The 55,433-nt window shown below is 58.0% G+C and carries 50 protein-coding genes, 1 tRNA gene and 1 pseudogene; 20 read left to right on the plus strand and 32 right to left on the minus strand.

The window, feature by feature from the left end; genetic code table 11:
- Positions 1 to 434 precede the first annotated feature (434 nt).
- Positions 435 to 1,346 carry a ribokinase gene (rbsK, locus tag LARV_RS01010; RefSeq protein ID WP_075071884.1) on the plus strand — a complete coding sequence of 304 codons (912 nt, stop codon included), beginning with the start codon at positions 435 to 437 and terminating at the stop codon, positions 1,344 to 1,346.
- 191 nt (positions 1,347 to 1,537) lie between these two features.
- On the opposite strand, the gene LARV_RS01015 is transcribed toward rbsK, so the two are convergent.
- A complete protein-coding gene (locus LARV_RS01015; RefSeq protein WP_075071885.1) occupies positions 1,538 to 2,365 on the minus strand; it encodes an LLM class flavin-dependent oxidoreductase in 828 nt (275 codons plus the stop codon).
- A gap of 132 nt (positions 2,366 to 2,497) precedes the next feature.
- Here LARV_RS01015 and LARV_RS01020 point away from each other — a divergent pair, with 132 nt between their 5' ends.
- Positions 2,498 to 3,532, plus strand: coding sequence for a calcium-binding protein (locus LARV_RS01020; protein WP_075071886.1), 1,035 nt, complete (start codon positions 2,498 to 2,500; stop codon positions 3,530 to 3,532).
- Positions 3,533 to 3,732: 200 nt separating this feature from the next.
- On the opposite strand, the gene LARV_RS01025 is transcribed toward LARV_RS01020, so the two are convergent.
- Positions 3,733 to 4,215 (minus strand): low molecular weight protein-tyrosine-phosphatase, encoded by a 483-nt coding sequence (locus LARV_RS01025; RefSeq protein ID WP_075075062.1) that lies wholly within the window; start codon positions 4,213 to 4,215, stop codon positions 3,733 to 3,735.
- 98 nt (positions 4,216 to 4,313) lie between these two features.
- Between LARV_RS01025 and LARV_RS01030 the strand changes: the two genes are divergently transcribed.
- Complete coding sequence (locus LARV_RS01030; RefSeq protein ID WP_083522232.1) at positions 4,314 to 5,117, plus strand: SdrD B-like domain and LysM peptidoglycan-binding domain-containing protein; 804 nt, start codon at positions 4,314 to 4,316, stop codon at positions 5,115 to 5,117.
- 90 nt (positions 5,118 to 5,207) lie between these two features.
- Here LARV_RS01030 and LARV_RS01035 read toward each other — a convergent pair whose 3' ends face one another.
- The gene (locus LARV_RS01035; RefSeq protein ID WP_075071888.1) at positions 5,208 to 6,494 is read right to left on the minus strand and encodes an FG-GAP repeat domain-containing protein; all 1,287 of its coding nucleotides are present in this window, start codon (positions 6,492 to 6,494) and stop codon (positions 5,208 to 5,210) included.
- A gap of 127 nt (positions 6,495 to 6,621) precedes the next feature.
- On the minus strand, positions 6,622 to 7,701 hold the full coding sequence (locus LARV_RS01040; protein WP_172797752.1) for a GNAT family N-acetyltransferase: 1,080 nt from the start codon (positions 7,699 to 7,701) through the stop codon (positions 6,622 to 6,624).
- A 140-nt stretch (positions 7,702 to 7,841) separates the two neighbouring features.
- On the opposite strand from LARV_RS01040, the gene LARV_RS01045 reads away from it, so the two are divergent.
- On the plus strand, positions 7,842 to 8,525 hold the full coding sequence (locus LARV_RS01045) for a hypothetical protein (RefSeq protein ID WP_075071890.1): 684 nt from the start codon (positions 7,842 to 7,844) through the stop codon (positions 8,523 to 8,525).
- A 77-nt stretch (positions 8,526 to 8,602) separates the two neighbouring features.
- Here LARV_RS01045 and LARV_RS01050 read toward each other — a convergent pair whose 3' ends face one another.
- Both LARV_RS01050 and LARV_RS01055 read right to left on the minus strand, forming a co-directional pair.
- Complete coding sequence (locus LARV_RS01050; protein ID WP_075071891.1) at positions 8,603 to 9,631, minus strand: hypothetical protein; 1,029 nt, start codon at positions 9,629 to 9,631, stop codon at positions 8,603 to 8,605.
- Positions 9,632 to 9,887: 256 nt separating this feature from the next.
- Positions 9,888 to 10,736, minus strand: a complete 849-nt coding sequence (locus tag LARV_RS01055; RefSeq protein WP_075071892.1) for a hypothetical protein — start codon at positions 10,734 to 10,736, stop codon at positions 9,888 to 9,890.
- Positions 10,737 to 11,067: 331 nt separating this feature from the next.
- Between LARV_RS01055 and LARV_RS01060 the strand changes: the two genes are divergently transcribed.
- Both LARV_RS01060 and LARV_RS20005 read left to right on the plus strand, forming a co-directional pair.
- Complete coding sequence (locus LARV_RS01060) at positions 11,068 to 11,628, plus strand: dihydrofolate reductase family protein (RefSeq protein ID WP_075071893.1); 561 nt, start codon at positions 11,068 to 11,070, stop codon at positions 11,626 to 11,628.
- A gap of 35 nt (positions 11,629 to 11,663) precedes the next feature.
- Positions 11,664 to 12,806: pseudogene (locus LARV_RS20005) on the plus strand (IS630 family transposase).
- 12 nt (positions 12,807 to 12,818) lie between these two features.
- On the opposite strand, the gene LARV_RS01075 reads toward LARV_RS20005, so the two are convergent.
- The 5 genes from LARV_RS01075 to rarD all read right to left on the minus strand — a co-directional run bounded on the left by LARV_RS01075 (position 12,819) and on the right by rarD (position 16,629).
- A complete protein-coding gene (locus LARV_RS01075; protein ID WP_075071895.1) occupies positions 12,819 to 13,454 on the minus strand; it encodes a chloramphenicol acetyltransferase in 636 nt (211 codons plus the stop codon).
- A 5-nt stretch (positions 13,455 to 13,459) separates the two neighbouring features.
- On the minus strand, positions 13,460 to 14,239 hold the full coding sequence (locus LARV_RS01080; protein ID WP_075071896.1) for a nitroreductase family protein: 780 nt from the start codon (positions 14,237 to 14,239) through the stop codon (positions 13,460 to 13,462).
- 95 nt (positions 14,240 to 14,334) lie between these two features.
- Positions 14,335 to 15,126 carry a hypothetical protein gene (locus tag LARV_RS01085; protein ID WP_075071897.1) on the minus strand — a complete coding sequence of 264 codons (792 nt, stop codon included), beginning with the start codon at positions 15,124 to 15,126 and terminating at the stop codon, positions 14,335 to 14,337.
- A gap of 35 nt (positions 15,127 to 15,161) precedes the next feature.
- Entirely contained in the window at positions 15,162 to 15,632 is a 471-nt protein-coding gene (locus tag LARV_RS01090) for a GNAT family N-acetyltransferase (RefSeq protein ID WP_075071898.1), read from the minus strand.
- Positions 15,633 to 15,735: 103 nt separating this feature from the next.
- Positions 15,736 to 16,629, minus strand: coding sequence for an EamA family transporter RarD (gene rarD / locus LARV_RS01095; protein ID WP_075071899.1), 894 nt, complete (start codon positions 16,627 to 16,629; stop codon positions 15,736 to 15,738).
- 432 nt (positions 16,630 to 17,061) lie between these two features.
- Here rarD and LARV_RS01100 point away from each other — a divergent pair, with 432 nt between their 5' ends.
- The 3 genes from LARV_RS01100 (at position 17,062) to LARV_RS01110 (ending at position 20,544) form a co-directional block, all read left to right on the plus strand.
- Positions 17,062 to 18,810 carry a carbon starvation CstA family protein gene (locus tag LARV_RS01100; protein ID WP_075071900.1) on the plus strand — a complete coding sequence of 583 codons (1,749 nt, stop codon included), beginning with the start codon at positions 17,062 to 17,064 and terminating at the stop codon, positions 18,808 to 18,810.
- Between the two features lie 228 nt (positions 18,811 to 19,038).
- Complete coding sequence (locus LARV_RS01105) at positions 19,039 to 19,686, plus strand: NAD(P)H-dependent oxidoreductase (RefSeq protein WP_075071901.1); 648 nt, start codon at positions 19,039 to 19,041, stop codon at positions 19,684 to 19,686.
- A 105-nt stretch (positions 19,687 to 19,791) separates the two neighbouring features.
- Complete coding sequence (locus LARV_RS01110; protein ID WP_075071902.1) at positions 19,792 to 20,544, plus strand: acyl-[acyl-carrier-protein] thioesterase; 753 nt, start codon at positions 19,792 to 19,794, stop codon at positions 20,542 to 20,544.
- Between the two features lie 6 nt (positions 20,545 to 20,550).
- Here LARV_RS01110 and LARV_RS01115 read toward each other — a convergent pair whose 3' ends face one another.
- Positions 20,551 to 20,769, minus strand: coding sequence for a hypothetical protein (locus tag LARV_RS01115; protein ID WP_075071903.1), 219 nt, complete (start codon positions 20,767 to 20,769; stop codon positions 20,551 to 20,553).
- 58 nt (positions 20,770 to 20,827) lie between these two features.
- A complete protein-coding gene (locus LARV_RS01120; RefSeq protein ID WP_075071904.1) occupies positions 20,828 to 21,994 on the minus strand; it encodes a pyridoxal-phosphate-dependent aminotransferase family protein in 1,167 nt (388 codons plus the stop codon).
- 326 nt (positions 21,995 to 22,320) lie between these two features.
- On the opposite strand from LARV_RS01120, the gene LARV_RS01125 reads away from it, so the two are divergent.
- From LARV_RS01125 to LARV_RS01135, 3 genes are all read left to right on the plus strand, one after another.
- Complete coding sequence (locus tag LARV_RS01125; RefSeq protein WP_075071905.1) at positions 22,321 to 23,595, plus strand: GNAT family N-acetyltransferase; 1,275 nt, start codon at positions 22,321 to 22,323, stop codon at positions 23,593 to 23,595.
- Positions 23,596 to 23,736: 141 nt separating this feature from the next.
- Positions 23,737 to 25,089 carry a glycerate kinase type-2 family protein gene (locus tag LARV_RS01130; RefSeq protein ID WP_075071906.1) on the plus strand — a complete coding sequence of 451 codons (1,353 nt, stop codon included), beginning with the start codon at positions 23,737 to 23,739 and terminating at the stop codon, positions 25,087 to 25,089.
- The gene (locus tag LARV_RS01135; RefSeq protein ID WP_075071907.1) at positions 25,086 to 25,553 is read left to right on the plus strand and encodes a GNAT family N-acetyltransferase; all 468 of its coding nucleotides are present in this window, start codon (positions 25,086 to 25,088) and stop codon (positions 25,551 to 25,553) included. Before LARV_RS01130 ends, LARV_RS01135 begins: the two co-directional genes overlap by 4 nt.
- A 257-nt stretch (positions 25,554 to 25,810) precedes the next feature.
- On the opposite strand, the gene LARV_RS01140 is transcribed toward LARV_RS01135, so the two are convergent.
- The gene (locus LARV_RS01140) at positions 25,811 to 26,323 is read right to left on the minus strand and encodes a rubrerythrin family protein (protein ID WP_075071908.1); all 513 of its coding nucleotides are present in this window, start codon (positions 26,321 to 26,323) and stop codon (positions 25,811 to 25,813) included.
- A 240-nt stretch (positions 26,324 to 26,563) separates the two neighbouring features.
- On the opposite strand from LARV_RS01140, the gene LARV_RS01145 reads away from it, so the two are divergent.
- Complete coding sequence (locus LARV_RS01145; protein ID WP_201785851.1) at positions 26,564 to 29,122, plus strand: BsuBI/PstI family type II restriction endonuclease; 2,559 nt, start codon at positions 26,564 to 26,566, stop codon at positions 29,120 to 29,122.
- Between the two features lie 5 nt (positions 29,123 to 29,127).
- Here LARV_RS01145 and LARV_RS01150 read toward each other — a convergent pair whose 3' ends face one another.
- The 6 genes from LARV_RS01150 to LARV_RS01175 all read right to left on the minus strand — a co-directional run bounded on the left by LARV_RS01150 (position 29,128) and on the right by LARV_RS01175 (position 37,338).
- On the minus strand, positions 29,128 to 31,488 hold the full coding sequence (locus LARV_RS01150) for a glycoside hydrolase family 31 protein (RefSeq protein WP_075071909.1): 2,361 nt from the start codon (positions 31,486 to 31,488) through the stop codon (positions 29,128 to 29,130).
- A gap of 130 nt (positions 31,489 to 31,618) precedes the next feature.
- Positions 31,619 to 32,662: a LacI family DNA-binding transcriptional regulator gene (locus LARV_RS01155; protein WP_075071910.1), complete on the minus strand. Its 1,044-nt coding sequence runs from the start codon at positions 32,660 to 32,662 to the stop codon at positions 31,619 to 31,621.
- A 7-nt stretch (positions 32,663 to 32,669) separates the two neighbouring features.
- On the minus strand, positions 32,670 to 34,070 hold the full coding sequence (locus tag LARV_RS01160; protein ID WP_075071911.1) for an alpha-amylase family glycosyl hydrolase: 1,401 nt from the start codon (positions 34,068 to 34,070) through the stop codon (positions 32,670 to 32,672).
- Positions 34,071 to 34,079: 9 nt separating this feature from the next.
- Positions 34,080 to 34,937 (minus strand): carbohydrate ABC transporter permease, encoded by an 858-nt coding sequence (locus LARV_RS01165; RefSeq protein WP_201785852.1) that lies wholly within the window; start codon positions 34,935 to 34,937, stop codon positions 34,080 to 34,082.
- Positions 34,934 to 35,857, minus strand: coding sequence for a carbohydrate ABC transporter permease (locus LARV_RS01170; RefSeq protein ID WP_075071912.1), 924 nt, complete (start codon positions 35,855 to 35,857; stop codon positions 34,934 to 34,936). Before LARV_RS01170 ends, LARV_RS01165 begins: the two co-directional genes overlap by 4 nt.
- 143 nt (positions 35,858 to 36,000) lie before the next feature.
- On the minus strand, positions 36,001 to 37,338 hold the full coding sequence (locus tag LARV_RS01175; protein WP_083522235.1) for an ABC transporter substrate-binding protein: 1,338 nt from the start codon (positions 37,336 to 37,338) through the stop codon (positions 36,001 to 36,003).
- A 235-nt stretch (positions 37,339 to 37,573) separates the two neighbouring features.
- Between LARV_RS01175 and LARV_RS01180 the strand changes: the two genes are divergently transcribed.
- The 3 genes from LARV_RS01180 to LARV_RS01190 are packed head-to-tail and all read left to right on the plus strand — an operon-like array spanning position 37,574 to position 39,859.
- Positions 37,574 to 38,455, plus strand: coding sequence for a hypothetical protein (locus LARV_RS01180; protein ID WP_075071913.1), 882 nt, complete (start codon positions 37,574 to 37,576; stop codon positions 38,453 to 38,455).
- On the plus strand, positions 38,439 to 38,978 hold the full coding sequence (locus LARV_RS01185; RefSeq protein WP_075071914.1) for a hypothetical protein: 540 nt from the start codon (positions 38,439 to 38,441) through the stop codon (positions 38,976 to 38,978). The genes LARV_RS01180 and LARV_RS01185 overlap by 17 nt, the downstream gene beginning before the upstream one ends.
- Positions 38,975 to 39,859: a hypothetical protein gene (locus tag LARV_RS01190; protein WP_075071915.1), complete on the plus strand. Its 885-nt coding sequence runs from the start codon at positions 38,975 to 38,977 to the stop codon at positions 39,857 to 39,859. The genes LARV_RS01185 and LARV_RS01190 overlap by 4 nt, the downstream gene beginning before the upstream one ends.
- A 68-nt stretch (positions 39,860 to 39,927) precedes the next feature.
- Here the strand turns inward: LARV_RS01190 and LARV_RS01195 are convergent, their stop codons facing one another.
- Together LARV_RS01195 and LARV_RS01200 are read right to left on the minus strand one after the other, a co-directional pair.
- Positions 39,928 to 41,169 (minus strand): mannosyltransferase family protein, encoded by a 1,242-nt coding sequence (locus tag LARV_RS01195; protein WP_075071916.1) that lies wholly within the window; start codon positions 41,167 to 41,169, stop codon positions 39,928 to 39,930.
- A gap of 207 nt (positions 41,170 to 41,376) precedes the next feature.
- Entirely contained in the window at positions 41,377 to 41,751 is a 375-nt protein-coding gene (locus LARV_RS01200) for a hypothetical protein (protein ID WP_075071917.1), read from the minus strand.
- 328 nt (positions 41,752 to 42,079) lie between these two features.
- On the opposite strand from LARV_RS01200, the gene LARV_RS01205 reads away from it, so the two are divergent.
- A complete protein-coding gene (locus tag LARV_RS01205) occupies positions 42,080 to 42,880 on the plus strand; it encodes a 2-oxo acid dehydrogenase subunit E2 (RefSeq protein ID WP_075071918.1) in 801 nt (266 codons plus the stop codon).
- 6 nt (positions 42,881 to 42,886) lie between these two features.
- Here LARV_RS01205 and LARV_RS01210 read toward each other — a convergent pair whose 3' ends face one another.
- The 6 genes from LARV_RS01210 to LARV_RS01235 form a co-directional block, all read right to left on the minus strand.
- Complete coding sequence (locus LARV_RS01210; RefSeq protein ID WP_075075065.1) at positions 42,887 to 43,597, minus strand: methyltransferase family protein; 711 nt, start codon at positions 43,595 to 43,597, stop codon at positions 42,887 to 42,889.
- Positions 43,598 to 43,831: 234 nt separating this feature from the next.
- Positions 43,832 to 44,326: a ferritin family protein gene (locus LARV_RS01215; RefSeq protein ID WP_075071919.1), complete on the minus strand. Its 495-nt coding sequence runs from the start codon at positions 44,324 to 44,326 to the stop codon at positions 43,832 to 43,834.
- A 209-nt stretch (positions 44,327 to 44,535) separates the two neighbouring features.
- Positions 44,536 to 45,045 carry a DUF7000 family protein gene (locus tag LARV_RS01220; RefSeq protein WP_075071920.1) on the minus strand — a complete coding sequence of 170 codons (510 nt, stop codon included), beginning with the start codon at positions 45,043 to 45,045 and terminating at the stop codon, positions 44,536 to 44,538.
- Between the two features lie 167 nt (positions 45,046 to 45,212).
- Complete coding sequence (locus tag LARV_RS01225) at positions 45,213 to 46,331, minus strand: aminotransferase class I/II-fold pyridoxal phosphate-dependent enzyme (RefSeq protein ID WP_075071921.1); 1,119 nt, start codon at positions 46,329 to 46,331, stop codon at positions 45,213 to 45,215.
- A 348-nt stretch (positions 46,332 to 46,679) separates the two neighbouring features.
- Positions 46,680 to 46,752, minus strand: a tRNA-Asn gene (locus LARV_RS01230).
- 35 nt (positions 46,753 to 46,787) lie between these two features.
- Positions 46,788 to 48,539, minus strand: coding sequence for a hypothetical protein (locus LARV_RS01235; protein ID WP_152031649.1), 1,752 nt, complete (start codon positions 48,537 to 48,539; stop codon positions 46,788 to 46,790).
- Positions 48,540 to 48,739: 200 nt separating this feature from the next.
- Here LARV_RS01235 and LARV_RS01240 point away from each other — a divergent pair, with 200 nt between their 5' ends.
- The gene (locus LARV_RS01240) at positions 48,740 to 48,913 is read left to right on the plus strand and encodes an indolepyruvate ferredoxin oxidoreductase subunit alpha (RefSeq protein ID WP_075071923.1); all 174 of its coding nucleotides are present in this window, start codon (positions 48,740 to 48,742) and stop codon (positions 48,911 to 48,913) included.
- A 147-nt stretch (positions 48,914 to 49,060) separates the two neighbouring features.
- Positions 49,061 to 49,525 carry a hypothetical protein gene (locus tag LARV_RS01245; protein WP_075071924.1) on the plus strand — a complete coding sequence of 155 codons (465 nt, stop codon included), beginning with the start codon at positions 49,061 to 49,063 and terminating at the stop codon, positions 49,523 to 49,525.
- Between the two features lie 25 nt (positions 49,526 to 49,550).
- Here the strand turns inward: LARV_RS01245 and LARV_RS01250 are convergent, their stop codons facing one another.
- Both LARV_RS01250 and LARV_RS01255 read right to left on the minus strand, forming a co-directional pair.
- Positions 49,551 to 50,534 carry a M50 family metallopeptidase gene (locus tag LARV_RS01250; protein WP_075071925.1) on the minus strand — a complete coding sequence of 328 codons (984 nt, stop codon included), beginning with the start codon at positions 50,532 to 50,534 and terminating at the stop codon, positions 49,551 to 49,553.
- Positions 50,535 to 50,644: 110 nt separating this feature from the next.
- Positions 50,645 to 51,958: a glutaredoxin domain-containing protein gene (locus LARV_RS01255; protein WP_075071926.1), complete on the minus strand. Its 1,314-nt coding sequence runs from the start codon at positions 51,956 to 51,958 to the stop codon at positions 50,645 to 50,647.
- A 257-nt stretch (positions 51,959 to 52,215) separates the two neighbouring features.
- Here LARV_RS01255 and LARV_RS01260 point away from each other — a divergent pair, with 257 nt between their 5' ends.
- On the plus strand, positions 52,216 to 52,974 hold the full coding sequence (locus LARV_RS01260) for an alpha/beta hydrolase (protein WP_075071927.1): 759 nt from the start codon (positions 52,216 to 52,218) through the stop codon (positions 52,972 to 52,974).
- 54 nt (positions 52,975 to 53,028) lie between these two features.
- On the opposite strand, the gene LARV_RS01265 is transcribed toward LARV_RS01260, so the two are convergent.
- Both LARV_RS01265 and LARV_RS01270 read right to left on the minus strand, forming a co-directional pair.
- A complete protein-coding gene (locus LARV_RS01265) occupies positions 53,029 to 54,474 on the minus strand; it encodes a hypothetical protein (protein ID WP_075071928.1) in 1,446 nt (481 codons plus the stop codon).
- A gap of 5 nt (positions 54,475 to 54,479) precedes the next feature.
- A partial coding sequence (locus LARV_RS01270; RefSeq protein ID WP_075071929.1) for a C39 family peptidase occupies positions 54,480 to 55,433 on the minus strand: 954 nt, incomplete at its 5' end.

Genomic DNA, 55,433 nt, shown 5'->3' on the forward strand with positions numbered 1-55,433 from the left:
AGAATACGGTCTCTTGGACCCCACAACTGTTCGGGCAACATACACGACGGACCCGGCGACCCTGCTCTGTGACGGCCTCTTATGACCTATACCCGATCGGCCTGCCGGGTCCCATTGTATGGTATCACTCATCATTTTCATCATACTAGTCCACAGAGGACACGGAGAGAAAAAGAAAATCTCGGAAGCTGCGGAAAACAAAAATCAACCTTCGAGCATTTTTCGGTTTTAGCTTTCGGCTCTCGTTTCACGCCTTACTTCTCATGAAAACAACCTCGCCTTACTACGTTGCAACTCTTTTCTTTACCCTCTGTGCCCTCTGTGCTCTCTGTGGCTAATCTTTCTTCTCTTCTTTCTTATCCCCTGTGTCCTCTGTGCTCTCTGTGGCTAATCTTTCTCTCCCGCCGTGATAGAATTTCTACAGGAGAAATCTCATGACCCAACCCATCATTGTCGTCGGCAGTTTGAACATGGACCTGGTGGTGCGCGTGGCGCGCCACCCGCGCCTGGGTGAAACCCTGCTGGGCGGTGAATTCCATACCTTTCCGGGCGGCAAAGGCGCCAACCAGGCTGTGGCGGCGGCCCGCCTGGGCGCGCCGGTGCGCATGATCGGGCGCGTGGGCCGGGATGATTTCGGAGCCTCGCTGCTGTCCATCGCGCAGAGCGACGGCGTGGATACCACCCATGTCCGGGAAGACCCCGGGGCGGCCAGCGGCGTGGCCCTGATTACGGTCAGCGAAGATGGGCAGAACACCATCGTGGTGGCGGCCGGCGCAAACGGGCGCCTGAGCGCCGAGGACGTCTACGCCGCCGAGGCAGTTTTCGCGGACGCCGGGGCGGTGGTCATGCAGCTCGAAGTTCCGCTCACGGCGGTCGAAGCCGCTGCCAGGTTGGGACGCAAGTACGGCGCAGCCACCATTCTCAACCCGGCCCCCGCCCAACCCCTCAGCCCTGAACTCCTGGCCTGGATCGATTATCTGGTGCCTAACCAGCCCGAACTGCGCCTGCTTTCCGGCCAAACTGACCTGGATGCCGGCATCCAAACGCTGTTGGAACAAGGCGTGGCCAATCTGATCGTTACCCTGGGCGACCAGGGGGTGCGCTGGGCCTCAACCGCCCGGCAGGGTTACGTCCCGGCCTTCAACGTGCTTGCCGTGGATACCACCGCCGCCGGGGATGCTTTCGTGGGCGCGTTTGCCGCCGGGCTGGCGGAAGGCCGCAGCGTGGAAGAATCCCTGCGCCGCGGCTGTGCGGCCGGGGCACTCACCGTCACCCGCGCCGGCGCGCAGCCCTCGCTACCCACGCGCGCCGAGTTGGAAGCATTCCTGCGAAAACGCGGCGAATGAGCCGATCCTCTCGAATTATTCGGCTGCCATCAAGCGTTCAACGCTCCGCGTCGGATGGCATTTGGACAGGTCATCAGCGCTTTGCAGATTAACCCAAAATTCGGCCGATATGCCCAACGGAATAAGGAATTCTTCCAGTAAAAAGCTCCATGGATGGGTGGCAATCCGATTTTCAGGGAACAACGCTACTCCTAAATGGTAGGCGCGCCCTTTCGAATGTGCTCCGCGGCCTCCTCAAACGTGGCTCCCCACAGGCCTTCGATCCACCAGGTGGCGCCGGCATCCCGCAGAGCGGCCAGTCTGGCTTGCCGTTCAACCGCATCCAGCCCAGCCGTGCTGCCCTCGATCACGATGTCGAAGGGCGTTTGCGCCGCGCGATTGGCTTCAATGTAAGCCTTCACCTCGGCCACTTCCGCGGGCGTCAGCGCCGCAAACTGCCCGTTTGCGCCGGATTTGACCGGCAGCACGCCGTCGCACTTCAACGCGCGGCGCATCGATTTTGGCCTGGGCCAGGCGCCCACCACCCACAGCGGGATGCGTGGCTGCTGAACCGGCCGGGGTGGGTAATACTGCGGGTCCAGCGCAGTGAGTTTGAGATGGTAATGGCGTCCGTCATAATCGAAGGGTTGCCCGGCGTACAGTTGGGTCAGGATGTCGATGGTCTCATCGAGCATCTCGGCCCGCAACCGGGTATCGGTCACCGCATCCGGAAAAGCCTGCCAGCCCATCCACACCGCGCCGGTGGCCAGCGCCAGCGTCAGGCGTCCGCCGCTCAGGTGATCCAAAGCGGCACTCTCCGAGGCAATTTTCCAGGGCTTGCGCAGCGGCACGGGCACCACCATCACGCCCAGGCGAATGCGCTGCGTGCGCATGGCGGCCGCGCTCAGTGACACGATCGGATCGACGGTCCAGATGGCATCGCCGACAAAGGCGCCGTCCCAACCGTGCTCTTCGGCCAGATAGGCTAATTCGGCAATCTCTCGCGCGCTGAGATAAGGCAGGGCGACTCCGAAATTCATGCAGTGACTCCTTGAAGGGATGGTAAGAAGCGGATCGAGACTTTGATTGTAGCCTGAAACGCGGCGAAACGATGTAAAATGAAGGGTGCGTTTGAATCCAGCTTTGATTTTGTCTTTTCTCGGAGTGTTCGCATGGAATCCATTAACCGTTTCGCCGTTGTCATTCACCCGCTCAGGCCGTTCATGGAATGGGTAAACCGCCCGGCGGTGCGCGGCACGGACGAATTGATTCCGCTGGAGGCGCTGCAGGAAGACGCGACCGTAATCCTGACCCCCGAGATGGACACGACCGATGCTGCCCTGAACTGGCTTAAAAGTTACAAGCCCCAATTGTTCGAAATGGAACTGGAAAGCTGGTGCACCGACCGCTCCACCTGGCCCGAAAAACGCACCGCCCGGCTGTTCGACGAGTGGTTCGACCTGGAAGTGCACACCATGGTCTTCGATGCCGTCGGCGAACCCATCCACACGGCCCTGCAGGAAGCTCAGGAAGGCGGTAACATCCAACCCGGCGACAACGTCCGGGTGCGTTCGGGGGTGATCGAGCCGGAAACCGGCGCCGATCTTTCCGGGTGGGAAGGGCGCGTGATGGAGATGGCCATCGATCCGGACAGCGGCGTTCTGGTGGCATGGGTGGAATGGGACAGCCCGACGCTCCAACAGCTCACCCCGGGCTTGATTCAGCGCTTCATCAACGCCGATTCCGATTGGGTCGGGCAGGCGATGGAAGTCCGGGATCTGCAGGTCGCTCAACCGCGCGATACCCTTGCCCAGACCGAACAGGCGCGCACCGATCTGCTGGCGCGCTATACCTGGACCGATCTGGGCTTGCAGGGGAAACGCATCTACCGGATTCTGAAAGATGCCTTCAAGGCCAATCCAAAGTTCACCTGCCTGGATGCCTGGGAATCGTATTTGAACGCGAAACTAAGCTTCCCGTTTATGGCGCGCGTGGTGGTCGAACAGGACTGCGGACCGTTGAACCTGGACATGGAGGTCGAGGTGCGTGAGCTTTCGGGGATCGAACCGGACAACGGATTGTTCGCTCTGGTGCAGCGCGGCGGGCGCAGCTTCGTTTTTCCCCTCTCCGACCTGGCCGTGGACGATCCGGCCGCACCGAATTTCCAACTCCTGGAAGATTACGGCATGTGGTATGAGAATAAGTAAGAAGTGAAGAGTGAAGAGTGAAGCGTGAAGCGTGATTCCGTTATTCGTTGATTCAGTATTCGGCTAAATCAACTCATCCCCAATGCAATTGATTTTCTGTAATAATGACGTAAGTCATCTGGCGGTTTACGTCGCCACCACGGGGTAAACCGAAGAAATTTTTCCCAAAAAGCCACCAGCTAATAGCTAATGGCCAATGGCTAATGGCTAATCTTCTCCAACAAGCCCCGACAACCTGCTTCCACCAGTTCGAAGACAGTTTCGAAATTGCCGTCATAATACGGGTCCGGGATATCGGCCGGAAAATCCGGGCCTGCAAATTCCATCAAACGATAAACATGGATTGCGCCGTTGCTCAACCGGCGCAAATCGACCCAATTTTCGTAATCCATTCCGATCAGGTAATCCACCCCATCCAGGTCGGTCCGGCGAATCTGCACCGAGCGTTTGGCAGGGTCGAGGGGGACGGCGTGCTGTTTGAGCACGGCGCGCGTACCGGGGTGGGGCGGCTTTCCGACCTCCCAGGGGCTGGTGGCAGCCGAACTGATCTCGATCTTCTCACCCAGCCCGGCCTCGTTCACCATCTGCCTGAATACCGCTTCAGCCATGGGGGAACGGCAAATATTCCCCAAGCATACGAATAAAACTCGAATCTTCGTTTTCTGTTCCATATCCAATCCCATCGCGAGGTCGGCAGTGATTGTACCAGAAAACACCCTCTAGGCTTGCAAGTTTCCCTCCGGATTCAGGTTGGCGTTTATCTGTTATAATTTTTGTACCCATGACACCTTCAGTACGCAATACCCATACTTCACGCCTATTTTGGCTGGCAGGGCTGCTCGGGGTATGTGTTTTCCTCGGACTGCTGACCATGCCTGCCACTGCTGCGCCTCGGGCGCAAATTTACTACAACACTCCCACTCCGGACGCGGATGGGCGCATCGTTTATGTGGTCAAATCTGGCGAGACCTGCCTGAGCATCTCCCTCCTCACCGGGGTTTCGTTGACCCAGCTTCGTGAACTCAATTCACTTAACGAAGCGTGTGTATTGTCCGTGGGTCAGGAACTGCTGCTGGCACAGGTTACGGCGGTCGCCCCCACGGCCGGCCCGACCACCACGCCCACGGCGATCCTGCCCTCGCCCACGCCCTTTAACGGAACCGGCGAAGTCTGCGTTTATCTGTTCGATGACGTCAACGGCAACGGCGTGCCGGACGAAAACGAAACCGGCATCGTCGGCGGCGCCATCAGCCTGACCGACCGGGTCGGCAAGGTATCCCTCACCGGCACCACCCTGGGGACAAGCGTTCCGGTTTGTTTTTCGGATCTGGACGAGGGCGAGTACAACGTTTCGGTGGGCGTACCGGAAGGATATAACGCGACCACCCAGTTGAACTATACGCTCACCGTGCGCGCCGGCGAAACCAGCAACGTCGATTTCGGCGCCCAGCTCAGCGGCGCGGCCCGGGTGCTCTCCCCGGCCGAAGGCGGCACCTCGCCCATGCTCGGGATCCTGGGCATCCTGGTGCTGCTGGGCGGCGGCGCGCTGGGATTCCTGGCCCTGCGTTCGCGGAAGTTTAGATAACGCCGAATTCGGACGGCCCGGCGGGGCCGTCCTTTTTTTACCAGGGCCATCCGCTGCCTGGCGGCAGCCGCCCGGTTTGGCATCCCTGGCTCAGTTCTCATTGCCGGAAAGGCCAATGGTTTCGCTGAAATTTCCATTCCCTTGATTCGTCCAGACGATGTACCGGCCGTTGGACGCGCCGGCGAAGACGTCCGTCAGGCTGTCGCCGTTGAAATCGCCAACGGCCAGACCAAAACTCTCCCGATACTCGAACCCCGGTCCCACGCGCTTGAAGGCCGGGCGGCCATCCTTCCATTCGAGACGCCACAGGTAGGCCCATTTTTGGCCGGCCACCAGCGCCTCCAGGGCCCCATCGCGATCGAAATCCTCCAGGAAGATCCGCGTGGTCGCGGGACCGGCGATGACCTGGCCGTAATCATCCAGGACGCCCATCTCTCCCCCCTGCATTCCGCCGCGATTGATCATCGCCTGCGCGCCTTTTCGCGTGCCCACCAGTGCATCCAGGTCGCCGTCGCCATCCAGGTCCTCCAGGGCCACGGCGGTGCTGTCGACCTCTCCCAGGCGCTGGCCGGAGTCGCTCAAATTGCCGGCGCCGTCGTTCAGCAGCACCCGGTCCGCCGCGGCCGGGCCCGCGTTGAGTTGCTTCGAACCGACCGCCGCGTAAACATCCAGGTCCCCGTCGCCGTCCAGATCGCCCAACGTCGTGGCGCGGACAGGAACCCGATCCAGCTCGGGCAATGGCGCCGTCCGAAAGGCCAGCCGGTCCCCAATATTCGCTTCGCGGAAAAAGGTCCAGCTCTGAACCGTGGCGGGGTTGATTTTGGAATCATCGACCGGATTGCAGCAGGAGGTCACCAGGCCATCCAGGCGGCCATCGCCGTTCAGGTCGCCCAACGCCAACGATCCGTCCATCGGGAGAAAGCTCAACGAAGAGGGAGATGCGGGGATAACGTACGTGTTCGGAAAGCTGCCGGCTTTACCCCCCTGAACGCCGCCCTGATTGATCACCCAGGTTGCCTTGTAAACGCCATAGGTGAGCAGGTCCGTATCCCCATCCTGATCGATGTCACCACCGCTGACGGCCAGACTGCCGGGCAAATCCGGCTGGCTCAGGATGAATCGGCCGCCGCCCTGGTTGAGCCACAGGAGTGGTCCGGCCCAAACGGTCATCGCTGCCTCATACCGGGCGCGTCCCATGAGGATATCCTGGTCTCCATCGAGATCGAGATCCGCCGACAGGCTGGTGAACGTATAGGGACCCTTGTTCTCAGAATTGTAGATTGTGAAAAAGAGATAGGCTATTCCGCTGTAGATCAGCACAGGGACCAGTGCGATCAAGCCCACCAGTGAATCCCGGAATATTTTTTTGCCATTCATGCTATCCCACCTTGCAAGCCGATCCGATGAGCCTGCAAGGTCATCGTAGCATGTTCAACGCGCGGTTGTATTAAATTTTTTGCCCGGCGCGCCGCAAGTGGCGATCTCGACGGCTACAGTTCGAGGATCAACCTCTCCCGCTGCCGGCTGCTTTGCACAGGGCGTCTGGTTTTAAGACGGCTTCGTTCGCGATTTCTTCGCGCACCAGCGTGGCGCGCATCACGAAGCGATCGACCGATCCGAAGCGGTATTTGTATTCTTCGTCGCCGCGCATGAAATCGAATTCGCGAATGCCGTTTTCGTTGGCCCACTTCAAAAGATCGCCCAACAGCACCCAGCCCGGTGAATATTCACTGAAGGAGCGGTCGAGGCCAGAGTTGTAGATCCACAGGCGGTCGATGTAGTGAAAATTCAGGTAGCCGGCAGCGCGTTTGCCGTCGATATTCAGAAACGCCAGTTGCAGGCAGCCCTCCTCGAAGGCGCAGCACATGGTATTGCGCATATGCTGGCGCATGGCCGGCGTCAGAAACGTCTCCTTTTCGGGATCCTGGCTCATCAACGCCAGGAAAGTCTCCATGTCGGTTTCCAACGCGGCCGGATCGGTGGTGATCGACCAGTCGATCGGGACGGCAGCCTCTTCCGCGCGGCGCATCTTGCGGCGAATCTCGTGGCGCTGTTTCTTATCGATGCTCGCCAGATAGGTCTCCCAGTCGCCCGGCAACGGAATGTAAGGCGAATGTTCCAACTGCTGGGCGGCAAAACGCCAACCCTGCCCGGCAGCGGCGCGTTGCAACGCCGTCAGGCTGGGCGAGGAATCCAGCAGGTTATACAGGTCCAGCGCCTGCCAGTCGGGCACTTCCTGCGCCAGGAAAGGCAGCAGCCCGGCGAGAAAATCGTCCAGGTCAACCGGCCGGACGATGAAATCGAGATAATCCGAGACTTCGATGCTTCCAATCAGCATCAGCGCTTTACGGCCGGCGTGGTTGGCGCGAAACAAGGGCGCGATGCCGGCCAGGCGTCCGTCCTGTGTGGCGGTGACGATCACCAGATCGCTATCGACCGGCCATTCACCGCCGCCGCGGGTTTGCCACCAACTGTAAAGATATTCATATCGTAAAAACGGTACATGCGAAACGCTCTCCTCCAGCAAAGCATTCCAATCGGAGCGTAACATTTCAGGGAAGATTGTGTGAAGGGTAAATTGCATGGGCCCATTATACTTGGTTGGAGACGGAGGCGCAAAAAGGAAGTGATGGTCGATCCGAAATCGTTTTTTGATATTCCTATATAATGATGTTAATAATCTCTTTGATGATGTTCCGATAATCTTTTTAAGGAAACAAAAAAATGAAGGAATTTTGCAAGACCATCGCATGGATCGTCTTATCCATCGTCGTCGCCGCAGGTGCGCTTACCGGCCTGAATAAAATTCTACAGAAACCATCCGTCATCCTGACCAGCACGCAGTGCGACCCTACCTGCTGGTATGGGATCCATCCCGGTCAGGAAGAGCCCTATGCAATTTATACCGCACTGAGCAAGATCAAAGAAGTGAATCCGGATTCGCTCATCATCGAAAACGATCGGGACGATCGGATTTCAGATATCCATTGGAATTTTCAAAGGCCCGCGCCGGATGGCACCGGCGCAATCTATTTCAACGACGATCGCGTTACCGCCATCAGCATCACAACCGTGAATTCGATCCGTCTGGGAGAGCTCTTCGATAAATTGGGGGAGCCGGAGCGTTACTGGACCGAAATTGGCCAACGGGAATATGGCGAGTACGCGCGCATCTATCTGTTTTATCCGGCAAAGGGTTACCTTGCGGATGTGTTGATCGATTTCGAGCCCGGCGCTACCCAGGTCGAGATCCGCCGCTCCACCCCGGTTTTTCGAGTGACCTATTTCGATCCGGATCTGTTCCAGGATTTACTGGAGACGAGAATCCTCATCGACGAGCCTGCCAAAACCCGCAGGGGCAGTTTTGTCCCCTGGAGCGGGTTCGGAATGCTTCCCATCGAAAACTAGGGGCGGATTCGGGGAAACAAAAAGAGGCGATCCATGGATCGCCTCTCGTTTGCATTTCGCTGTCGATCGGAAATCGGTTATGCCTGCGGGGGCAGGTCCACCGGCGCGGACGGCGCTTCCGGCGGAACGGGCGCTGCCGGGGCGACCGGCGCAACCGGCTCTGTTGCCGCGGGGTTGCCCGCCTTTTTACCGGTCAGACGGCGGAAGGTGAGCGTCCAGGCTCCCAGGACATACGCTTCCAAGATACCCTCGGCCAGGATGGCGAAGGGCAGCAGGACCAGCCCGATCACCAGCGCGGCGGTCACCGCGGCGGAGGTGATGCCGCCTGTCGTCAACAAGGATGAGATGAAGGGTGCAAAGACCATTCCGAAGGGGATGGCCAGCAGAATGCCGGCCGCCAGGCGGATGATGAACAGGATCAGGCCCATCACCACCATTTCACCCAGCCGCCCGGTCACCACCTTCCAGGCGCGGGCAAAAGCCGGCCACACGCCCAGGTCCTCAGCCACCAGGGCCACCTGGACCTGAATCAGGTAAATGCTCAGTACCCAGCCCAGCGGGACCAGCAGGCAGAGGAGCGGTATCAGGCACAGCAGGCCGATGCCCAGCGTGGCGACACCGAAAACCACAATCAGCAGAACGACCGCCACGGTCACGACCAGGCTGCATACGAAGATCAGCAGATCGAAGAGGAACAGCCGGCCAAAGTAATACAGGGATCGATTGAACAGACTGCCGAAGCGCAGGGAAGCGTCCTCGTCCGCGTCGACCGAACCCCGCACCAGACCGGCGCGCCCGATGATGCTCAACGCCCAGAAAGCAATCCCCAGGATGAACAGGCTGACGCCCAACACCACCCAGAACCAGACCGGGGCGGTGTTGAAGAAATGCTCGATGTTATCGACGATATGCTGAAACTCCGGTGGAATGACAATACCGTTTGCAAAATCCCCCGAGTCGAAAGTATATTGAATGCGCGATCCACCCCGGCTGCCAGCGCCGCTGCCAGCCTGCGATACCAGCCCGGCGAAAATACCGAAGATCCACAAAATCTTGTGTCTCCAGATGATGTGCCAGGCGCGAGAAAGAACTTCACCAAAATCCATTCTGAACCTCCTTCAAAACGGCGGGGAAACCAGTCCCCGGCGATTCCACTGAATCATATGAACTAAAAGATATACGTTAATTGTACAGAATAAGTTGCACATTCGCGCCGGTCCATCGACCGGATTTCCCTTGCGCGCGGAGGTTTTCAGAATGGTGCTCCCCCAAAAATCGGCAGACACACTCCCCGGTGGGAAGCGGCGATCCGCCGCTACAAAAGGAGAATGAGAGCACCTTAACCTGGGAAGCGCCGGAGGTTCAAACGCACTCGCCCTGATCGCACTTCCCATCGTTATTCGCATCCGTGTAGCGCCGGCAGTGCCCCGGATAGGAACAGCCTCTCGGGCAGCGCACGGAACAAGTTTGTGAACTGCCGACCTGGGCCGATGCCTGCGAAACGGATTGAGCCGCGGCGCTGGGTGTTGCCGTATTTGCCGCCTCCAGCGGGGTGCTGACGGTGGCCGAGCTCTGGGGAGCCACTATCTCTCCCAGGTCCTCGGATGTCGACCTCTGCGAGGCTGAGGCCTGGCTCAGGCTGCTGGCGCCGTTGACCAGCGCAATCAGTGAAACCGCCCCGACCGCGCCCATCAGCTTCAAAAATTCCCGCCGCCCGCGGGCATCATTAACGCTCGGTGAGGCCACGCCGGGTGGTCCGGCGACCCCACGCCGGGCTGTGAAGACGCGTTCGCGGGCTGTTCGCAGGATCCAGCCCGCGTGCAGGCCAATCTTTACCAACAACAGGCTCAGGGTGAGCAGGGACGAAACCACGTGGAACGCCCAGACAACCGCCATATTGGCCCAGACCAGATCGAGCCAGGTGGAGATCAGCACCCCGCTAAGGATGATCGAAGCAAAGCCAAACAGCAATCCAAAATCGATCAGGAAATACCCGCCCGCCCGGCTGGTCAGGCGCTCCGAGAGGCGCTGTCCGACCGCGCTTACCCAGTTCCGGTGGCGCGCCAGGTGATAGAGCACCAGCCCGCCCACCGCCAGGCCCAGCCACTGATGCAGCGGCAGGCCGGTCAGATCGAGAAAAAAGCTCAGGATGAATGCGCCAAATAAGACCGCATCGATCAACCAGTTGTGTTTTTGTAAATCGCTTTTCATGATGGACACCTCCAACGAAATCGTTATTGGCGTCATCATACGGCTTTGATGCAAAAATCTGGTTCAGAAATCGTATAAAAAACGGAAAAGCCGCGATCGGAAACTAGTCCTTAGTCATCCTGATTATGAGGGATGAAGGCGATGTTGTTTCATCAGCAAAAGGACTTAAGCTAATTATGCCCATATGCCGCTTGGCAAGTACGGATCCAGCCAGAAATTTGCCTGGGCCGACGATGAATACGGCGTTTCATGGCAGTTAAATTGGACGTAAACGTACTATACTGGCACTGTCGTATCGTTAACCCTGGTGATTCGATATGGAGGCTGAACAATGGCCAAATTGATCTACTTTACGCCTACGTCGCTGGATGGCTTTATCGCGGGTGAAACCGACAGTATAAATTGGTCCACACCGTCCGAGGAGGTATCCGCTTTCATCAACGACCGGCACCGCCCCATCGGCATCTATCTCTATGGACGCAAGGAATATGAGACGATGATGGTTTGGGAAACGCCAGATGTCATTCCTGGTCTAACGCCGGCCATGATGGACTTCGGGCGGATCTGGCAAGCGGCCGATAAGATCGTCTATTCCAAATCGCTGGAGACTGTCTCTACACCGAAGACGCGTCTCGAACGGGAATTCGAACCGCAGGCGGTTCGCGACCTGAAGGCTCAATTGCCTCACGACATTTCGGTGGCTGGTCCGAACCTGGCCGCACAGGCGATCCGGGCCGGGCTGGTCGATGAGTATCAGCTGCTCGTCGTACCGGTTCTACTTGGCGGCGGCAAGCGGGTTTTGCCCAGCAGCGTAGGCGTAAAGCTGGAACTCCTGGACGAGCGCCGTTTTGGTAATGGATGGGTCTATCTTCGCTATCGCACGCGGGCCTGATGAAGGCAGTGGTCAAAGAGTGTATTCGTGATGTGTTGGATCACGAACGGAGGCGTCGAGAAACGCCTGCGAAACGATACATTGTACGCTTGACCGAGGACGAACGAACAGAATTGTTGGGTCTGATTACCAAAGGAATTACCTCTGCCCACCTCCTAACGCGCGCACGTATACTGTTGAAAGCCGACGAGGGCTGGAAAGACAAAGAGATTGCTCAGGCTTTGAACAGCAGTGTGGCGAAAATTGAACGCATACACCAGCGCTTCGTCGAAGGCAATTTAGAGAAAGCCTTGCATGCTGACCCGCGTCCCGGCGCAAAGTGCAAGCTGGATGGACGTGCGGAAGCTCAACTCATCGCTCTGGCGTGCAGTAAAGCCCCGGAAGGTCATGCGGTCTGGAGTATGCGGCATTTGGCTGGCGCATTGGTAGAGTTAAGTGTTGTGGAATCCGTTTCGCATGAGATGGTGCGCCAGCGCTTGAAAAAAACGACCTCAAGCCCTGGCAGCGCAAAGAGTGGTGCATACCCAAACCTGGCGCGGAGTTCGCGGCTGCGATGGAAGATGTCCTGGATGTGTATGAAATGTCCTACGACCCCGCTTATCCAACCGTCTGCTTTGATGAGAAACCCAAGCAATTGATTGGCGAAACCCGTGTACCTTGCCTAACGATGCCAGGGCAATCTGCTCGCTATGATTACGAATACGAGCGCAACGGAACCTGTAACCTGTTTATGTTCTTTGAACCACTGCGAGCCTGGCGGCACGTCGACATCACCGACCGTCGGACCGGCAACGATTGGGCCTATGCCATGAAAGACCTGGTGGATGTCTACTTCCCCGATTCAGAGCGTATTCGCGTGGTGATGGACAATCTCAACACCCACATCATCGCCGCCTTGTACAATATCGTTGAACCCGCTGAAGCCCGGTGTATTGCCCGCAAACTAGAAATCCACAACGCCAAAGCATGGATCGTGGCTGAATATGGCGGAAATTGAGTTAAGCGTCTTTGGTCGTGAGTACCTCAACCGTCGCATTCCTGATATTGAAACCCTGAAACGCGAGGTTGCGGCTATTGAAGCCGAGCGAAACGCCCACGAATCCACTGCTCATTGGCGGTTCACCACTGCCAATGCTCGTATCAAACTACGTCGTCTCTATCCCTCATATTCAGAATGACTGAGTACTAGCCTACAGGTAACTCTCAGGCTGGTCGAAGAGTTCCTGGATGCGCTGGTAGTAGCGTCCCACGTGCACCCCATCCATCAAGGCGTGGTGCGCCTGGACCGCCACCGGCATCCAAATGTGTCCCTCGCGTTCGAAAAATTTTCCCCAGGCGATGCGCGGCACGGAATCGGCCGGGTGCATGTGAATGGGATGGACCATGCTGGTGAAACTGACCCACGGCAGGCTGGTCATGAACAGCAGGTCGTCCTGGCCGTCTTCGTCCGAAAGCACCGGTTCGGCCTGCACCCGGGCCATGCGTTCGACGGCTAAAGCCGCGAATTCAGACAGGTTGCTGCGGTACGGCACGGAGCAAAAGCTGAACAGGTCCTGGTCGTTGAGCACCGTAAAGGATGGATGGACCACCTCGTGCTCCACCACCTGCTCGCCGCGAATGCGCAGCCGAAATTCAGGGATCTCGTTGGCGGCCCGCGCCAGCACGTAGGCCGTGGTAACGGTGAACGAAAGGCCTTTTGCACGCACGGCCGGCCGGAAGACGCTGAGATCCACATCCGCGCACAGGCCAAAATGCGGGTAATCCATACCGCGGAACAGCTCGAAATGCCGGCGGCGCGGCCAGGTAGCCAGGTCGATGATACGCATCGGGTTTACTCCCAGTTCTTCAGCATGGCGGCCGCCGAGCGGCTCATCTCGAAGGAAAATTCGGCGATGAACTTGCGCAGGTAATTGCTCTGGCCGTAATTTTCAGCCCCTTCGACGAATTTGCCGCCGCTGGCCTGCATGCGCTCGATCCACGGGCGGAATAACGGCTCGACCTCTTCGGCCGCCAGGCGGCGGTAGCGATCGGTGTGAACCATATATTCGGCCGGAAAACGCGGGGAGGGATTGGCCGCCGGGCGCTGGCTGACCGGGTGGCCGAAGCATACCAGGGTCAATGGAATGACATACGGCGGCAGATCGAACAGTTCGCGGTGAATCTCGTAATTTTCGAGGATGTCGCCGATATAGCACGACCCGATGCCGAGCGACTCGGCGGCGATGACGGCGCTTTGGGCGGCAATCAATGTATCGCAGCAGGCCAGCATCAGGTCGCCCACCTGCAGCGGCCGGGTGGGCCGGCCCAGCTCGCGCGCGCGTTCCGGCGCTCCCGAAAAATTGAAAACGTCCCACCAGCGCTGGTAATCGGCCAGGAAGAGCAACACCAGCGGCGCTTTGGCGATGAAAGGCTGGTGGTCGCAGGTCTCCGCCAGGCGTTCCTTGATGGCCGGGTCGGCCACCTCGAGGATGGTGTAGAGTTGCATGGCGCCGGCGGTGGGCGCGCGGAAAGCGCCCTGCAGAATGGCGGCTTTTTCACCGGCGGTTATGGGCTGATCGCTGTAGGCGCGCAGCGAGCGGCGGTTATTGAGCAGTTCAAGGGTGGAGTTCATAGGACCTCGGGAATTCGTAGATCAGAATTGGAAGGGAAGAAAAGCCACACAGGGCTCACAGAACACATAGTCTGAGGACTCTGTGATCTGTGTGGCTAATCCACAACCCATTCTTCCAGCAGCGCTTCCAACCGGCGCGCGTGTTCATCGAGCAGGGCGGGTTCCAGCGCCGGAAGCGCCAGAATGCCCGGCAACCGGTCGTACAACTCCGGCAATCCCAGCCAACCGGACACCTGCTCGCGGATCCATTTATTATAAGCGATGGGATAGACCCGCCGCGCGATGAACAGCCCCTGCAGAAACTCCTGGAAAGCGCGGTACAGGCGATCGAAGGCCTGAAAAACCAGATCGCGAGCGCTGTAAAAGGGAACGAAACTCAGGTCGTACCGGCAGGCGCCTCGCACCATCTGCAAGCGTCGAATGCGCATCTCTTCCATATAATAAGGCAACCAGAGTTGCCGGAATTGCAAAAAATGCCCGCCCCGCTGGCCCAACGGGGCGGCGCGCAGCAGGTTGCCGATGCCAATCTCGAAGGCATCCGGACCGCCGCCGTCATCCCACTCCGACGGGATGAACTGGCCGATCGTAACGTCGAGATGTACCTGCCGGAAGGGTCCGCCGGCTTCGAAAGCGCGCAGCAATGGATCCTCTGCCAGGAATGCGTTCCATTCCAATTGCATGGCATCCGCCTGCCCCTGGGTTGCGCCTGTTCGCAGCAGCACGTTCATATCCAGATCCGAATCCGGCACGGCCGCCCCGCGGGCGATGGAATTCGTCACCAGTACGGTATCGATGGACTCGCGCCCTGAGAAAAAGCGGGCTGCCTTTTCGGCAGCTCGTTGATGCTGAGGGGTTGGGAAAACCGGCGAAGGCCAGGTCGGCCGCATAGGGACACCTCCGGAATAGGACTTCGGAACGATTCTTAGTCAGTTGGCACGTTCCAAACGTAGACCACCTGCTGCGAATCCTTCTTCGATTTCCCCTTGGAGCGGAACCCGCACTTCTCGGCAGCGCGCAGGGCGGCGCTGTGATTGTTGGCGACCATAAAAACCAGCCGTTTCAGGCTGGTTTGTTCCGCCACATACTGCTGCAGCAATGCCAGCGCGGCCGGTCCAACCCCGCGCCCGCGCATGGCCGGGTCGAACAGGTGCAGGCCTACCTGGGCCTCATCCGCGTGCGCGTCCAGATCATAGAGGAAAATTTGTCCGGCCAGCATCCCATCCAACCGAATGGCAAAATAGAGCGTATCGCTGCCCGACATGGCCCGCTGCAGCCACTGCGTCATGGCTTCGACCATATCGGGCATGCTGACCGAATTTTCGATCTCGCGTGGGTCAGGCAGGCTAAGCGTAACCGGTCCCAGATTGATATCCTGGCCGCTATACAAAGTCATCCAACACCTCCATCCGGAGATGATAACAGGCGGGGATCGTCCCCTTTCATTATATATAGGAAAAGCGCGTCAATCAACTTGCCTGGAAAAGTCAATTTCCAGGTCAATCCGCCGGGAGCGGGCTGGCGGCCATCGTCCGCCTGGCAGTGATGAGGCTCTCCGCGGAAAAGAGGATCAGCGCCAACCAGATGGCGCAAAAACCGATCAGGCGCTCTGCCGTGAAGGTTTCGTGGTAAAGAAATATGCCGGTCAGGAACTGGAGGGTCGGAGAAGTATATTGCAGCAATCCCAGCGTGGTGAGCGATACCCGGCGGGCGCCGATGGCAAACAACAGCAGGGGCACAGCCGTGACAATGCCTGAAAGAGCCACCAACAGGCTGAGCTGCGGGGTGGTGTGGCCAAAGCTGCCTGCGCCGTGAATTTCCACGGCAATGAGGTAACCCAGGGCAACCACAAAAAGCGAGCCGGTTTCAAGGGTCAGGCCGGGCAGCGGGCCCAACGGCGCCAGTTTCTTGACCAGACCGTAGAGGCCAAACGAGAATGCCAGTCCCAGCGCAATCCAGGGCAAGCGGCCAAAGCTGATGGTAAGGTATAAGACGCCGGCCGAGGCCAACGCCACCGGTATCCACTGCAAAGGACGCAATCGCTCGCGAAGAAAAACCACACCCAACACCACATTGACCAGAGGATTGATGAAATACCCCAGGCTGGCTTCCAAAACATGGCCGTTGTTGACGGCCCACACGAACAATCCCCAGTTGATGGCCAGCAAAAGGCCCGCGCCGAGGTAAATCAAGAAGGTGCGCAGGGTGAGGCTGGCGCGCAGGGCGGGCCAATCGCGGCGCAGAATCACCAGCAGAATTAAGAAAAGAAAAGACCACACAAAACGGTGCGCCAGGATTTGATCGGCAGGTACAGTTTGAATGGCTTTAAAATAAATTGGAATCAATCCCCACAAGGCATATGCCAGAGCAGCAGAACCAATACCGTTTTTCATTGTTCACCCGCAACCTATCATAATAGGCCAATTTTACCAAAATTTATAGAAATTCGATGAAAGATCAAACGAAGTGAAGATTTACAACCCGTTCGCAGAAGAATGGATACGCTGGTTACATCGATTCTCCCGGACCGTGAAAAAATCCATACCTTATTCGTTAAAACATATGAGGAATATCAGGATTGAAATGTGATGACAAAAATCTAAAATAAACTCAGGTAGGCAAACGCTTACCACGCTTTTATTCCTTAGCGTATCTTTTCCCAAACCCACACTTCCCTCCGTTGAATAAGAACCACAAGTGCATTGGAAACCGTGAGTTATCACTCGGGCACCCCTTGGGGTGCCAAGACCCATTGCTAACACGCTGCATGCCGGCGTGAATCATTTTTTCTTGTTGGCGCTTTTTGCGCCAGGAGGTTCCGCACAATGAACATTATCTTCATTGTATTGGGTGTCTGTGCATTGTTTTATGTTGCATATCGCACCTACGGCACATTCCTCGCCAAGAAAGTCTACTTTCTCAACAACGAAGCCGTTACTCCCGCTGTTGAGATGGAAGACGGCCTTGACTATGTGCCGACTGAGCCGAAGTTCCTCTTAGGCCAGCATTTCTCCGCCATCGCGGCGGCCGGCCCGATCACCGGCCCCATCATCGCCGGCATTGCTTATGGCTGGCTGCCCACCCTGCTCTGGATCCTCATCGGGTCCGTCTTCATCGGTGGCGTACATGATTGGGGCGCATTGATCGCTTCGGTTCGCAACAAGGCTCGCTCCATCACCGAAACCGTTCGCACCAACGTGTCCCGGAGCGCCTGGATTCTGTTCAACCTGTTCATCTTCGTCACCCTGGTGATGATCATCGTGGCCTTCACCGACATCACCACGGCGTCCTTCGTGAACCAGGTTGACATCGGCAATGGTGAGATGGTCGGCGGCGGCGCTATCGCCACTTCCTCCATCCTGTACCTGTGTCTGCCGATCATCATGGGCTTCCTGCTCAAGTACACCAAACTCAGCCTGACCTGGGCGACCATCATCTTCCTGCCGTTGGTTGCCGTGGCGATCTGGGTTGGCAAGTACATCCCCATCAATATGCCCACAGTCCTGGGCCTGGCCCCGCAGAAGGTTTGGAACATCATCGTTCTGATCTACTGCTTCGTGGCAGCCATCGTCCCGGTATGGGCGCTGCTGCAGCCCCGTGGTCACCTGGGCGGCTACTTCCTGTATGCCTCCGTCATCGTGGCGGCCATCGGTGTTCTGTTCGGCGGTTTCAAAGTTCAGTATCCCGCTTTCACCGTTCCGTTTAGCGAGGGCAGCAAAGCCTGGTTCCCGCTGTTCCCAATGATGTTCATCACGGTCGCCTGCGGCGCGTGCTCCGGCTTCCACTCGCTGGTTAGCTCCGGCACCACCTCCAAGCAGATCAAACGCGAAGGCGACACCAAGATCATCGGCTACGGCGCCATGCTGATGGAAGGCGTTGTGGCTGTGATCGCTCTGTCCACCGTGATGATCGTTGCCAAGGGCGACGCCCTGCTGACCAAATCCCCGAACTTCGTGTATGCGGTCGGCATCGGCCACTTCATGAAATTGATCGGCGTCAGCCCGGCCTTCGGCATCTCCTTCGGTTTGATGGCCTTCACCACCTTCGTCTATGACACCCTGGATATCTGCACCCGCCTGGGCCGCTATATCATCCAGGAACTCACCGGCTGGAAGGGCTGGTTTGGCCGTATCTTCTCCACCCTGATCGTCGGCGGCACCCCCGCCATCCTCATGCTCATCAACTTGACCGATGCTGAGGGCAAGCCCGTCTCGGCCTGGAGCGTCTTCTGGAAGACGTTCGGCGCCTCCAACCAACTGTTGGCCGCGCTGGCCCTGATCGGCGTCACGGTCTGGCTGCTCAACACCGCCAAGAACAAGAAGGCCTGGCTGGTTACCTTCATCCCGGCCTGCTTCATGTTCCTCATGAGCTCCTGGGCCCTGGTCCGCATGTTCGTTACCTATACCTTCAAAGACGGCGCCTGGATTGGCCTGCCGGCTGGACCGAATGTCATCATCCCGGTTGCGAGCGTCATCTACCTGGTGCTGGCACTTTGGATGGCCTGGGAAACCTACCGCGCGGTTGTCATGCACAAGGGCGCCAAGATCGAAGCAGCCCCGGCTGCAACCGACTAAGCCCGAATTTAGTACCATTCGTTTTTTCCAAACCCTTGAGACCCGCCCCTACCCGGCGGGTCTCAACTTTTCCGGCGCAATTGTTCAATTCCCTGGACTGACCCAATCCTCTCCTTTCGAATGGGGCGCTTCGAGTCCGAGCGGAGTATAAATAATTGCGTTTCGCCGATCATTTTCCTGTTTTCCTAGAAAAGATCATCCGATCCTAAACCTCAAGGAATTACTGTCATGAAGCTGCTTTGCATCTCCGCCTCGAACATCGAACCCTTCCGCCAGCAGTCGGCTTCCACCCGCGCCTGCCGCATCGCCGCCGAACTGGCCGCCGAACGCGCCGCGCTGGAATGGGATCTCCTCACGCTGATCGATTACGAACTGCTCCCATGCCGCATGTGCGGCAGGTGCCTGGAAAGCGGGCGCTGCTGCCGGGATGAAGCGTTCAACCAGGTTTACGCGCGCATGCAGTCCGCCGACGCGGTGCTGGTGGTGGTGCCGCATTACGCGCCGATTCCATCCAAAGTGGCCATGCTGTGCGAGAAACTGCAGGAGATGGCCTTCCTCAATTCCTGCCGCGACTCCCATTACCGGGGGCCGCTGCACGGCAAACCGGTCGGCGTGATCGCGCACGGCGGCCAGACGGATGAAGCCCTGGCCTATTATTACAAGAACCTGGCGCTGCCTGTTGCCAGCGCGCTGGCCGGAGTGGGTATGCGCCCCGTGGGTTCAGGTGAAGAGATGCCTTACGGCGCTGTCTTTGGCATCCGCGCGCTGCATATGCCCGCGGAAAATGACATCTTTTGCACGATCGAACACGATTGGGACGCCATTCGCACCCGCCTGGCGCCGTTGGTTGACAATCTGGTTGCCGCGGCCGTCTGACCCGATCGACAGCGGGATGTAAAATTCTTTACCGAAACGCCCTCCCGTTTTGGGTGTTTTTGGGTTAAGATTCCGGAAAATATATCCTTGACAGGTTCCAATAAGATGATTGATTCCAAACCCATCTATGAAGAAACGATTCGCGTCAACAACTACGAATGTGATTTCAATCAGACTCTAAAACCGGCCGCTTTCTTTCAGCATCTGACCGAAGCGGCCGGAATTCACGCCACGCAATTGGGCGCCGGGTTCGACGTCCTTTACGCCCAGAACCTGTTCTGGGTGCACTCGCGCATGAAGATTCAATTCTATCGCTTTCCGCGCGTCGACGACCGGGTGACCATTCGCACCTGGCCGAAGACCATTCAGCAGAAATTGTTCTTCATCCGCGACTATGAGATGTTCGACGCACAGGGCCAGCGCGTGGCAGCCGCGACGTCGGCCTGGTTGATCATCAACGCCACCACCCGGCGCATGATTCCCCCGCAATCTTTGAACCTGAACTTGCCGACCCATGACCGGATCGGGTTGGATGAGCCGTTGGAGCGCATCGGCCTGGCAAAAGACGGCCAGGAACGCCTGTGCGTGCGGGCCGCGTATTCGGCCGTCGACATGCTCGGGCATGTCAATAACAGCCGGTACGTCGAATGGATATGCGACGCCTTCCCGATGGAAACATTCAAGCAGCACAAACTCGATTGGCTGCAGATCAATTACGATCACGAAATTCGGCCGGGCGAAGAAGTGGCTGTGCTGGCCAACCCCACCGAACGGGACGCCAATCTGTGGGCTCTGGAGGGCGTCAACCGATCCAACGATACGCGGGCCTTCGAATCGGCGGTGCACTGGCAGGATTGATTGGGTTCAACCCAGGCGGCGCGCTTCCTTTTGCGCCAGCAACTCGGCGCTGGATCGCTCACCCACCCGCAACGCAGCGCCGGTTTCTTCCCAGAAACAATAGCCGCCCGCGTCCATCCAGCGCAGCACCTGAATTTCATACGTTCCGCCGCTGGCAGCGCTCACCCGTACTTTCCATTTTTTATTTTTTGTAATGATTTCGCGCACCGTACGGTTTTTATCCACGGCGCACTCCCCGATTGAAAAATCAGGGGCCGGATTATTCTCCGGCCCCTGATCATACTTATTTCAAATATGCCTGTTCCGCGGCAGCCAGACCGGCGCCTGCCTGGAATTGATATCCGCAGGCCGCCAGACCGGTTTCGATGGCCCCCAGCGTGGCCAGGGCGTCGCCCAGCGTGACCGCGCCCATGTGTCCGATGCGGAAATATTCATTCTTGATGGCGGGATGCAACCCACCCGCCAGGGTGACGCCGGCTTTTCCCACCAGCGGCAGCAGGTCGGCGCCGTTCACACCGGCCGGGAAACGCGGAGCGGTCATGGTGTGAGCCGCAATGGCGTCGTTGAGCGGGACCTGGCCCATGCCCAGGGCTGCGATTCCCGCCTTGAGGGCGCGGCTGATGCGCGCGTGACGGGCAAAACGGGGTTCGAGCCCTTCCTGTAGAATCTGGCCCAGGCTGACATCGAGCGCGAACACCAGGTTGACCGCCGGCGTGCCGAAATAAGCCGTCTTGCGGGCTTCGTAGGCCTGCATGACCGCCAGCCAGTTGTTCCAATCGGCGTAGTAACTGCCGACCGGCGTTTTGCGTGCTTTGAGAGCCGCCAGCGCGCGCGGTCCGGCCACCAGCAGCGCCAGACCCGGCGGAACCCCGACCGCTTTTTGCGACGCAGTAAAGGCCACGTCCACGCCCCATTCGCCCATGCGCAGTTCTTCGCCGGCCACCGAGCAAACCCCATCCACCACGACCAGCGCGCCATAGCGCTGTCCGAGCGCGGCCAGGCTTTTTATGTCGGCCAGCACGCCGGTGGAGGTATCCACATGGGTAATGGTCATCACTTTGTAGCTGCCGGTTTTCAACGCGCGTTCGACGTCCTCGAGCGCGGGATGATCGCCCGGCGCGGCCCGGACATGGCTTACCTTGGCTCCGTAGCGTTCAAGGATATTCCCGATGCGGTCGCCGAAGTAACCCGTGTTCACCACTAATGCCGCGTCGCCGGTTTCCACCAGATTTGCGCAGGCCGAATCCATGCCCAACGTTCCGGTGCCGGCCAACACGAAGGGCTGGCCGTCCGGGCATTGAAAGAGTATGCGCGTGCGTTCCAAGGCCTGCCCGAAGGCTTCAACAAAATCGGGCGCCAGGTGGCTGGCCGTTGGCGCTCCCATGGCCGATAGAACGGCCGGGTCAAATTCAATTGGCCCAGGAATCATCAATAGAGTTCGGTTTTTCATAGCAGCTTCCTTATGAAAAATGGTTATTCCAGGGGATGGGGACTTAAAAAGAAGGGGCGCAATAATGTTCGTGCGTGTCAACGGCAGTGTGTTACAAGGGTTAGCGCCCCGGTAACAATCATTATAAAACAGGCCAGGGCAGGATTCACTGGGCAATATTCACTTATGCTTCCGTCAAATATCACGAATCGGCCTCAGCGCCATTGTGAGGTTGGATATAATATTTAATAAGCAAGCTGGCATGGATAACCAAAGAGAAGATCCACCTACGTCCTTTGGGCAAACGATGAACGTCTCACAGGTTCTCCCCTTTAGGAGGCGCTGCCATGATCGATCCCCACGAACCCATTTTTTCGGTCGAATTGCCTGAATCGCTGACGTTGCGGTCGGTCAGCACCTATGATGAATTGGAACGCGTGGCCGCGTTCAACGGCCTGATCCACGGCCCCGAAGTCATCGGCTTTACGGCCAATCTGTTTGCCGCCCACCCGGATACACGCGGCCGGGATTTGTTGTACATCAAAAACGAGAACAACGAGGTTATCGCCTCGGGCTGCCTGATCCCTTGGAAGTTGCACTTTGGTGAAGTAGACTTGCTGGCCGGTGAACTGGGGATCGTCGGCACCCGGGAAGATTACCGCGGCCGCGGCCTCAACCGCCACCTGATGGGCGCTTTCTGGCAGCGCTTTGCGGATCGCGGCTGCCTGCTTTCGATTATTCAAGGCATCCCCTATTTCTATCGCCAATACGGCTACGAATATGCCCACCTGCCGCTCGAGGGCGGCTGGCGCCTGCAGCCCGATCAGATTCCGGCCCCGATCACCGAAGGATATACTTTCCGGCCGGCCGTACCGGACGACGCCATGCTGCTGGCCGCCCTGTACGAAGCGCAGGCCGGCTATCAGGATATCAGCGCCCGGCGCACAGCCGGCATCTGGCGCTACCTGTTGAGCGACCTGCGCAAACCCGATGCCATGGAGCACGAAACCCTGGTTGTAGTTTCACCCCAGGGCGACCCGGCCGGTTATATCCGCCTGCCGAAATATCGCTTTTATGAGAACCTGATCGCCGTAGATGAGTGCTCGGAGTTGAGCTTCCCGGCGGGGTTGGCCGTATTGAACGAACTGGCCCGGCGTGCGCTCGCCCAGGGACAGGATGGTATTCGCTTCAATCTACCGCCCACCAGCGGCCTGCTCAAATTAGCCCAGGCGTACGGAGCCGCCAGCCTGGGCGGTTACTCCTGGCAGGTGCGCGTCCCGGATATGGCCGCGTTATTGACCCATCTGGGTCCCGTGTTCAGCGCGCGCCTGGCCGGCTCGCCCTTTTCCGGCCTGAACCGCAAGCTCAGCCTGGACCTGTACCGCCAGCATATCGAAATGGATTTCTGCGGCGGAGCCCTTAAATCCGCCGTTTTTGTGAAACACTGCCAGGACCCGATTTTGCGCATCCCGCCTGAACAGGCCGTTCCGCTTGTCCTGGGGGGGCGCACGCTGGATGAAATCAGCGCCAGCTATCCGGACGCCTCGCCGCAGCACCTGTGGAAGCCGCTGATTCAGGTGCTCTTCCCCAAAACACGCGCCTTCCTGGCTACGATCTATTGAGGGGACGGTAATCGTTGATGCGGTATTCGTGAGAAGTGAATGGTGAACCGCTCCATGATTCACACTTCACGCTTCACAAATTACACATAACGGCGCCCGAATGACGAATCACGTATCCACACCCCGGGCTATAATTTATTTATGAACCCCGATCGTTTCGATACGCATACCTTGAGAACCCTGCCCTGGGGAAACGACGTCCGTTTGGTCCTGGCTGCAGCATTGGACGCCGTCGATCCGCAGCAGGCTGTTTTGCGCGCCCTGCAGAACGATCCCCAGATCTCGGCCAGCCTTTCGGGATATCGCCGCGTGCTGGCCGTCGGCGCCGGCAAGGCGGCTTATCCCATGGCCCTGGCGCTCGAGCAGGCCCTGGGGGATCGCCTCGAACGCGGGCTGGTGGTGACCAAAGACGGCCACATTCCCACGCCCAACGCACTGCGCCGCATCCGGGCCGTCGAAGCCGGGCATCCGCTGCCGGATGAACGGGGCGCTCAGGCGGCGCGCCAAATCGCGGATCTGTTGAACGGCGCGGGGTTGCACGACCTGGCATTCTGCCTGATCTCCGGCGGCGGCTCGGCGCTGCTGACCGCGCCCGCGCCGGAGATTCCCCTGGCCGATTTGCAGCAACTGACCACGCTGCTGCTGCGCAGCGGCGCGCCCATCCAACGCATCAACGGGCTACGCAAGCATCTTGAGATCCTCAAAGGCGGCGGGTTGGCGCGTCTGGCGGCGCCGGCTCGGGTGATCACCCTGATCCTCTCGGATGTGGTCGGGGATCCGCTGGACGCCATCGCTTCCGGCCCGACCGTCCCCGACTCCACCACGTACGCCGGCGCCTGGCACACCCTGGAAGAGTTTGGCCTGCTGGCCAGCGCGCCGCCCTCCATCCTGGCGCGCCTGCGGCATGGATTGGAAGGCCGGATTCCTGAAACCTTAAAGCCGGGGGATCCGGTCTTCGCACGGGTGAGCTGCCTCCTGGTGGGCAGTAACGCGCTGGCGGCCGATGCGGCCGCCCGGGAAGCCCGCTCGCTGGGCTGGAATACGGCCGTTTTGACCACTCAAAAAGAAGGTGAAGCCCGCACGGTCGGCGCGGAACTGGCCGAATTGGCGCGGCAGGTGCTGCGTGAGGGTCTCCCGGTGCCGGCGCCGGCCTGCCTGATTCTGGGCGGCGAAACGACCGTCACGGTGCGCGGGAGCGGCCGGGGTGGTCGCAACCAGGAAGCCGCCCTGGGCGCAGTCGCCGGACTGGCCGGGCTGCCGGGTGTGCTGGTGGTTTCACTGGCCACCGATGGCGGCGACGGTCCCACCGATGCGGCCGGCGCGGTGGCCAGCGGCGAGACGCAGGCGCGCGCAGCGGCGCTCGGGCTGGATCCCGAGGAAGCCCTGCTCGATAACGATGCCTATCCCCTTTTCGACGCGCTCGGCGACCTGCTCAAGCCCGGTCCCACGCGCACGAATGTCAATGATTTGATGTTCGTGTTTGTGCGGAAATGACCGGATCCCTCGATCTTCCGTCGGGCGTCATGCTGCGCCACGCCGAACGCGCGGATGCGGTTCGTATCCGGCGCCTGATCCACCAGGTGGGCATCAATCCCCTGGCGCTCGACTGGCGGCGCTTTATCCTGGCAGTCGATGCCGGCGGGCAAGTGCTGGCCTGCGCCCAGATCAAACCGCACGCCGACGGTACCCGTGAACTGGCTTCGCTGGCGGTGGTACCGCAGTTCCGCGGCCTGGGTCTGGCACGCGCGCTGATTGTGACCCTGCAGACGCAGGCCGGTCCGCCGCTCTACCTGACCTGCCGCTCCGGGCTGGAGCCGCTCTATACCCGGTTTGGTTTTCGCCCGTTGACCGACCCGGAGTTGCCGCTTTATTTCCGAAGGCTGCGGAAGATTGCCAATCTCATCCTCTCCGTGCTTCGTTCGCCGGATGGTTTGAGCATCATGCGCTGGGACGGCTGATCCGGGCGGGCTTTTCTTAAGCTGGATGACAGTTGGTTGAAAGGTGTCTGTATATTTTCCGCGCGCAGAAACCGGTATAATGAGAACGTCCAATGAAATTGGCAAGTGAAAACAAGATAATTGGTCCGGAACAAAAACATTCCGGTTTGGATTTGCGGGCAGCGTTCGACTTCGTCCCCAAGGAGTAACAGCCCGCTCCAAGAATACGTCAGGCTGGTCATCGACCAGCCTGATATTTTTTACTTTGCCGTATTTAATTAGGAGATCTTCTCGAACCTGGCGCCGGGCGTGCCGCACACCGGGCAGCGTTCGGGTGCGCCGCGTTTGTGTACGAAACCGCACACCGGGCACACGTAATAATCATATTCTTCTTCTTCTTCCTTCTTGCCGGCTTCCAGCAGAGCCAGGGCTTCGCGATACAGCGCTTCGTGGATCTTTTCCACCTCGAAAGCATTGTGGAAGCTGTTCACCGCGCGGCGGTTCTCACCTTCCGCTTCGGCGTCCTTGATGAACGCCGGATACATGCTGACCACTTCGTAATTTTCGCCGTGAATGGCATCCTGGAGGTTTTCAGCGGTGGATTTCACGCCGTCCATGGCTTTGTAGTGGGCAATGGCGTGCACGGTTTCGCCTGCCGCCGCGGCGCGGAACAATTTTGCAATTTGCGGATACCCATCCGCCTCGGCTTTTTGGGCATAGGCGGTGTACTTTCGGTTGGCCTGCGATTCACCGGCGAATGCGGCCTGTAAATCTTCCAAAGTTTTGCTCATAATATCCTCCATTGAAAATTGATTGGTTTGTGAACAAGTTATGGTCGGTATGGCTTAAAGTTAACCGATCTGATCTTTTTTGTCACCTTGCGCAAATCATACCACACTCGTGACAAAGCTCACAAGGAAATCATCCTTAATTCTATCGTCATCTGCGCAAGTCTTATACCTGAAAAGCGGTTTTCTCTCATAAAGTGTTAAAAATGTTCTATAATATGGGTTGCTAGTAGCAATCTCACTTTGCTGATCGAAATTTCTTGGTTATCCATCATTCTAGTCAATATGCTTGCCGATCCCTTGTTCACAAACGAATTTCTTAAGCGCATAGAGATCATTCGTTCTCTGGCGCATCAAGGCATTAATCGTTCAAAACAGACGGAATTCGGCCAATTTTTTACACCCATCGAAACAGCCAGCTTAATGGCCTCAATGTTCTCAAACTCGTCCCCCGAAATTCACCTGCTCGATCCAGGGGCGGGAATGGGAATACTAACAGCAGCATACATCGGCCATATAATTCGGTTTTCACCAAAAACAATCCATGTTACGGCTTATGAACTGGATTCGGACTTACTATCTGGATTAAAGAAAACGATGTCGGAATGTAGTTCATACTGTCAACAGAAGAAAATCAATTTTCAATCTGAAATTAAACGCCAAGATTTCGTCGAATCGATTTCGAAATCCTTAGGTTCGAAAGATTCTTTCTTCCCACTTGAAACCCCAAATTTCAATGTGATCATCATGAATCCTCCTTATCGGAAGATTAATAGTGATTCCAAGGAACGAATACTCCTTCGTTCAATTGGAATAGAGACTACAAACTTATACACCGCTTTTCTCTGGCTAGCGATAAAGTTATTATCCGAAAATGGGGAACTGGTTGCCATCATTCCTCGGAGCTTCTGTAATGGATCTTACTATAAGAATTTTCGCATTGATTTCTTGAAAACAATGTCCATTCGTCGGATTCATATCTTTGAATCCAGAAAGATCACTTTTCATGAAGATGATGTTCTCCAGGAGAATATTATTATTCATGCGATCAAAAGCAAAAGCAAACCGGATTTCGTCACAATTTCATCTAGTTCAGGACCGGATGAAGAAGATTTACAACTCCATCAAGTCAAGTATGAAAATCTGGTATATCCCCAAGATTCTGACCAATACATAAGAATTGTTTCTGATCAGATCGGTCAACAGTTTGAAGAAAAAATGAAAAGATTTTTCACGACTCTGCAAGACCTGGGTCTATCGGTATCGACCGGAAGAGTTGTGGATTTTCGGGCAAAAGAATATTTGTCTTTTGATATCGATGGTTTAGAAACCATCCCGCTAATTTACCCAAATTCATTTCAAAACGGATTTATTCTTTGGCCACCCCAACGTGGAAAAAAACCGGTTGCCATACTTTCAAAACCTGGGATCGAACAAATCGTTATACCCGCGGATGTATATGTTTTGGTACGCCGTTTTTCTGCAAAAGAAGAAAAGAAACGGGTTTCTGCGGTGGTTTATGATCCGAATCAAGTAAAAGCGGATCGAATTGGCATTGAAAATCATATTAATTATTTTCATAAAACCTATGGAGGGTTATCAATAGACCTTGCAAAAGGGTTGGCCTTATATCTGAATTCGACCTTCTTCGACCAATATTTTCGACAGTTGAGTGGGCATACTCAAGTGAATGCAACAGATTTACGCAATGTCAGGTATCCGACTTCTCAACAGCTTAGCAGTTTGGGAAAAAGAATAGGGGAAGTGTTTCCAGATCAAGAAACAATTGATATCATCGTTGGAGAGGAGCTCAATTTGACTACAAAGACCTCGGAAAGCGACATTTCTGATCCTATTCAGGTCAAGAAAAGGATCGGAGAAGCCCTGAGTATCCTCCAGGAACTAAATGTTCCCCGGCTTCAACAAAACGAGAGATCAGCCTTATCTTTACTCGCATTGGTTCACCTAAAACCGGATAATCCCTGGAGCAAGGCCGAAATATCCAGGCTGGGTATAACGGAAATGATGGACTTCTTCAGAGATTATTATGGAAAGAATTATGCGCCGAACACACGTGAGACCGTTCGGAGACAAACGATCCACCAGTTTATGGAACTTGGGTTGGTGTTGGCGAATCTAGATGACCCCAAGAGGCCCATTAACAGTCCAAAAACGAAATACCAGATCGAAGAATCAGCTCTGGAACTCTTGCAAACCTTTGGAACAAAAGAATGGGAGACGAAATTATTCGTCTACTTAAAAAGTACACCTTCTCTGGCAAGCCTTCAAGTTCGTGAAAGAGCTATGAATTTGATCCCGGTTACACTTCCTAACGGACAGGAGATCAATCTATCGGCTGGCGGGCAAAATGATCTGATCAAAAAGATCATTGAAGAGTTTTGTCCTCGATATACGCCGGGTGGAAATGTCATCTATGTCGGTGATGCAGGTAACAAATTAACGGAAAACGAGCGAAAATACTTTGAACAACTCGGAATCAGTATCGATCCCCATGGAAAAATGCCTGATGTCGTGGTTGATTTCCAATCCAAAAAATGGTTGGTTCTAATCGAAGCGGTCACAAGTCACGGCCCGATTGATAATCAACGGCATAACGAGCTCAAAGAGTTGTTCAGATCGAGTAATCGGGGCCTTGTTTTTGTGACGGCCTTTGAAACTCGCAAAGCGATGAATCGTTTTCTCAAGGATATTGCCTGGGAAACCGAGGTATGGGTAGCCGAAGCCCCAAGCCACGTCATTCATTTCAATGGCGAACGATTCCTGGGGCCTTATGAAGAATAAATAGTCTACAGCCTGAAGTTCAATTCGCGTTCGGCGCCGTCATCATCCACTTCAAGGGTCAACAGGTGCTTGCGGATCTCATACAGGCCGCCGGTGTGTCCCAACCGGCTGTATTCGGGCACGCCGTGCAGGCGCAGCACCAGCTTGCGAGCCAACGGCTGCCAGTTGCCCTGGCGCGCGCCGATAGTCAGGCGCAGCAGGCCGGTCGAGCGTTCCAGGCGCAAATTGCGCACGCTGCGGGCGCCCTGGCGGTAATCCAGGCTGTGGCCATCATCCTCGTAGAACGTGAACGCGCCGTCGCCGGGGTACAATTCCAGGGTCAGCGGATCGAACGGCTTTTCGTCGGTATGCAGCATTTCCGGACCCAGCGGTAGAATCGCGCCGCCGCGCACATAAACCGGTATCGACTCCAATGGGGCGTCCGCCAGGATATGCCGGCCGCCCTGAAGGACTTCGCCGCTGTCCCAGGCGTACCAGTCTCCTTCGGGGAGGTAGACGCTGCGGGCGCGTACGCCGGGCCGCACCACCGGCGCAGCCATGACGAACTCTCCCAACAGGAATTGATCGTACAGGTAGGCCGTTTGTGGATCCTGGGAATAGTGATAGAGCAGCGGGCGCATCACCGGCTCGCCGCGCTGGCTGGCATTCCAAAACAGGGAATAGAGGTAAGGCAGCAGTCGGTAGCGCAGGCGCAGCCACTTGCGGGAGATCTCTTCCACCTGCTGACCAAACGCCCAGGGTTCCTGACGGATGGTGCCAATGCACGAATGCCCGCGGCAGAACGGGAATAACGCCCCGGCTTCGATCCAGCGGGCGAACAATTCAGGACTGGCATTTCCGGAAAAGCCGCCGATATCCACCCCAACGAAGGGAACGCCCGAAAGCCCCATGTTGAGCATTTGCGGCAGCGCCATTTCCAGATGCTCCCAGGAGGAATGGTTGTCGCCCATCCACGAGGCTGTCCAGCGTTGAATGCCGGCGTAGCCCGAGCGGCACAGTGCGAATGGACGTTCCCCGTTCAGGTCGCGTTCGAGCCCTTCGTAACAGGCGCGCGCCATGCCCAGGCCGTAAAGATTGTGCAGCTCGGCGTGCGTTGTCCGCTCACCGGGACCACCCTGCTGCGCATCCAGCGGCAGCGTGGTGACCTCGCCACCGCCGCCCTGGCTGAAGGGCTGAATGAAGACGGCCGGCTCGTTCATATCGTTCCAGATTCCGGCCACGCCATCGGCCACCAGGCGTTTTTGCTGCTCGCCCCACCAGGCGCGCACATCGGCGCGTGAAAAATCCGGCCAGACCGATTCATCCGGCCAGACGTAGGCATGCACCTCCTCACCCTGCGGCGTGCTCACAAACGCCTGCAGTTTCTGTCCGGAGGTATACACCGGATAATCCGGGTCCACCTTGACTCCGGCGTCGATGATGGGCACCACCCGCACGCCCTGCGCCTTCAAATCCCGCATAAGACCGGCCGGGTCGCTGAAATTCTGGCGGTTCCAGGTGAAATCCCGGTAGCCGTCCATGTAATCGATGTCCAGGTGCACCGCGTCCAGTGGAATCTGGCGGCGTTTGAATTCAGCCACCAGATCGCGCACCTCCTGCTGACTGGCATAGCTCCAGCGGCTCTGGTGATAGCCCAGCGACCAGAGCGGCGGCATGGGCGTGCGCCCGACCAGCGCGCTAAACCCGGCCACGATTTCTGTCGGACTCGAGCCGCACATCACGTAAAGGTCCAGCTCGCCGCCGTCGGCGCGCAGGGCCATCTGGCCGGCCTGGGTCAAATCGAATTCGGAAAGGAAGGTGTTGTGGAAAAACACCCCCCAGGCCAGCCCGGGACGCAGCGCCAGCGCAAAGGGAATGGCGATGTACATCCGGTCGACGTCCGGGCCGTGCATGTGGCCGGGGTCGGTGGCCCAACAGGTCATCCGGCTGCCGGTTTTTTCCAGCAGACCGGTGCGTTCGCCGAAGCCGTAGAAGCGCTCGCTTGGATCGGTGATCAGGCAGGCGGTCACCGGACCCTCCTCCTGCCAGGCCGGCAGCTCGTTCATTACGCAAAAACGCTGCCCGGCAACCTCGAAACGCAGTCCGCCGCCGCGTTGGTAGACAACCTGCATATCGCCCATCTCGAGGCGGATGGATTGTGAATCCTCCCGCAGCGCCAGCACGGGGGTGGTGAAATCCTCATCTGGCGCGGCCACATCCCACGAACGGCGCGGGGCGAACTTACCCCCCGGCCCCAGGCGCAGGCGTACGCAGTGATTCCCCAAAGCCGAAATGCGCAGGTTTGCGCGTTCGAAAACCAGTTCCAGATCCCGCCCGCCCTGCCAGAAACGCAGCAACGAGCCAGGTATGTTCATCGGGTGTGTCATGCCAGCCCCTCATGAGTGAAAGTTATGTTGATTCTATCACCGACCCAGGTTGAGGGCATCGAAAGGCAGAAGTTTGTTCAGGGGGAAATCATGCCCCCGATCGACTCTCTCCCCCGCCAAGCCAGGCCTGTCAGTCTTCGTTTTTTGGGGGCGGGCAGACCGATGAGCGCTCGACCAGACGGGTCGGCAGAACTTGATGGATGGGTTGGGAATTCGATTCGATCAACTTCACCAGTTCCCGGGTGGCCATTTCCCCTTTTTCGCGCGAGGGCTGCGCCACCGTGGTCAGCGCCGGGTGAATCAGGCTCGCCAGGGTAATGTCATCGAAGCCGACCACTGAAAGATCGCGCGGCACCTGCTGCCCGGCCGAAGCCGCCGCCTTGATCACCCCGATGGCGATGATATCGCTCATGGCAATGATGGCGGTCGGGTGGTGGCGGGATTTCCACAGGGTCTGGAAGCTTTCCATGCCGCCTTCTTCTGTGCTGGCGCATTCCAGCAGGCGCACCGAACGCCCGTTGATGGTCAGGCCGTACTCTTCCAGCGCCTGCAGGTAGCCGTGCATGCGGGCGCCGAGCGTGCCAACGTATTCGCGATAATGGCCCTGCTTGCCGGAACGGATCGCCAGGATGGCGATCTGGCGGTGGCCCAGTGCCAGCACGTGCTGCATGGCCTGACAGGCTCCCCCCGCGTCATCCACATTGATGGCCGGGACGCCCTCGATTGGATCGCTGTCGACCGTGACGAAGGGTACGCCACGCTGGCGCAGCACCACCATGGTGGCTTTCGACTCTTCCAGGCCCAGGGTCAGGAAACCGTCCACCGCAGCGTTGACGATGGCCCGGCGCATGCTGCCCTTCAGCGGCGGAACGAGCATCAGCGAAAGCCCCGAGTGGGTGCAGACCTCGCCGATACCCTCCAGGAACTCCGGAAAGTAGGGGTTGCGTACGATTTCTGGCAGCGGTTGCGGCAGCAGCAAACCAATGGTGCCGGTGCGTCCGGTGGACATGCTGCGCGCGACCGGATCGGGCGAATAACCCATCTCTTCTGCAATGGCCAGGATCTGCTGGACCGTGGCTTCGGACAGGCGGCTGGGGTTGTTGAACGCAAAGGATACCGCTGTTTTGGATACCCCGGCTTTTCGAGCGATATCGGTAATATTGACCCTGGGCATAGGCTGATTATATATTACGTTTCGAAGGGATAAGCGCCAAACCCTGCTGCGCTTCCAGTTTTGGCAGGACAAGCTGCCCGGCGCGGCTGCGATAACGCTGGCCGCTCAACACATCCACCCATTCGCCGTCGCCTTCATCGGGCAGCGGGATGCGCAGCCCGGTTTGCGAATTGCGCGGGTTGGTGACGACCACCACCCGATCCTCTGCCAACCGGCGCCGGTAAGCGTACACCCCGTTGAAGGTCAGCAGGCATTCGTAGCTGCCGCTGCGCAGCGCGGGATGCGCGTGACGCAGGGCGATCAGCTTCAACAGGGCACCCCGGATGGCGTCGTTCCATTCGTCCGGGTTCCACTCCATGCAGCGCCGGCAATCCGGATCGTTCGCGCCGCGCATGCCGTTCTCGTCGCCGTAATAGATCATCGGCGCTCCCACGCCGGTCAGCATGCAGATGTAGGCCAGGATGGCGCGGGCCGTATTTTCACCGCACAGCGTCAGCAGACGGGCCGTATCGTGGCTGCCCAGCAGGTTCAACTGCACGGGCGCAAGCACTCCGTAATCGGCCAGCAGGCGGCGCGTGAAATGATCGAAGTCCTCGGCGTCCATCGCGTCGCGGGCGCAGTAATCCAGAATGTAATCCCGGTAGGGATAATTCATGACCGCGTCGCAGGTATCGCCCTGCAGCCAGTAGAGCGGATCGCGCCAGGATTCGGCGACGATGTAGGCATCCGGCCGGATGGCTTTGACTTCCCGGCGGAACTCACGCCAGAAATCCAGAGGCACCTTCCAGGGCACATCCAGGCGCCAGCCGTCCATGCCGGTCTCCTTGAGCCAGTAGACGGCCGCGTCCAGCAGGTGCCGGCGTACCTCGGGATTGTCCAGGTTGAGTTTCGGTAAAAATCCGGCCCCGCCGCAGGTCTGGTAGTTGGGCGGGTCCTGCGCGATGGGTAAATCGCCCAGCACGAACCAGTCGCGGTACTGCGAGGCGCTTCCTTTGGAAATTACATCCTGAAAAGCCCAGAAGCCATCCCCGCAGTGATTGAAGACCGCGTCCAGGACGATGCGGATGCCGTTGTCGTGCGCAGTTCGCACCAACCGCTTGAACAGTTCCAGGTCGCCGAAGGCCGGGTCGATCTTGAAGTAATCGGCAGTATCATACTTGTGATTGGAGCGCGCGGCAAAGATGGGCGTGGTGTAAATGGCGTTGATGCCCAGTTCGCGCAGGTAGGGCAGATGGTCGAGAATACCCTGTAAATCGCCGCCCATGAAGGTCTGCGGCGTTGGTGGCGTCCCCCACGGCAGCACCCAGGCGGGATCGTTGCCCGGGTCGCCATTCGCAAAGCGCTCCGGAAAGATCTGGTAAAAGACGGCGTCTTGCACCCAGTCGGGAACGGCGTTAAATGGGTTCATAAAGTCGATTTATCCTTTCAATCCGGATCGGGTGAGGCCGGAGATGAAACTGCGCTGGGCGACGAGGAAGAGGATGAGCGGCAGCAGGGTGGCCGTGACCGTGCCGGCCATCATGTAGGTCCATTCGGTCTGGTAGCGGCCGGCAAAGACCTGCAACCCAAGCTGGATGGTGCGCATCGCCTCGGCGTTGGCTACCAGCAGCGGCCAGAGGTAATCGTTCCAGGCGAACAGGAAGGCAAACAGGCCCATCGTGACCACCGAGGAGCGGTTGAGCGGAACCACGACCTTCCACAGGGCCTGCCAGTGCGAGCAGCCGTCCAGCCGCGCGGCATCCAGGTAATCGCGCGGAATCGAGATGAAGGCCTGGCGCAGCAGGAAGATGGAAAAGGCATCCACCATGCGCGGCACGATCAAGGCCTGGTAGGTGTTGAACCAGTGCAGATCGCGAATAATGAGGTACGAAGGAATGATGGTGGCCTGGAAGGGAATCATCATCGTGCCCAGGAAGAGCAGGAAGAGCAGATTACGGCCGGGGAAGCGCAGGAAAGCGAATGCGTAGGCCGCCATCCCACCGAATACCACCCGCGCGGCGATGATGGCCACGGCGACGATGGTCGTGTTGAGGTAGTAGCGCATGAAGGGCGCCGCCTGCCAGGCTTTGACGTAGTTGCCGAATTCGAATACCGCCGGAAAGAGGTAAGGCGGCAGGCCGGTGGTGCCGCGCGCCTTCAACGAGGTGGTGAACATCCACAGATAAGGCACCAAAATCACGAAGGCCGCTGGAATCAGGATCAACGCCAGCATCAGGGTGGCGCGCACCCTGCGCGGGGTGACCGGTTCTGAATCGGATTTCTGGAAGAGGTTCATTCCGCCTCCTCCGCCGAGCCAAAGCCAACGAAACGCCACTGCATCAGGGTAAAGGCCGCCACCACGATGAACATGACCACTGAGATGGCCGCGCCGTAACCCAGTTTGAAGGATGAGAATGAGGTCGAATACATGAACATCCCGATGACTTCGGTGGCGTCGCCCGGCCCGCCGCGGGTCAGCACCATCACCTGGTCGAAGACCAGGAACGAATCGACCACGCCCAGGATGACCAGCATGATGGTCGTGGAACGCAGCAGCGGCACGGTGATGTGCAGAAAGCGCTGGAAAGCATTGGCGCCGTCGATTTCGGCGCTCTCGTAATATTCCTTGGATAACGACTGCATGGCCGCCAGGTACAGCATGGTGGTAAAACCCAGCCTGCGCCAGATGCCCAGCGTCATCACGGTGGGCAGCGCCCAGGTGGTATCGGCCAGCCAGTTGAGCCCCTCCAGGCCAAGGGCGCGCAGCACGACATTGACCAGGCCAAAACCGGGGTTGAACAGCAGGATCCACACCATGGCGGCTGCCACGGTGGGCGTGACCACCGGCAGGAAGAACATGCTGCGCCAGAAGGATTTCCCCAGCAGGAGTTGATTGTTGAGCAAAACGGCCAGTACCAGCCCGAGGAAGATGCTCAGTACGGTTACCACCAGGGTGTACTCGCCGGTAACTTTCAACGAATTCCAGAAACGATCACTCTGAAACAGGGTAATGAAATTATCGAAGCCGATAAAGGTCTTGATCTTCGACAGGTTATCCCACTTGAACAGGCTCAGGCGGAAAACCTCGGCGATCGGGTAGAAATTGAACACCCCCAGAATCACCAGCGACGGCGCCAGGAACAGCAGCGCGGTGGGAATATCGCTGCGCCGCAGGCGGGTGAACCAATTGGGGGAACTTGCGTATCGAACCTGCATGAGTATACGATCCTGTGTCCAGTTTATATGATCTTCGCGTAAAGGACGGTGTTATTTTAGCTGATGAAACGGCGGTTGGGCCGGAAAAGGAGGGGGCGGCGGCCGGCGGCCGCCGCCCCAGGAGAAATGAAACGTCTGCTCGACTACTTCAGCGCGTCATTGACCGCTTTTTCGGCGGCTGCGAGCGCGTCGGCAGGGGAAGCCTCTCCGAGCAGCGCTTTCTGGATTTCACGTGAGAAAGCTTCGGACACCGCGTAGTACTTGGAGGTGGCCGGACGAGTGTGCGCGGTGGCCATGCCCTGGACGAAGGGCAGCATGCGCGGCTCGGTCTCGTTGATCCACTTCAGGTAATCGGCGTTTTCAGCCACCGATTGGCGCACCGGCAGGAAACCTGTCTTCTGGTCCCATTCCAGCTGAACGTCGGGGCTGGTCAGGTACTGGATGAACTTCCAGGCCGCGTCCTTGTTGGGGGAAGCATCGAACATGAAGATATGCTCGCCGCCCACGTTGCTGGCGGTCGTGCCGCCCGCGGGCGCAGGCACCGGTGCGATGCCCCACTGGAAGGGAGCGTCTTTGCGATAGCCGAACAGCCAGGAGCCGTCGAGCTGCATGCAGGCCTTCTGGTCGCCGAACAGGCCCCAGGGACCCGGTTGAGAACCGTTGCCCTTCAGCATGTCCGAGACATAAGTCAGCGCTTTCAGGCCCTCGGGGGTGTTGAAGGCGGCGGCGGTATTATCGGCGTTGAGGAACTCACCGCCCGCGGCCCACAGCCAGACCTGGAACTGCCAGGTGATGCCTTCACCGGTGGGCTGGGTATAGAATTCGAAGCCGACCACGCCATTGGCCGGATCCTGGCACTGCTTGGCCATGGCCTGCATTTCATCCCAGGTGGCAGGAGCCTTTTCGGGATCCAGTCCGGCCTTTTTGAAGAGGTCCTTGTTCCAGATGAGCTGCATGTTATTGGTGCTGACCGGCAGGGCATAGCGTTTGCCGCCCATGACATCGTAATTGGCCAGCAGCGGGTAGAAATCGTTGATGTTGATATTGGCGTCCGCGGCAACGTAATCGTCCAGGGGCGCGATGGCGCCGGTTTCAACGAACTGCGGGATGAGGATCAGGTCCAGGGCAACCACGTCGGGGGTGGTGCCGCCGGCGATGGACGTCTGGAGGAGGGTGGTCATGTCGGCGTAGGGCTGGAAGACCGGCTCGACGACGATATCCGGGTTGGCCGCGTTGAAGCGGTTGACCAGGTCCTTCATCACATCCGCATTCGTGCCTTCCCAGTTGAACCAGAAGGTCAGCTTGACGGGTTCGGCAGCCGGGGCTGTCGTCGGCGCAGCCGTCGGGGCTTCGGTGGCTGCGGGGGCAGTGGTTGGTACGGCCGGCGCGGCGGTCGGGGTGGCGGCAGGAGCGCAGGCAGCAAGAACGCCCGCCAGCATGGCGATGACCATCAGCAGCGGGAAAAACTTAGTGGTTCTCATGACATTCTCCTTAAAGGGATAGCGAGGGATATAAACCGGTTTACTAAACCGGTTTAATTATAGGGCGATTCCAGATCAGAGTCAATAGGGAAAATCCGGCCCGGGCATACAATTGACCTGCAATAATTCCATTCGTTTATGCTATGATGAAATCACATCTTCTTATCTGTAACCTGCCGGTAATCATCTTTCGAATGGACCATTGCTGCCGCATGGATGCCCGAGGGGAGGCGGCGTGTTCTTCGAGAACCTGCTGCCCGCGCTGGCGTGGCTGGCGTCGGCGGCGATTCCTGTTCTTGTCCTCTGGCGCCGGAAACAGCCGCGAGGCGGGCTGATCGTGTGGAGCCTGCTTGCTGGCCTGCTGATGTGCGCGGCCTTCTGGATGGCGAATAATCACCCTGATTTGAACAATTGGACCGCCTGGCAGTCGACCCTGATGCGCTGGTCGACTTTCGGGCTGGCCCCCACCCTGGCGGTAGCCTGCATCGCGCGGTTGCTGGGCCCGCCGGTCGGATCTTCGCGTACAATCCTGAACGCCCTGGCCGCCCTTGGGTTGGCGCTGCTGCTGGCGTTGCAAATGTTTTTCACCAGCCTGTGGGATGTAGCCACGGACGGCATCGGCGAGCCGCTCCTGCTGTGGGTCGTCAACCTGGCGGCGTTGCTGTCTGCCCTGGCGCTGTTGTTCCGCGCACCGGGAGCGCGCAAGGCATGGGCGTTGATCCTCCTGGTCGGTTTACCCCTGCTGATGGCCGCTTCGGCGCGGCTGGCCAGCCGTCCACCCGGCCAGGAATGGGGGTACATGCCCGGCGTTCTGACCGAACGAAGCGCGGCGGTCATCGACGACGCCATCCAGCGCTACCACGCGCGCCAGGGCCGCTACCCGGCGCAGTTGAGCGACCTGACGCCGCGCGATCTGCTCTTCCTGCCCCGCCAGTACATCCTGCCGGGTTGGGAATGGTGCTTCGCCGGCGGCGCCGGTGGTTTTCGTTTTGGTTACATGGATCGCGAGTACTTTTCCTCGCCGCGAGAAGTGAAGATTGTATCCGAGGCCGGCGCGCTGTCTGTGCCGGCCTGGAACTGTCCGCTGGAGGAGGTGAGCGATGGGCTGGCTCCGTGAACACCTGACGCTCGTGCGCCTGTGCGTGCTGGCGCTGTTGATCATCGCGCTGCTGGGACCCTGGGTCTATGAAAATCTCAGCGTCCCGGACGAGTACGACTGTGCCCCGTCGCTGGTGCGCATCCGCCCCGGCTTCTGCGGCGACCCGATGTCCGGCTGGTTCGTCATGGGCTACTTCGGTGTGGGATTCTTCGGCGTGCTGTGGGCGCTGCTCAGCGGGGCGACCACCTTTCAGGAAGCCGGGCCCAACCTGATCGCCGGGCTGGTCTGGCTGCCCGTCCTGCCGCTGCTCAGTTCGCTGCTGCTATTGTGGCGCGGTGAGCGCCCGCGTCTGAAGGGTGCTCACATGGTGGCCCTGCTGCTGATGATTGGCCTGACCCTGGTATTCATCATCGCCGAGGACCCGACCGTGGTCAGCATCCACATGTGGGGGCCGTGGCTTTTTCTCGCGGCGCTGGCCGCCGGGCTGGCCGTGGAGAGCGTCACGGCATTCCGATCCCGATCCGGCGCGGAGGCAGCATGATCTTCGCAGAAGTACCTACCGAACTCACCCTGTTGGCGATCATCGCAATTGCGCTGTTGCTGGTCTGGTTCTGGAAACGACCCGGCAGCGGGTTCCTGGCGCTGTGCGGCTTTTCCATCCTGTTGATGGTTGTGAGCATCGCAATCGAAGATGCCCACCCCGATCTGAGACCCTTCCCGGGATGGCAAGGGTTTCTCATCCTGTGTGGAACTTTCTTCCTCGCGCCTTCGCTGGCAATCGCCTGCGCGGCGCGCCTGTTCAGCCTGCCCGCAGGCCCACGCCGCACCGCGATCAACGTGTTCATTGCCATCCTGCTGCTGGCGCTGGTGGGCGTGAAAATGTTCTTCGCCAGCCTGTGGGATGTGGCCCTGGATGGTCTCTCCGGTCCGTTTCTGAAGATCCTCGTCGGGGTGGCTGCCGTGCTCTCAGCCCTGGCGATGCTCATCGGGGCGCCGGGTTGGCGTAAGGCTCTGGCGCTGATCATCCTGGCCACACTGCCTTTGATGAACGTTTCCATTGAGTTGGCATCTCACGCGCCGAACGGGGGTTGGGGGCGCATGCCAGGTATCCTGACCGAGCGCAGCGCAGCCGTAATCGATAAAGCCATCCTGCGTTATCACGACCGCACCGGCGGCTACCCGGCCGAATTGAGCGACCTCAGGCCGCGTGAATTGCTCATTATGCCCCACCAGTACATCCTGCAGAGCTGGGAGTGGTGCTACACTGGCGACCAACAGGGCTACCGCTTCGGTTACATATACCGCGATTTCTTTGGCAGGCCGCAATCGCCGAAGATCGTGGCCGAGGTGGGCTCGCCGCCCGAGCAAGACTGGTACTGCCCGATCGATGCGGGCAGTATTGCGCCGGCTGCTCGCAATTAAGTCCAGGCGCCCGTCCAGGAAAAAAAACACCGCCGGGCGAAATGGGCTGCCCGACCCGTTTGAAGGATTTATCCCGCAAAAAGCCAGTGCGAAAAGAGCACCAGCAGGTACGCCTGCAGGGGCAGGGATATTCCCAGGATCAGACGATCCACCCAGGGACGTTTGCCCCACACGGCCAACAACAGGGTACAGGGGATCAATCCCAACGCGAAACGGCGCATCGATACTGGATTGCTGCTCACCAGCGGCATCAACAGCGCCAGAAAAGTATACCAACCAAAAGAGGGGCGAAATTTCAGAAAAACGATCACCACGAGGGGAATCAAAATCACCAGTGCGAAGGTATCCATCAAATAATAGATGCTGCCGACCTGACCCGAGAGGATGTTTCCACTCGGTTTGTGCATGGCAATGATATTCTGAACCAGTTGGATAAACCAGTCCAAATTGATTTTTCGGTTCCAATCGGTTTCGGCATGTAAAAAGGCAAACGGCGTCCCAAATTTCTGGTACAGAAAAACCATATAGGCGATCAACCCTGAAGTCGAAAATAAACAAGCCAGAATGCCTTTCCGGGCTTTGGGTAATTGCTTAAGGTCCATTAACAGCAGAGCCGCCTGTGCCCGCAACCTCCAGGGTTTGGGGATGAATCGGATATCCTGCTGCCATAAAGCTTCGAAGAAGATAAAAACGGTGACAAGGATACCCGGCAATCGTGTCGCCGAAGCCAGCGCGCCGGCGAGTGCAGCCGGGATCCATTTCCCGTTTCGGGCGTAGTAAAAGCAGGCCACCACAAACAGGACGAAGATGCTCTCGGAATAGACCGTGGAGAAAAAGAATGCTGCCGGCGCTGCCGCAAGGTAAAAAACGGCCCGTCCGGCGGTCTCGGAATCGAATTCTTGCCTGGCGAGCGCGTAGAAATAGAACAGGGCAATCAAAAACGCGCCATTCGAAATCCACAGGCCCGAGGTCCAAATGTTCCCGGTAACGAGAGAAGCCAACCGGATAAGAAGCGGATAGAGCGGAAAGAAGGCTGTGGATTTGAGATCATACCCAAAGCGGGCGATCCCAAGATACCAGCCGGTGTCCCAGCGCAGCAGCCCGTCCGCGATCAGGTTGCGCGGGTTGTAGCGCCAGAATTTCTCGGCACTCGGGACGGATAACTGGGCCATCGAAAAATAAGTGATGACCAGCACCATCAGGCGGGTTACGCCGAAAGCAATCAGCACTGCCGCCACGCATCTCCAATCGATTTTTCGGATCCATTTTTTGATGAAAACCAGCAGATTATTGCCAAAGGTTCGGATCATCCATTTTTCCATTCAGTGGATTTTACGCTGCGGGCTAGGCAGAATCAGCGCCCGTATTGTTTTACCATAGCCTAGCCAAAACCCGGGGCAAACCCTGGAACGAAATTTTCCAGGCTGCGTCGCCGCTACCGGCGCGAGCGTCGCCCCCATCTACCAGTCACGCCGGGCAGCGCTTTGCCGGGCGCGCAGGCCGCTGGGTTACCCGCGTCAGGATTGAGTCGAACTCTTTTTCGAACTGCCCGATTCGATCTCCAGGTGAAAACGGTGCAGGAATCGGTGGAAGATCGGCGCGAACAGCACACCTGCAACCAGGAGGAAAACCAGGCCGGAGTAGAGGGCGTAGAATCCCGCAAAGAGCTTGCCGGCGGTAGTTCGTAACGGATTGACCGGCCCCATCCCGCCGAGGATCATGGCCGCGTTGACGAAGGCATCGATCCAGGACAAACCCTCGAAAACATGATAACCGGCCATGCCAATGGCAATAGACCCGAGGATGATCAGGAAGGCAATCGAGCTGAAACGGGCCAACCGTCGAAGATAGGCAGATCGCGGAAGCAGGGGCTGTCGATGATGCTCAAACATCGGATTCCAGACCTTTCCAGTAGAGCCAGGCCGGCGGATCGCGCGCATCCCTGGATGACTCCACATAAGGATTTTGTAGCATAAATATGAGGAAATGTACATCCTGTCCAAATCGCAACTTTCCGACTGAGCCGTTTCTTGCCGGTTGGCGGAAGCCCATAAAACAGGTTGTGATTTTGTAAACCCTGCAAACTGGTAAAACCTGTGCAACGGAATAGAATAAATCAAGAGACCCTATGAAAAAAAGGGGCCGTTCACCCCTGTCGTTCCCCTGATCCACATTTTGAAAAGGCCCGCCCCCGCCGGAGGAAGGATTGGAGATAACCCCATGACTGGAAAACATTTCCACGAAATCCTCTATCCATCCAGTCGCCAGTTGACCTTCGACATGGGCAAGATCGGCCTGGGGAAGCACCACGTCAAGGCGCTGCTCGAAGTCGACGTCACGGACGCCTGGACGGCAGTCCGGGAAAGCCGGCGTACCAGCCGCAAGATTTCGTTCACGGCCTGGCTGTTGAAGGTCATCGCCGACTGCGCAGCCCATCACCCGCCGGTGGCCGGGCTCAACCAGGCGGCCCGGGGCCGGGTGGTGGTCTTTGACGACATCGACCTCTCGATCGTGGTCGAAAAAGAAGTCAACGGCGCACTGGTGCCGCTGCCGTATGTGATCCGCAAGGCAGACCAGAAAACGATCTTCCAGATTCAGGACGAAATCGAAGCCGCCAAAGGCCAGCCCATCCAGGGGGAAAAGAACTATGTGCTGGGTGATGAGGGCGGCCCAACCTACCTGAAATGGTTTACCCGCCTGCCGCAGTGGCTGCGCCTGATCCTGTTTCGCATCTACCTCAGCGACCCGCAGCGCGTCAAGAACGCCATGGGCACCATCATGGTCACCACCGTGGGCATGCTGGGCCACACCCGGGGCTGGATCATGCCCACCAGCATCCACCCGTTGTGCCTGGCATTCGGATCGCTCAACGAGCAGCCCGCCGTGCGCGGCGGCGAGATCCAGAAGCGCAGCATCCTGCACCTGACCGTGCTGATCGACCATGACGTGACCGACGGCATGCCGGCCGCGCGCTTCGTGGACGACCTGGTGCGAAAAATGGAAAGCGGTTTTGGGTTGTGAGAGATCTTACCAGATGCCCGGCAGCAGCCGGTAAGGGACCTGCGCCGAATACTCTTGATACCCAGGCAGTCTGGCGCGCAGGGTACGGTCTTCCAGCGCGGTGCGGATCACGAACAGGATCACCACTAACCCGGCGGGGATCAGCGCCCACAGCGAACCCAGCAGCAGCGGCGTGACCGAATAATATAAGATCATGCCGACGTAACCCGGATGGCGCACATATTGATAGGGTCCACTGCTGCATACGGTATGTCCCCGGTCGAACTGCATGCGCACGTCCGTGGAGAAAAAGCGGTTGACGGACATGGCCCAGATCTCCAGGCCGCAGCCCAGGAGAAAGAGGAGCACCCCAACCAGGTGCCAGGCCAGCCCGTAGCCTGCCGTCCAGCGCCAGCGGAAATCCAATCCGGCGACCAGATACAGGCTCAGGAAGGTTGCCAGGAGCAGCCGGGTCAGCGTTCGATCCCACGCCTCAGTGTTCTCCTTCCGGCTGCCGCGCTCGGCCAGCACCTCGAGCGGCATGAAAAACGCCCCGCAGAGCTGGATCAGCGCCATGAGGACCACATACACCCAGGCAAATGGCCAGTCGGCGCTGCCGGCCGACAGGAAGAGCAGCAGGGCGATCAGGCTGTCGAAGAACAGCATATAACCGACGCGGCGGAAGACGTTGCGCCGGGTTTGCGGCGGAAGACTGGCAAGCTCTTTGAACCTAAACATGGTTTCATCCGGCTTGGAGAAAGGGATCGACAAATTCAGTATAGGCCGTTTGGAAAAAAACAAACGAAATTCCAGCGGCACTCATCCTTCAGCATTCATCCTTCTGCAATCCGGTCCTTTTGTTGTTACGGGTGTGGCAAAGCATACATCGCCATGATTAAAAGATCGGAGCTGCTCTGGCGGATATTCCGATCCGGTTGGGCAGCTCCTTCGGGTGCTCAGGCTCTGATCGAGCTACAGGCGCAACGTCTTCAACTTGCTTTCCATGCGCCGGCTCATGACCTGCCGCAGGTGATCCTTCTCTTCCTTGAGAATGACGCTGAAATCCTCCGGCTGCAGCATCGGGTACAGGGCGGTCAATTCCTGGACGAATAGGACAGAATCGCGCTCGGAACGCTCTGCCAGATCGTAAATCTGATCCTTGTTGGTGTACTTTGCCGCTTGCTCCCGCAGTTTATCGGCGTCTTTCAGCATGTTATTCCCGATCAAGAGTTTCAGGTACTCCTCCTGATCGTCTGCGACGTCGACCGTCAGCCCCTTGCTGTCTGCGAATTTCTTAAGCAAGGCTGTGTAGATGGAATAGTGGCGATCTTCATCCTTGGCCAAACTCTCGAAGAATTTGGCGCCTAATTTGGAGTCGCTCGCAAACTGGCGGTACAGCGCCCCAACCGCTTTCTCGTTCGCCGCCATCATCTCGAAGAATTCAGTACCATCGTATTGCTTGCCCATTGGATCCCTCCAGTCGGTGGATACTCATTGAGTGTATCGTATGCTGATATTATTTATTTATATTACACACATGATAAACAAATAACAAGCATGATCCATTTGGCGCTGTTCGTCCGATAGGATGATCAGCGTCAAAGTGGGCGTAAAACCGCGCCTGAAATGCCTATCCACCCAACGGTGTGCCCAAAGGTGGCGAGGATTCGAACCGCTCAGTCACCTTCGTTCTTGATCTGCGCTAAGAAATCCTCGATATCCGCGATAAATTTCAGCGTCCCTGCCTCGATTTGTTGGGTTAAGGCAGCCAGATCGGTGAAATCCGGATTATCGACCAAAACGAACTCCAGGATCGAATCCGCGCCCTGCGGGGTGGATACGAGACGATATTGCTTCCAGCCGCTTTCCTTGAACAATTTCCAGTATTGGGTTTGGACCTGTTTATTCACCGCCGCCAGCCAGACCTCAAAGCGAAAGGCTTCGTGCAGAAAGACGATCGCGATTTTTAATTTTCGATCTTTCAAAGGCTGCGGAAGGATGGAAAAATAAGTCATGTCCATGTAGCCGAAATAAATGCTGCCGGGCACGGAAAAGTCGGGATGGCTATTTTGGAAATGCGTGCGCAGCTCCAGGATGTATTCCATAAGGCCTTTATAAGCCTTGCTGATCACACCCTTCTCGAGTTGTTTGCGATATTCATTCATGGACTCGTGGAATGATTCCATCGTATCCCCTCTCGGTATTACATGACGTATCTACAGCCATTTTATAGTAGATCGCGATCGATAGGGTCGATGGAGTGAAATCGGGTTTCGCATCGCGGAAAACGGCCGCCGGTTGGCGGCGTATGCCAGAACAAAACGCCGCCGTGAATATCGGATGGGGGCCGCTCTCACTTCGGATTGAATTGGAGATACGCCTCCAGCTTTTCAAGCGCTTCCGGCAGGTTCTCGCGGCCGAAGCCCAACCGAAAATGATGGCTGTCGAAGTCGTAGACTGTGGAAGGCAAAAGCATGATATTGGCTTCCCGGACCACCTGCTGGCAAAAGTCCAGCGCGTCGCGATCCTCTTTCAGCCTGGGGAAAGCAATCGTCCCGGCCCGGGGTCTCACCCATTCGAAACGATCCGCATGGTCTTCGAAGAATCGATCCAACAGGCCGAGGTTCCGCTGAATGCGGGCCCGGTGCGTGGCGATGATCTTCTCCCGTGAGCGCAGGACGATCAGCGACAGGATTTCGCTCGGGGCGCTGCTGCAGATGGTGGTGTAGTCCTTGAAAGCCGCCATTCTAGCGAACCAATCCGCATCCCGAGTGACGACCCAGCCAATCCGGACGCCGGCCATCCCGAAGGTCTTGGACATGCCGAAAAGCGAAACCGCCCTGTCATAGACCTCGCAGGCCGAGGGCAGCCGATCTTGGTGATCATATTCCAGAAAACGGTACATTTCGTCTGAGAACAGATACAGATGATGCTTTTGGGCAAGATCGACGATCCGCTGGAAATCTCCCTTGGGCGGTAAATAACCGGTCGGGTTGTGCGGAAAATTCACGATCATGAGTTTGGTGTTGGGTTGGATGTGCTCTTCAAGGAAGTCAGGATCGAAGCGCCAGCCGTTTTCCTCCTCGGGTTTCCACAGCGTGACCTCGCAGCCAATGCCCGCGGCGATTTCATACAGGGATTGGTAGCCCGGGAAGGTGCAGATGACGTGGTCGCCCCGATCCAGGATGGCGTTCAGGGCGATAAAAATGCCCTCTTCCGGCGCGACGACCAGGCAGTCCCGGGCGCTGATGCCGGTATAGATGTGGGCGATTTCTTCGCGCAACAACGGGTGCCCCAACGACTCGGTATATCCCAACGCCAGGTTGTCCCACAGTTCTTTCGTCTCCGGGTCTGCCAGGGCGAGGATGTCCTTTTGGGGGATGCCGTCGCAGTCCGAGCTGGACAGCAGGTATTGGACGGAGAATTCGTATTGGGCGAAATAGCGTTCCAGTTTGAAGGGGGATAGTTTCATCGGGTTTCGCGCTCCATTCCGGTAAAGGGTAATAAATTCAAACGGTAAAACGTGTTTGCATATTCGAGTATATACCGGAGTGAGATGGATTTGAAGGAAAGTGCCCTGGCGTAGGTTGGGTTGAGGGGTGGGAAAATCCAGATCCAGGTGAGTCATAGCACACCCCGAAACCCAACGTTCAGGATTGAATGTTGGGTTTCGCCAACGCCTGAATGGTCGCATTGATCGCCCGCAAACCTGATCCGTTTTCGAGGTTCAACCCAACCTACGTGTGACGCCGTTAATGTAAAAACCGCCTTTCCGGCGGTTCAATCAGAAATCAGCAATCGAAAATCAGAAATAAAAAGGCTCCTCGTCGAGGACTCGAACCTCGAACCTAGCGGTTAACAGCCGCCCGCTCTGCCGATTGAGCTAACGAGGAAAGCGTCTGTTATTATATGCCAATCGCCCGTCTTGTCAAGGTGAGGGCTGGGTAAAAATCCCCAGCTCCACGTAGTCCCACCAGGATTGCTGCTGGGCATAGAACCAGATCATGACGTCGTTGGCGCGTGGATTGGCAACGGCCGGTTGGCAGCAGGCGCCGTGATAGACCGCGTCGAACTGGGCCGGCCAGGTGGAACCGTCGTAGAAAATGCCGGTCTTGCCGTTCTGGACGAAGAAGAAGAACGGCTTGCCCTCCAGCAGACTGAAATTGAAGATCTCCTGGAAGCCGGCTTTCTGGTTATAGAGTTCGCCTTCCACCACCAGCGCCCCGTTCGCCTCCAGCACCCAGCGCCCGGCCCAGTTCCACACGCCGTAGATCCGGGAAGGTCCTCCCCGCGGCAACATGGCGTAGCGGTAGACCTCCTGGCCGTCCACCTTGATCACGGCGTCGATGTGGGTCGTCGAACGGGTATCCTCCTCAACTGTGATGACGCGCCCAGCCGAAGTGGCGCTGGTGGGCAGTTCCTCCGCCGAGGCTGTGCGTAAGCTGGCGCGCTTTTCCAAAACCGAGGCCGGGATGCGGCCCGCGAATTCGGAATTCCCGGGCCAGTCCAGACTGATCGGAGCGATCGGGTAGTTTTCCATGGTCAGCGGCCCCAATTGGGTGACCGCGGGTTCGATCTGGGTTGGGATGCTGGCCGGGTCGGGTGTCGCCAGCGGAATCGCCGTAGACGTCAGAATCACGTGCGGCAGATCAAGCGAAAAAGCGATCATTTCCGCGTGCGGCGGATCCAGCGTCAGGCGCAGGAAAGCCGCCTGCCCGGGTTGCGTGGGATCCGGCAGCAACAGCGTGGCCAGCGCATCGGCGGGGGCATTCGCGCCGGGCAGGATCAGGCACGGGTCGTCCTCGACGTCCAGGCTGTTCCACTGCTGGGGAATACTGCGCAGCGTGGGCTGGGCACCGTAGCGTTCGGGATGCAGGTTGGCCTCCATTTCACAGGCCTGGTCAAGGCGCGCTCCAAAACCACGGTACGTCTCAAGGCGCGCAAAGCCGTTATCGCCGTCGAAAACGACGTCGCCAGTTTGCTGCCATTCGCGCGGCACGGCGAAGGAAAACTGATAGGTCGAACTGGTGTACGAAAGCCAGGTTTGGGGCGCGCGGTGCTGGTACGTGAAGTTCGCGGTATCCCCAGCTTGAAGCGATTCGGCCATCCACAGCAGCAGGTCGTCGCTCACTGCCCCCGGCCAACCCGCTCCTGCCAGGCGCAGGTCATACGCCAATCCGTTTTCCTGCCAAAACAGGCCCGGTTCACCCGGCCGGGTCGCGTAGAAATAGGCGCTCGAACCGCGCACACTGGTCGGGCGGATATTGTCGGCGGTCGGCAGCTCGAGCACTCGAAACCAGCCTTCCAGGTCGAGCTGCAGGTTGGATTGGGTGAATCCGAGCTCGCGCGCATCGCCTGAATTGAGATCCGCGGCGTGGTAAGTCATTTCCACGCTTTGCGAACCATCGGCGAAGGTCTTCACATTCGCGCTGTCGCCGTCCGTCAGGCCGGCCGGAACGAAAGTCAGCCCGAGCAGCGAAAAGCTCACCTGGGCCTGCAATTCATTCGGCGGCAGCTCGAACTCCTGTTGTTGAACCGGCGTGGCGACGGCCATTTCGGCGCCGGGAGACGGCATCTGGGTAACAGGTTGGGTTGCCTGGAGCGTAGGTACAGCCGGGGATACGCTGCACGCTGCCAGCAGCAGAATCCCCACAATTGCCATCATGAGTCTGGGATGCATGCCTTGATTATAGTGCAGGCGCTCGAGTCATCCCTATTATTAATCCGTCAAATCAGTAAAATCCTTGATTGAGTCCATGACATTTACCTGTAAAATTTATGACATTCGCAATGCAAACTATTGTTGACAGATTCTGTCTGATTGTGCTATTCTTTCGACCATATACAGCTCCTACAAGTCTCAGGAAAGGACTTTCTACCATGGCTTATCAGATCGACTCGAATGAATGCATCGCTTGCGGCGCTTGCGAAGCCGAATGCCCCGAAGGCGCGATTTCCGAACAGGGTGGCGTATACGTGATCGACGCGACCAAGTGCCAGGATTGCGGCAGCTGCGCGGATGTTTGCCCGGTGGGCGCGCCCAGCAAGAAATAATCTCAAGCAATTCTTTTATTACACGCAAAAAAGCAGCCTGATCGAACAGGCTGCTTTTTTGCGTCCCGGGCATGAGTTTGACAACCCCAACCTCAACGATATAATTCTTCGTATATCGAATTCATACTGATTTCAGAAAGAGGAGCCATGTTGCAAACCATCCTGATCACGCTGCACAACCTCACCCGCTGGCTGGTGCTGATCTTCGGAGCGCTGGCCGTGGCGCGCGCCTTTGCCGGCTGGCTGGGGAAGAAAGGCTGGCAAAAAGCTGACGACCGCGCCGGCATGCTCTTCACCGGCATGCTCGATCTGCAACTGCTCCTGGGCCTGGCGCTTTACTTCACCAGCCCTTTCATGCAGCCGATCTTCAGGGATTTCGGCGTCGCCATGGCTGGCACCAGCCTGCGCTTCTTCGGCGTCGTGCACGCCGGAGGCATGCTGCTGGCCATTCTCATCGCGCACGCGGCCCGGTCGCTTTCCCGAAAGGCCGCCAGCGACCCACTCAAACACCAGCGGAGCGCTATCGGCTTTGGGTTGGCGCTGCTGATCGTCGCAATCCTCATTCCCTGGATGCGGCCGCTGCTGCAGTTCTTCGGACTGCTGACCGTCTAGAAGATCCGAGGCGCTGCGCTAGGCTTTACGGTTTGACGTAAACCAGAATCTTTCCCCGCGCGGGCGATCCTGTGAGCACCACCGCGTAGCGCCCGGCGGGCAGCTCTCCCCAGGCCGGATTGGAGCGGTCTTCGACGGTCGAATAGCCTTCGCCGTGCAGGATGGGGAAGCTCCAGTTTTCAGGCCCGGTGATCGATACATCCAGATAATCGGTGCGCACGTTGCGCGCCAGCACCAGCAACCCCAGCGGCCCGGCCTCGGTCTGGTCGAAGGCGTACAGCGTCACGCCCGCCCGGTCGGCCTGAGCCAGATCGAATTCAGCCGCCAGCCGGTATCCCGCGGGGATCACGGCCGTCTGGGCGTCGCGGTTGATCCACAGCAGACTGCCCGCCAGAACGGCGGCCAGCAGCGCCATCCCGGCCAACGTGCGCCGGACGGTCGGATTGGCCATGGGGGATTCAGGCTGGCGCGACCAGTTGTGAATAGCAGACACCTGTCCCCAGCCGGCGACGATCAACGCAATCCCGCCCGCCACCAGCGCGGCGAAAACCAGGGCCACCAAAATCGGCGGTAGCCCGGAGAAAATCACAAAGCTGATGACATCATCCGCGGGGCGTTCCCCGCTCAAATAGACCAGCGGCAGCACGACCCAGGGTAGCGTCGAACCCAGGACGCTCACCCCGCCGATCCAGCGAACCGCGATCAGCAGCAGATTGCGCCCGCTGCGGGTGATCCCCAGGAAGATCAAATAGACCAGCACCGGCAGCGCCCACCCCGAAACCGAGATCAGCGCCTGCTGGGCGTTGGTAAAGGTCCCATCCAAAACGGCATGCGCCGAGAAGTTCAGGAAGTTCACGTCGATCAGGCCGACCGTCCCGCCCGAAAGCAGCGCCGCCAACGCGTGCCCGCCTTCATGCAGCGTGGTGTAGACAAAGGTTGTGAAGAACACGGTCAGCAGCAGCAAACCGCTGAACTGTAAAGATGCAGCAATCAGAGTCGACTTTTTCAAAATGATTCCTCGCCTGCAAGACTGGAACACCGCTCAAATGTGCCTATTATACAGGAAATAAAAATCCGGGCGTCTATATGCGCCCGGATGAATTTAATAATTTGGACAGATTAGTGGCGTTGACGTCTGGCAGCGCCTTTGCGATGACCGTCCTTCTCGGTTCCAATCCAGATGCCGAATGCGGGCAGGATTTTTCGATGCACCAGCAGCACCAGACCGGTGGCGGCAAAGGCAATGCCAAATACGATCAACGAGTCGCCCAGGTCGGTCATCCAGCGCGGGTTGACGATCATCACAATTGCCAGGGTGAGCATCAACATGCCGCCGATCAGCTTGATGATGCGGCCGTGCTTCTCTTCGATTTTGCTGGCTTTCAGCGAGAAAACCGCCGTGAAGAAGAAGACCATTTCATCCAGTTGGTAGATGAGCATATACACCAGCAGCAGCGCCACAAACAGGAGCGGCGTGACTTTTTGCGCCGTCAGCAGGTTGGTCCACAGCACCGGGAAGCCGGCCGTGCAGGAGAATTCCACCAGCGAGACGCCCGCCCCCAACACCACCGTGGCGCCGGCCAATCCCCAGAAGGATTCACTGGCGTCCATTATTTTGCGCATGCGCTGGTAGATGCCGGGTTTCTTGCTGTCGTCGATGGTGAACGAAAGACCCTCTTTGTACCAGAAATAGTCTTTGATGTTGACGATCGCGAAGAGAAGGGAAACCATGGCCACCGCCACCTGGATCCAGCCCAGGAAACTGACGATTTTCAGAACTGTGAACAGCCCGGTGATGAAAAGCATGTAAACGGCTGAGGTGACAGTCAGGAAAATCACGCCGATGATGAAAACTTTCTTGCGCGACCCGGTGTGCAGGGTGATCGCCAGCAGCATGGTCAACACCCACACCGAGCACGGGTTGACGCCGTCGACGAAGGAAATCAACAGCGTGCTCATGAACAGGGATTGATCCTTGAGGTTGACTTTGCCGATCAGCGGCACATTGATCGTATCCGCATTCGAAGTCTGACTGCCTCCACCCGCAACGGCGGCCTGGATGGTAGTCTCGATTTCCTGGCCGATTTCATCGCTGAATCCTACCCAGTATTTATCGCCAATGAAAATGGTGGGCACGCCGGTGGCTTCAAAGCCGTGTTCCTGCGCCATCTGCTGCATCATTTTCGCATTGTCTTCGTTATACCAGACCTCATAGAAATCCAAGGTGAGACTTGGATATTTCGCTTTTAACCCCTCCAGGAAGGGTTTCGCCTGCGCGCAGTGCGGGCAGCCGTCTCCCCAGAACATGGTCAAGACAACGGGTTGGTCCCCGGATTGAGCTTTGGCTAACGTGGTCCAGCCCAACCCCAGCAAGATGGCAGCCAGCAAAGCGAATGTCAACGTTCGCGACAGACGAGCTGTGGTTCCGTGCATCCTATCCTCCATGCGACAGGGTTCGATTATGCAGAAATGGAATCTCGAATATTTGGTAACAATAAACACACACGGGAACATTCTACCATTGACCCGCATTCCACCCTAGCTCCAGGGGCCAAATCCTCATCCTGGCTTAATCTGGATCCCTTTTCACACCGTATTTCGGTTGTGCAACCGGCTTGCCATTTACCCGACCCGGCGCTAAAGTAAATATAAACCGGGAAAGATTTCGCTTTTGAAAAAAGGGAGGTCGTATGAAAGAGTATCCCATTCAACCGGGAGCAGAGCCCTTCTATTTCGAAGGCAGTGATATCGGCGTGCTGGTGTCGCACGGCTTTACCGGCACAACCCAGAGCATGTTTTACCTGGGGCATTATCTGGCTGAAAAAGGCGGCTTTACCGTCATCGGTCCGCGCCTGAAAGGTCACGGCACCACGCCGGCCGACATGGCCGAGTCCACCGCTGAAGATTGGGTGCGTTCGGTGGAACACGCCATGGAAAAGCTGCAGACGCGCTGCCGGAAGATCTTCATCACCGGGCTTTCGATGGGCGGCACGCTGGCGCTGTACATGGCCGCCATGTACCCCGAGGTGTTCGCCGGAGCTGCGCCCATCAACGGCGCCGTCTTCCTCAAGAATCCGGGGCTGGCCAGCCTGGCCTATGGCCTGGGCCTGCCGGAAACCGTCCCCGGGGTGGGATCGGATATCAAGCAGCCCGGCATTGTCGAACTGGCTTATCCGGTGGTTCCGGTTCCGGCCGTGCGCCAGATCTACGCCCTGATGGGCGCAACCCAGGACCTGCTGCCAAGAATCGTTTGCCCCATGCTGGTGTTCCAATCTCGAGTCGATCACGTCGTTCACCCGAGTAACGCGCCCTTCATCTTCGAGAACGTTTCCTCCGCCGACAAGACGCTGGTCTGGCTGGAGGATTCCTACCACGTGGCCACGCTGGATAACGACAAGGAACTGATCGCCGGGGAATTGCTGAAGTTCATTCACCGGCTGGCAGGTTGATCCGGTCGGGTTAAAACAAAGCGGCCCCGGAGGGCCGCTTTGATCGGAGTGCCTTTATTGCGGGATCTGTCCGACCAGTGTATCGATGGTCTGGGCATCCGGCGCCACCACCCACAGCACCTGGCCGTTGGCTTCGCGTTCCACCAGAACCGCGCCGGTGTCGGTCGAAGACCACTCCAGGCGGTCCGATCCACTCTGCGAGGGTTTGCCCCAGCGGTCTTTGGCGTACTCCTGGAATGCCTGCCAGAATTCCTGGCTGTCGGCATCCGTATCCCATTTCGAGAGATAAACCAGGGCCACATCGCCATCCTTTGGGCCGGAATAAACCGCGTAGGTATCGCCGCCCCAACCTTCAGCCGCCTTCGACGCCTGATCCTGATTCAGCCGGTAGCTCTCAGCATTGCCGTAAGCCAGGATCAGGTAGGTGTACCATTCGCCGACGTTGTTGCGCTCGATTTCTTTCCAGTCCGCGCCCAATGCAGCGCTGAAATCGGGCAGGTCCACCTTTAGGGGCGCATCGTTCGGGTAGCGCTCGGGGTGCATGATCTGCTCGGTCGACACCGGCAGATTCTTGTACAGCTTATCCACCGCGGGGTAGCCTCCCTGCTGGTAGAAGCCGAGCACAAAATTCACACCCTTGTCGTATGGGAATAGAAAATCCTCTTTCAGGAAGTCCGGCGCGCTGTCATAAACCGGCGACTTGTAATTCCTATAATACTCATCGATCTGGTCGCGGTCCTTCTGGGTGGCGTCGTTATAGAGCCACAATTGCTCGCTCAACGTGGCGTCGCCCTCGATCAACGACTGCACCGCGGCGCAGTACTCGCTGTCCTTGCGGCAGGTCTCCTCGTCGGTCTTGAGGCCGTTCGTCAGGTCGTAAGCGCTGTCCTGCAGGGCGTGGGTGAATTCGTGCGCGTACGTCTCGCGCTCGGGACCGTTGAAACCCTGCCCTTGCACAACCACCATTTCATTGGTCTTGTCATCGTAATACCCGGCGATCTGCTCGCTGTACAGATTCGTGTACAGGGTTTTGATATCGAAGTCGCGCGGCAGGAGGCCAAAAACGTTCATCACCTTCTGATCGACAGCCATGTCCTCGGGGGTGTAATCCTTCAAGAATTCGTCGATCACGCGCTGGCGAAGTTGGTCGGGCGTCAGCAGTGTGCGTGTGATTTCACCGCTCAGGCTCAATCCGCGGTTGGCTTCGACCTGCTTTTCGATCGAATGCATCTCGTTCAGCACATCGGCGGGGATTTCAACCCCCGCTTCAGATGAAGCCTGCGGCGTTCCCGTTGACGGCTGACCAACCGGGGTGGATGCCGGCCCGGCGGGTATCTGCCCGGTGGGCGTCTGCCCGTTGGGCGTGGCCTGGGTTTCCACGGTCGAAACGGTCGAAGAAACGGGAACGAGGGAGAGGACGCCCACCACGGCCAGCACACTCAACACCAGGCAGGCGGCGATCACCAGCACGACGATCGATATCAGAACGCGTTTGCTCATAGGGTTCAGTTATTGTAGACGTAGTTGATGGCGTACTGCGCGTCTCCATAATTGGGATGCGCATCCAACGCCTTTTGGAAAGAAGCCAGAGCTTCTTCACGGTTGCCCTGCCGATAGAGCGCCCAGCCTTTCCACAGCAGGGCCTCTTCCGAGTTGGGCGTGATCTTGAGGGCGTAATCGGCCAGGGCAGATAAATCGTCGATGCGCCCCATGTTGAAGTAGGAAATGAAGGGGCCGAATTGGTAGCGCAGCATGCGTTTGGGCAGTCCCAGATCGCGCGCCTGGTCGTAAGCCGCCACCGATTCCTCATAGCGCTGGAAGTACATCAGATTGGTGCCCAGGTTGAACCAGGCAAAGGCGTTGGTCGGGTCGCTGACAGTGACCGCTTTCGCCTGATCGAGCGCGTACTGGCGGTTCGCGTCCACATCGAACTGCGCGCCCAACTGGTTGAGCACGTTGTTTTGCTTATCGGGCGGATAGATCAGGATGTAGACATGGTTGAAGGACTGCCAGTATTCTTCCGTGGTCGTGTAAGCAACGCGCCGGTTGGCACCCTTTTCCGAATCCTGGGTGATGAATTCCTGGGTCTTGTCATCGTACCCGGTCAATAACACGTAATGGCCGGCCCAGAAATCATCCTCGACGATGAAGGCCTTATCCAGCTTGAAGGATTCCTCGATCATCACCGGGATGCCGTCCGCCAAAAAGCGGCGCAGCAGATCCAGGTCGCCGCCCACACGAAACTCGGCGTACATGCCGGGGACGAAGTTGTCGACGTAGTACTTCAGCTCTTCCACGTTGACGTTGCGGTCGGCGCGAATGGGTTTGATCTGATCCGAGATTGTATACTGGTCGCCCTCCCAACCCCAGAAACGCAGCGCCATGGCCAGCGTGGCCGGCCCGCAGGCGTTCATGTCTTCGAGTTCGTTTTTGGGCGCCGGCAGCGTCACCTGCTCTGG

This window comes from Longilinea arvoryzae (genome assembly GCF_001050235.1).
Lineage (GTDB): Bacteria > Chloroflexota > Anaerolineae > Anaerolineales > Anaerolineaceae > Longilinea > Longilinea arvoryzae.

Coding starts and splice junctions, on each gene's coding strand:
- rbsK (WP_075071884.1), top strand. CDS start 435: ATGACCCAACCCATCATTGTCGTCGGCAGTTTGAACATGGACCTGGTG.
- LARV_RS01015 (WP_075071885.1), bottom strand. CDS start 2,365: ATGAATTTCGGAGTCGCCCTGCCTTATCTCAGCGCGCGAGAGATTGCC.
- LARV_RS01020 (WP_075071886.1), top strand. CDS start 2,498: ATGGAATCCATTAACCGTTTCGCCGTTGTCATTCACCCGCTCAGGCCG.
- LARV_RS01025 (WP_075075062.1), bottom strand. CDS start 4,215: ATGGGATTGGATATGGAACAGAAAACGAAGATTCGAGTTTTATTCGTA.
- LARV_RS01030 (WP_083522232.1), top strand. CDS start 4,314: ATGACACCTTCAGTACGCAATACCCATACTTCACGCCTATTTTGGCTG.
- LARV_RS01035 (WP_075071888.1), bottom strand. CDS start 6,494: ATGAATGGCAAAAAAATATTCCGGGATTCACTGGTGGGCTTGATCGCA.
- LARV_RS01040 (WP_172797752.1), bottom strand. CDS start 7,701: ATGCAATTTACCCTTCACACAATCTTCCCTGAAATGTTACGCTCCGAT.
- LARV_RS01045 (WP_075071890.1), top strand. CDS start 7,842: ATGAAGGAATTTTGCAAGACCATCGCATGGATCGTCTTATCCATCGTC.
- LARV_RS01050 (WP_075071891.1), bottom strand. CDS start 9,631: ATGGATTTTGGTGAAGTTCTTTCTCGCGCCTGGCACATCATCTGGAGA.
- LARV_RS01055 (WP_075071892.1), bottom strand. CDS start 10,736: ATGAAAAGCGATTTACAAAAACACAACTGGTTGATCGATGCGGTCTTA.
- LARV_RS01060 (WP_075071893.1), top strand. CDS start 11,068: ATGGCCAAATTGATCTACTTTACGCCTACGTCGCTGGATGGCTTTATC.
- LARV_RS01075 (WP_075071895.1), bottom strand. CDS start 13,454: ATGCGTATCATCGACCTGGCTACCTGGCCGCGCCGCCGGCATTTCGAG.
- LARV_RS01080 (WP_075071896.1), bottom strand. CDS start 14,239: ATGAACTCCACCCTTGAACTGCTCAATAACCGCCGCTCGCTGCGCGCC.
- LARV_RS01085 (WP_075071897.1), bottom strand. CDS start 15,126: ATGCGGCCGACCTGGCCTTCGCCGGTTTTCCCAACCCCTCAGCATCAA.
- LARV_RS01090 (WP_075071898.1), bottom strand. CDS start 15,632: ATGACTTTGTATAGCGGCCAGGATATCAATCTGGGACCGGTTACGCTT.
- rarD (WP_075071899.1), bottom strand. CDS start 16,629: ATGAAAAACGGTATTGGTTCTGCTGCTCTGGCATATGCCTTGTGGGGA.
- LARV_RS01100 (WP_075071900.1), top strand. CDS start 17,062: ATGAACATTATCTTCATTGTATTGGGTGTCTGTGCATTGTTTTATGTT.
- LARV_RS01105 (WP_075071901.1), top strand. CDS start 19,039: ATGAAGCTGCTTTGCATCTCCGCCTCGAACATCGAACCCTTCCGCCAG.
- LARV_RS01110 (WP_075071902.1), top strand. CDS start 19,792: ATGATTGATTCCAAACCCATCTATGAAGAAACGATTCGCGTCAACAAC.
- LARV_RS01120 (WP_075071904.1), bottom strand. CDS start 21,994: ATGAAAAACCGAACTCTATTGATGATTCCTGGGCCAATTGAATTTGAC.
- LARV_RS01125 (WP_075071905.1), top strand. CDS start 22,321: ATGATCGATCCCCACGAACCCATTTTTTCGGTCGAATTGCCTGAATCG.
- LARV_RS01130 (WP_075071906.1), top strand. CDS start 23,737: ATGAACCCCGATCGTTTCGATACGCATACCTTGAGAACCCTGCCCTGG.
- LARV_RS01135 (WP_075071907.1), top strand. CDS start 25,086: ATGACCGGATCCCTCGATCTTCCGTCGGGCGTCATGCTGCGCCACGCC.
- LARV_RS01140 (WP_075071908.1), bottom strand. CDS start 26,323: ATGAGCAAAACTTTGGAAGATTTACAGGCCGCATTCGCCGGTGAATCG.
- LARV_RS01150 (WP_075071909.1), bottom strand. CDS start 31,488: ATGACACACCCGATGAACATACCTGGCTCGTTGCTGCGTTTCTGGCAG.
- LARV_RS01155 (WP_075071910.1), bottom strand. CDS start 32,662: ATGCCCAGGGTCAATATTACCGATATCGCTCGAAAAGCCGGGGTATCC.
- LARV_RS01160 (WP_075071911.1), bottom strand. CDS start 34,070: ATGAACCCATTTAACGCCGTTCCCGACTGGGTGCAAGACGCCGTCTTT.
- LARV_RS01165 (WP_201785852.1), bottom strand. CDS start 34,937: ATGAACCTCTTCCAGAAATCCGATTCAGAACCGGTCACCCCGCGCAGG.
- LARV_RS01170 (WP_075071912.1), bottom strand. CDS start 35,857: ATGCAGGTTCGATACGCAAGTTCCCCCAATTGGTTCACCCGCCTGCGG.
- LARV_RS01175 (WP_083522235.1), bottom strand. CDS start 37,338: ATGAGAACCACTAAGTTTTTCCCGCTGCTGATGGTCATCGCCATGCTG.
- LARV_RS01185 (WP_075071914.1), top strand. CDS start 38,439: ATGGGCTGGCTCCGTGAACACCTGACGCTCGTGCGCCTGTGCGTGCTG.
- LARV_RS01190 (WP_075071915.1), top strand. CDS start 38,975: ATGATCTTCGCAGAAGTACCTACCGAACTCACCCTGTTGGCGATCATC.
- LARV_RS01195 (WP_075071916.1), bottom strand. CDS start 41,169: ATGATCCGAACCTTTGGCAATAATCTGCTGGTTTTCATCAAAAAATGG.
- LARV_RS01200 (WP_075071917.1), bottom strand. CDS start 41,751: ATGTTTGAGCATCATCGACAGCCCCTGCTTCCGCGATCTGCCTATCTT.
- LARV_RS01205 (WP_075071918.1), top strand. CDS start 42,080: ATGACTGGAAAACATTTCCACGAAATCCTCTATCCATCCAGTCGCCAG.
- LARV_RS01210 (WP_075075065.1), bottom strand. CDS start 43,597: ATGTTTAGGTTCAAAGAGCTTGCCAGTCTTCCGCCGCAAACCCGGCGC.
- LARV_RS01215 (WP_075071919.1), bottom strand. CDS start 44,326: ATGGGCAAGCAATACGATGGTACTGAATTCTTCGAGATGATGGCGGCG.
- LARV_RS01220 (WP_075071920.1), bottom strand. CDS start 45,045: ATGGAATCATTCCACGAGTCCATGAATGAATATCGCAAACAACTCGAG.
- LARV_RS01225 (WP_075071921.1), bottom strand. CDS start 46,331: ATGAAACTATCCCCCTTCAAACTGGAACGCTATTTCGCCCAATACGAA.
- LARV_RS01235 (WP_152031649.1), bottom strand. CDS start 48,539: ATGCATCCCAGACTCATGATGGCAATTGTGGGGATTCTGCTGCTGGCA.
- LARV_RS01240 (WP_075071923.1), top strand. CDS start 48,740: ATGGCTTATCAGATCGACTCGAATGAATGCATCGCTTGCGGCGCTTGC.
- LARV_RS01245 (WP_075071924.1), top strand. CDS start 49,061: ATGTTGCAAACCATCCTGATCACGCTGCACAACCTCACCCGCTGGCTG.
- LARV_RS01255 (WP_075071926.1), bottom strand. CDS start 51,958: ATGCACGGAACCACAGCTCGTCTGTCGCGAACGTTGACATTCGCTTTG.
- LARV_RS01260 (WP_075071927.1), top strand. CDS start 52,216: ATGAAAGAGTATCCCATTCAACCGGGAGCAGAGCCCTTCTATTTCGAA.
- LARV_RS01265 (WP_075071928.1), bottom strand. CDS start 54,474: ATGAGCAAACGCGTTCTGATATCGATCGTCGTGCTGGTGATCGCCGCC.